The following is a 55507-nucleotide window of genomic DNA, read 5'->3' on the forward strand; positions in this document are numbered from 1 at the left end:
CCATGACGTCTTCCGGGGCGGGGGCCTTGCGGGCCTGCGGAGGCGTGCGGTGGGCGGGGTCGCGGACCTCGCCGACCAGCATCTCCAGGACGTCCTCCATGGCGACCAGGCCCAGCACCCGGCCGCCCGGGCCGGCGACCTGCGCCAGGTGGGTGGCGTCGCGGCGCATGACGGTCAAGGCGTCGTCCAGCGGGAGCGTGGAGGACAGGGTCGTCATCCGGCGCCAGACCCGCTGCGGCACGGCCCGCTCCCGCTCCTCCAGGTCCAGGACGTCCTTGACGTGCAGGTAGCCCATGAAGGCGCCGTTGCCCGAGCGGACGGGGAAACGCGAGTAGCCCGTCCGCACGGTCAGCTGTTCGATCTGCCGCGGTGTGACGTCGGGGCCGACGGTGACGAGCCGGTCCCGGGCGAGGAGTACGTCGGTGACGGGGCGGGTGCCCAGCTCCAGCGCGTCCTCCAGGCGCTCCTGTTCGACCGGCTCCAGGAGCCCGGCCTGCCGGGAGTCCTTGAGGAGCCGGCCGAGCTGGGCGCTGGTGTACACGGCCTCGACCTCGTCCTTGGGCTCGACCTTGAAGAGCCGCAGGACGAAGGCGGCGCAGGCGCCGAGCGCGGTGGTCACCGGCCCGCACAGGCGGGCGAAGGCGACCAGGCCGGGACTGAACCACAGGGCGGTCTTCTCGGGGGCGGCCATGGCCAGGTTCTTGGGGACCATCTCGCCGATGACCAGGTGGAGGAAGACCACCGCGGCGAGCGCGACGGCGTAGCCGAGCGGGTGGACCAGGCCCTGCGGGACGTGGACGGCCTCGAAGAGGGGCTCCAGCAGCCGGGCCACGGTGGGTTCGGCGACGGCGCCGAGCGTCAGCGAGCACAGGGTGATCCCGAACTGCGCGGCGGCCATCATGCGGGGCAGGTTCTCCAGGCCGTGCAGCACCTGGCGCGCCCGCTTGGAGCCGGCTGCGAGGGGTTCGATCTGGCTGCGGCGTACGGAGACCAGGGCGAACTCGGCGCCGACGAAGAAACCGTTGGCCAGGACGAGCAGCAGGGCGAAGAGCAGTTGGAGCGCGTTCACCGGCCGACCGCCTCGAGTTCGGCGGGGGCGGTGAGCGGGGCGGTGCGTACGAGCCGGACCCGTTCGGCCCGGTAGCGGCGCACCTGGCGGACGGACAGCCTCCAGCCGGGGAGTTCGGCACGGTCCCCGGGGGCCGGGATCCGGCCGAGCAGGTCGGCGACGAGCCCGGCGACGGTCTCGTACGGGCCTTCGGGTACCTCCAGGCCTATCCGGCGCAGGGTGTGCACGCGGCAGCTTCCGTCGGCCTCCCAGGACGGGCGGCCGTCCTCCGCGGGAACGGCCGCCAGCTCGGGGCTGTCGTCCTCCGCGAGGTCGTGTTCGTCGCGGACCTCGCCGACGAGTTCCTCCACGATGTCCTCCAGGGTGACGACACCGGCGGTGCCGCCGTACTCGTCCACGACGACGGCCATCGGCTGTTCACTGCGCAGCCGCTCCAGCAGCGGCTGCACCGGCAGCGAGCCGGGCACCAGCAGCGGGGCGACGCAGATGCGGGTCACGGTGGTGCGCGCGCGCTCCGCCTCGGGTACGGCGAGGGCGTCCTTGAGGTGGACGACGCCGGTGACCTCGTCGATGCGCTCGCGGTAGACCGGGAAACGGGACAGGCCGGTGGCCCGGGTCAGGTTGAGCACGTCGGCCGCGGTGGCCGTGTGCATCAGGGCGCTGACCTTCACCCGGGGTGTCATGACGTGCTGGGCGGTGAGCCCGCCCAGGGACAGGGTCCGTACGAACAGGTCGGCGGTGTCCTGCTCCAGGGCGCCGGCCTGCGCCGAATGGCGGACCAGGGAGACCAGTTCGCCGGGGGTGCGGGCGGAGGCCATCTCCTCGGCCGGCTCGACGCCGAGCGCCCGTACGAGACGGTTCGCCACGGCGTTGAGGGCCGCGATGACCGGCCTGAAGGCCCGGGAGAAGGACTGCTGCGGTCCGGCGACGAACCGGGCCACCTGGAGCGGGCGCGAGACCGCCCAGTTCTTCGGGACGAGTTCGCCGACGACCATCTGGACGGCCGAGGCGAGCAGCATGCCGATGACGACGGCGGCGCCGGAGACGGCTCTCGCGGGCAGGCCGGTGGCCGCGAGCGGACCGGACAGCAGGGCCGCGAGGGCCGGTTCGGCGAGCATGCCGACGACCAGGGAGGTGATGGTGATGCCGAGCTGGGTGCCGGAGAGCTGGAAGGACAGCTCGCGCAGGGCGCTGACGACCCTGCGGGCACGGCGGTCGCCGTCGGCCGCGGCGCGTTCGGCCTCGGGCCGTTCCACGGTGACGAGGCCGAACTCGGCCGCCACGAAGAAGCCGTTGGCGAGGATCAGGGCGAATGCCGCCACGAGAAGGAGTAGCGGGGTGGTCATGCCGCCGCCTCCACGGGGAGGGCGGCGCGGGTACTACCGGACGATCCGTCCATTGCTGGAGGGAGTCACTCCTCAGGTCGCAGTTGCCCACGGGCCACGGGGTCCCGGGGCCGGTGGGAGGGCGCACGGCTGCGCCCCGCCACCAGGGTAGTCATTGGGATCGCCGCCGCAATGGGACGCAGCGGGGATGCCCGGGCTCAGTGGCCCTTTGCACCGGTTCCGCGGCTTTCGGCCAGCGCGCGCAGGGTGCGCGCGTCGCCGATGGCCCGGGCCTTGGCGATGCCGGGCTGGATGCCGAGGACGGGCAGGCTGGTGCCGTCGTTCAGGTCGAGGAAGACCCAGGGGTCGCCCGGACGGAGGTTCACCCGCAGGATCTGCGCCCACTCCAGGCGGCGGGTGCGGGTGAGGTTGACGACGGTGACGCCGGCCTCGTCCGCGACCACCTTGGGGCGGCTGAGCAGGACGAGGACGGAGCTGAGCAGGACCGCGGTGAACACGAAGCTGATCCGCTCGCCGGGGTGCAGGTCCAGCAGCAGGGCGATCGCCGTGATGGTGACGAAGATGGCGAGGCCGGCGCCCAGCAGGACGGCCCTCGTGCGGGTCGGCCGGAAGGTGACCGGCAGGGCGGGCGGTTCGGGCTGGGCGGCGGCGTCGGCCATGGTGTGCGCTCGGTTCTGCGAGGTGCCGGCAATGGCGGCGGGGTGTCCGTGACGGGGTGGGGTGTCGGAGACGGGCGGGGTGTCAGAGACGGCAGGCGTGGATCGAGGTGGTGAGGATGGCGCGCGCGCCGAGCTCGTACAGGTCGTCCATGATCCGCTGGGCTTCCTTGGCGGGAACCATGGCGCGCACCGCGACCCAGCCCTCGTTGTGCAGCGGGGAGACGGTCGGCGACTCCAGGCCGGGGGTGAGGGCGACCGCGCGCTCCAGGTGCTCGGCGCGGCAGTCGTAGTCCATCATCACGTAGCTGCGGGCCACCAGGACGCCCTGGAGGCGGCGCAGGAACTGCTGGGCCTGCGGGTCCTGCGGGTCGGTGCCGTTGCCGCGGATGACGACCGCTTCGGAGGTGAGGATCGGCTCGCCGATGACTTCCAGGCCGGCGTTGCGCAGGCTGGTGCCGGTCTCCACGACGTCCGCGATGATCTGGGCGACGCCGAGCTGGATGGCGGTCTCGACCGCGCCGTCGAGGTGGACGACGGAGGCGTCGATGCCCTTCTCGGCGAGGTGCTTGGCGACGATTCCCTCGTACGAGGTCGCGATCGTCATCCCGGTGAAGTCCTCGGGGCCCTTCGCGGTGCCGGGAAGGGTGGCGTAGCGGAAGGTGGACCGGCCGAAGTTCAGCGGCAGGATCTCCTCGGCGCTGGCGCCGGAGTCCAGCAGCAGGTCCCGGCCGGTGATGCCGATGTCGAGCTTGCCGGAGGACACGTAGATCGCGATGTCCTTGGGGCGGAGGTAGAAGAACTCCACCTCGTTCTCGGGGTCGACGACCACGAGCTCCTTGGACTCCTTGCGCATCCGGTAGCCGGCCTCATGGAGCATCGCCGACGCCGGTCCGGAGAGTGAACCCTTGTTGGGGACGGCGATGCGCAGCATGGGGGCTTCCTTGGGTGCGTAGGTGCGAAAGAGTGGTGCGGGCGGGGGGCCCGCGCGAGAGCTCCGGGCTAGAGGTGCGCGTAGACGTCGTCGAGGGAGATCCCGCGCGCCACCATCATCACCTGGACGTGGTAGAGCAGCTGGGAGATCTCCTCGGCGGCGGCTTCCTTGCCCTCGTACTCGGCGGCCATCCAGACCTCGGCGGCCTCCTCGACGACCTTCTTGCCGATGGCATGGACGCCCTTGCCGACGAGCTCGGCGGTGCGGGAGGAGCTGGGGTCGCCGTTGGCGGCCTTGAGCTGGAGCTCGGTGAAGAGCTCTTCGAAGCTCTTGGAGGGTTTGTTCGCCATGATGGTCCTCAGAATAAGGGGTCCCCCGCCGCCACTCAGCGCCAGGGTTCGCTGACGGTCCGCAGGGTCATGGCGGTGGAGACGGCGGCGGTGACCGCTTCGTGCCCCTTGTCCTCGTTCGACCCCTCAAGCCCGGCGCGGTCCAGCGCCTGCTCGTCGTTGTCGCAGGTCAGGACGCCGAAGCCGACGGGGACTCCGGTGTCGATCGACACCTGTACCAGGCCTTGGGTGACGCCCTGGCAGACGTAGTCGAAGTGCGGGGTGCCGCCGCGGATGACCACACCGAGGGCGACGATGGCATCGTAGCCGCGACCGGCCAGTACCTTCGCCACGACCGGCAGCTCGAAGCTGCCGGGGACGCGCAGCAGGGTGGGCTCGTCGATGCCCAGCTCGTGCAGGGCCCGCAGGGCGCCGTCGACCAGCCCGTCCATGACCTTCTCGTGCCACTGGGCCGCGATCACGGCGACCCGCAGGTCGCCGCAGTTCTTCACGCTCAGTTCGGGTGCGCCCTTGCCGCTCACAGCTCTGCTCCTCGTTGGTGGTACGTGGGTGGTCGGGGTGGTGACGGTGTTACTGGTTGCCGCAGGCGGAGGTGGTCACGGGACCCTCCAGCCAGGGCAGGTCGTGGCCCATCCGGTCGCGCTTGGTGCGCAGGTACCGCAGGTTGTGCTCGCCCGCCTCGATCGGCATCGGCTCCCGGCCGGCGACGGCGATGCCGTGGCCGACGAGGGCGTCCGCCTTGTCGGGGTTGTTGGTGAGCAGCCGCACGCTGTGGACGCCGAGGTCGCCGAGGATCTGCGCGCCGGCACCGTAGTCGCGGGCGTCGGCCGGCAGGCCCAGCTCCAGGTTGGCGTCCAGGGTGTCGCGGCCGCGCTCCTGGAGTTCGTACGCGCGCAGCTTGGACAGCAGCCCGATGCCGCGGCCCTCGTGGCCGCGCAGGTACACGACCACGCCGCAGCCCTCGGCCTGGATGCGGGCCATGGAGGCGTGCAGCTGCGGGCCGCAGTCGCAGCGCTGGGACTGGAAGATGTCGCCGGTCAGGCACTCGGAGTGCATGCGGACCAGGATGTCCCTGCCGTCGCCGACCTCGCCGTGGACGAGGGCGACGTGCTCGACCCCGTCGACGGTGGAGCGGTAGCCGTAGGCCGTGAACGTGCCGAAGGCGGTCGGGAGGTTGACCTCGGCCTCGCGGCGCACGGTCGGCTCGGCGGAGCGGCGGTAGGCGATCAGATCCTCTATGGAGATGATCGTCAGTCCGTGCTTGCGGGCGAAGGGGATCAGCTCGGGCAGCCGCAGCATCACGCCGTCCTCGCCGGCGATCTCCACGATGGCGCCGGCCGGGCGCAGGCCCGCGAGTCGAGCGAGGTCGACGGCGGCCTCGGTGTGGCCGTTGCGGACCAGGACGCCGCCGGCCTTGGCGCGCAGCGGGAAGATGTGGCCGGGGCGGACGAAGTCCGAGGGTTCGCAGGTGCCGGCGGCCAGCAGCCGCAGGGTGGTGGCGCGGTCGGCTGCGGAGATGCCGGTGCTGACGCCGTGGGCGGCGCTCGCGTCGACGGAGACGGTGAAGGCGGTCTTCATCGACTCGGTGTTGTGCTGGACCATCTGGGGAAGTTCGAGCCGGTCCAGCTCGGGCCCCTCCATGGGCGCGCAGATCAGGCCGCGGCACTCGCTCATCATGAACGCGATGATCTCGGGGGTGGCCTTCTCGGCGGCGATGACGAGGTCCCCCTCGTTCTCGCGGTCCTCGTCGTCGACGACGACGACCGGGCGGCCCGCCGCGATGTCGCGGACGGCCTGCTCGACGGGGTCGAGGCGGAACGTCTGCGCGGGGAGGCCTTCGGGCATGTCCGGCACGGGCTTGAGGGTGGTCATGCCGTTGCTCCTTCGAGGGCCGGGGCGGTGGTGGTGCGCGAGCGCTGGTACCAGTCGTACGCGCCCCACAGGACGAGCGCGAAGTAGACGACGTAGACGAGGCCGGAGAAGGCCAGGCCGCCCGTGAAGGCGAGCGGGACGCCGACGAGGTCGACGAGGAGCCAGGCGACCCAGAACTCGACCAGGCCGCGGGCCTGGGCGACCATCGCCACGATCGTGCCGACGAAGATGTAGGCGTCGGCCCAGGGGCTCCACGACAGGTTCGGGAACAAGGTGAAGAGGCCGCCCACGGCGAGGGTGCCGAGGGCCGCTCCGGCGAGGAGCAGGCCGCGCTCGCGCCAGGTGGCGGTGCGTACGGCGATGGAGCCGTCCTGGGCCTGCTGCCTGCCGCGCTGCCAGGCGCGCCAGCCCCACACGGCCACGCCGATGACCAGGAGCTGCTTGCCGACACCGCCGGAGAGGTGGGCGGAGGCGTAGGCGGCGATCAGGATGAGGCCGGACAGGAGCTGGGCGGGCCAGGTCCAGATGGAACGGCGCCAGCCGAGCGCGAGAGCGGCCAGGCCCATCAGGTTGCCGATCATGTCGGACCAGATGACCTTCTGGCCGACGATCTCGAAGGCCTCGGTGTTGAGCCAGGTCAGGGCGCTCACTGGGCTTCTCCTTCGGTGCGCAGCGGGTCCACTCCGGCGGCCAGCAGGCGTTCGACGTACTTGGCGAGGACGTCGACCTCCAGGTTGACCGGGTCGCCGGGCTGCTTGAGGCCGAGCGTGGTCAGGGCGAGGGTGGTCGGGATGAGGCTGACCGTGAACCAGTCGGCGGCGGCCTCCACGACGGTGAGGCTGACGCCGTCGACGGTGATGGAGCCCTTCTCCACGACGTAGCGGGACAGGTTCGCCGGCAGGGCGACCTTGACGATCTCCCAGTGCTCGGAGGGGGTGCGCGAGAGGATCTCGCCGGTGCCGTCCACGTGTCCTTGGACCAGGTGGCCGCCGAGGCGTCCGCCGAGCGCCATCGGACGCTCCAGGTTGACCCGCGAGCCCTTGGCCAGGGCGCCGAGGCTGGAGCGGTTCAGCGTCTCCTGCATGACGTCGGCGGTGAACTCGCCGTCCGCGGTCTCCACGACGGTCAGGCAGACGCCGTTGACGGCGATGGAGTCGCCGTGCTTCGCGCCCTCGGTGACGAGGGGGCCGCGCAGGCGGAAGCGCGAGGCTTCGGCGAGCTGCTCGACGGCGGTGACCTCGCCCAGTTCTTCGACGATTCCGGTGAACACTCAGTGCTCCTTGGGGGCGGTGGTGGGGACGGCGGTGGTGGGGACGGCGGTGATGCGCAGGTCGGCGCCGACGCGGACGGCCTCGGTGATGTCGAGGCGCACCGCACGGGCGATCGTGGTGATGCCGGCGTCGGCGAGGGCCGCGGGGCCGGAGCCGAGCAGGGCCGGGGCGAGGTAGCCGACGACGCGGTCGACGGCCCCGGCTTCGAGGAAGGCGCCCGCCAGGGAGGGGCCGCCTTCGAGGAACACGGAGCGCACCCCCCGGGCGTGAAGGGCCGTGAGGAGCCCGAGGACGGGAAGGCGCCCGTCGTGCAGGGGCAGCCGGAGCAGGTCGACGCCGGGTAGGTGCCGGGTGTCGGCGTCCTCGGCGACGACGAGCAGGGTCGGGGCCGCGTCGTCGAGGATGCGGGCTCCGGGCAGGAGGGCGGCGTGCGTGTCGAGGGCGACGCGCAGCGGCTGGGTGGCTCCTTCGACGCCGCGTACGGCGAGGTGCGGGTCGTCGGCGCGCAGGGTTCCGCCGCCGACGAGGACGGCGTCGGCCTCGGCGCGCAGCCGGTGGACGTCGGCGCGGGACTCGGGGGAGGTGATCCAGCGGCTGCTGCCGTCGGCGGCGGCGCTGCGGCCGTCGAGGGTGGCGGCGTACTTCCAGGTGACGTGGGGGCGGCCCAGGCGTACGGAGGTCAGCCAGGCGGTGTTGCCCGCCTCGGCCTCGGCCTCCAGGAAGCCGCCCTCGGTCTCGACCCCGGCCGCGCGCAGGGTGGCTGCGCCTCCGCTGGCCTGCGGGTTCGGGTCGGGGACGGCGTAGACGACGCGGGCGACGCCCGCTTCGAGGAGGGCCTGCGCACAGGGACCGGTGCGTCCGGTGTGGTTGCAGGGCTCCAGGGTGACGTAGGCGGTTCCGCCGCGGGCAGCGGGTCCCGCGGCCCGCAGGGCGTGGACCTCGGCGTGCGGGCCGCCGGCCCGCTGGTGCCAGCCCTCGCCGACGACCGTTCCGGCGGCGTCGGTGATGACGCAGCCGACGACGGGGTTGGGGCTGGTGTGGCCGAGGCCGCGGGCCGCGAGGGCGATCGCACGGCGCATGGCGGCGGCACCCGTCTCGGGTGCGGTCTGCGCGGCGTCTGTCGCCACCGGGTCCTCCTGCCTCATCGGGCACGGACTCCGGGGCCTGTCGGGATACGACAGATGAAGCGGGAAGCACACGCGGGGACGCCGGGGCCGGAAAGCGGGTCCCCTCGGCGGCATCCCGTGGGATGCGCCCGATGGACCGCCGACGGCGGCGTACCGGTGACTGGCCCGCCGCGCACTGCCTCCCATCCGGACTTTAACCGTCGGTCCAGGAATTTCACCTGGTCAACCGGCCGCTGGCTGCGGACGGGTCGCGGACTATAACCGCCGGTTCGGAATTTCACCGACCCCGGAGTGCGCTGCTACTGGTACTAGGGCCAGTGTGCCACGGCCGATCTGCGGCCATGTGGGCGAAGAGCTGTGGCCTGGCTCACAAACCGGCCGTTCTTGAGCGCCTCTATTGCGCCACCGCCGGCGCGGCACGCGCCCGCCAGAACCCCGGAGCCCGCTTTGGTCCAGACCTATTGACGCGGTGGTCTAGTCCTCTTAACGTTCCCTTCATCTTCCCCGGGAGGCGGTCCGTCGGCGTGCGCACGCCACGGGCCAACCAGCGTCACCACTTTGCACGTTGCCCCACGCTGCCCAGGTCGTGTCCCGCCATCCTCCCCTCCCCAGGAGGCACCATGCCGTCCCCCACACGTACGAGAGCGATGCTCCTGGCATCCGGCGCCGCGATCGCCGGACTCCTGGTCGCCGGGCTCTCGACGGGCGTCTCCCAAGCCGCCGACAACCAGGGCTGCCGCCCCGACGGGCTGTACACGACGCCCGGTGTCGACGTCCCGTACTGCTCGGTCTACGACGCCCAGGGCCGCGAGAAGATGGGCGCGGACCACCAGCGGCGCGTCATCGGCTACTTCACCGGCTGGCGCACCGGCAAGGACGGCACCCCCGCCTACCTCGCCACCGACGTCCCGTGGTCCAAGGTCACCCACGTGAACTACGCCTTCGCCCACGTCGGCTCCGACAACAAGATCTCCGTCGGCGCGGACAACGCCGGCAACGCCGCCACCGGGATGACCTGGCCCGGCGTCGCCGGAGCCGAGATGGACCCGGCCCTCCCCTACAAGGGCCACTTCAACCTGCTGAACAAATTCAAGAAGCAGTACCCGAACGTCAAGACGCTGATCTCGGTGGGCGGCTGGGCGGAGACCGGCGGCTACTTCGGCGACGACGGCAACCGGGTCGCCTCCGGCGGCTTCTACTCCATGGCCACCAACGCCGACGGCTCCGTCAACCAGGCCGGCATCGACACCTTCGCCGACTCCTCCGTCGCGTTCATCCGCACGTACGGCTTCAACGGTGTCGACATCGACTACGAGTACCCGACGACGATGAAGGACGCCGGCAACCCGCTGGACTGGCAGCTCTCCAACGCCCGCCGGGCGGGACTCGTCAAGGGCTACGCCGCGCTGATGAAGTCGCTGCGCGAGAGGCTCGACCGCGCGGGCGCCGCCGACGGCAGGCACTACCTGCTCTCGGTCGCCGCCCCCTCCTCCGGCTACCTGCTGCGGGGCATGGAGACCTTCCAGGTGCAGAAGTACCTGGACTACGTCAACATCATGTCCTACGACCTGCACGGCGCCTGGAACGAGTACGTCGGCCCCAACGCCTCGCTCTTCGACGACGGCAAGGACGGCGAACTGGCCGCCGCGGGCGTCTACTCCACCTCCCAGTACGGCGGCATCGGCTACCTGAACGCGGACTGGGCCTACCACTACTTCCGCGGCTCGATGCCCGCCGGCCGCATCAACATGGGCCTGCCGTACTACACCCGCGGCTTCAAGAACGTGCAGGGCGGCACGGACGGCCTGTGGGGCAAGGCCCCGGCCACGAGCTGTCCGGCCGGGGCGGGACTGACCAAGTGCGGCGACGGCGCGGTCGGCATCGACAACCTCTGGCACGACCTGGACACGGCGGGCAAGGAGTCCCCGGCGGGCTCCAACCCGATGTGGCACGCGAAGAACCTGGAGAAGGGCGTAGTGGGCGACTACGTCACCACGTACGGCTTCCCCGCGAACACCACGCTGACCGGCACCTACCTCCGCAAGTACGACTCCACGCTGGTGGCGCCGTGGCTGTGGAACGACCAGAAGAAGGTGTTCCTGTCGACGGAGGACGAACAGTCCGTCGCCGCCAAGGCCGACTACGTGGTCGGCAAGGGCATCGGCGGCACGATGGTCTGGGAACTGGCGGGCGACTACGGCTACAACGCCGCCAAGGGCCAGTACGAGATGGGTGACACGCTCACCACGACGATGTACGAGAAGTTCAAGTCGGCCGCGCCGTACGGGGCGAAGACGGCCGGCGCCGCGCTGCCCGCACAGGCCGTGGACATCAGGACGGAGTTCACCGACTTCAAGCTGGGCGACTCCAACTACCCGATCACCCCCAAGCTCAAGATCACCAACAACACGAAGACCACGCTGCCCGGCGGCACCGAGTTCCAGTTCGACTACGGGACCTCCGCCCCGGCCAACGCCTCGGACCAGTCCGGCTTCGGCACCAAGGTGATCAGCACCGGCCACGGCGGCAACAACATCGGCGGCCTCAAGGGCGACTTCCAGCGGGTCTCGCTGAAACTCCCGGCCTGGCAGACGCTGGCTCCCGGCGCCTCGGTGGACCTGGCGTTCAACTACTACCTGCCGGTGTCCACCCCCTCCAACTGGACGGTGAACATCTCCGGCACCACCTACGCCCTCGCCGGTGACCTGGCGCGCGGCACGACGGTGGTCGAGCCGGGCACCCCCCAGCCCCCGACCACCCCGCCCACGACCCCGCCGACCACCCCGCCGACCACCCCGCCGACCACTCCCCCGGGTGGTACCTGCACCGCTCCGGCGTACGTAGCGGGCACGGTCTACACCAGCGGGAACCTCGTCTCCCACAAGGGCCACACCTGGAAGGCCCAGTGGTGGACGCAGAACGAGGAACCCGGCACCACGGGCGACTGGGGCGTCTGGAAGGACCAGGGCGCCTGCTGACCACCGCAGGTGAGTGACGGTCAGGACCCGGTGGCCCGGCGGCCACCGGGTCCTGCCGCGTACGCTGCTGACGTGAGCACGCCTGCAGCCGCCTCCGCGGCCGACTTCGAAGAACACCGGGGCCGGATGTTCGGCATCGCCTACCGGATGCTGGGCTCGGCGCACGAGGCCGAGGACACCGTCCAGGACGCGTACCTGCGCTGGAGCGCGGCCGACCGGAGCGACGTCGAGCACCCCGGCGCCTGGCTCGCCAAGACCGTGACCCGCCTGTGCCTGAACCGGCTGACCTCGGCCCGGGCCCGGCGCGAGGAGTACGTCGGCCCCTGGCTCCCGGAACCGGTGCTCACCTCGGACGGCACGCTCGGCCCGCTGGACTCGGCCGAGCGCCGGGACAGCGTCTCCATGGCCCTGCTGGTGCTGCTGGAGCAGCTCACGCCGGTGGAGCGGGCGGTGTACGTGCTGCGCGAGGCCTTCGCCTACGGGCACCGGGAGATCGCGGGGCTGCTCGAGATCACCGAGGCCAACTCCCGCCAGCTGTACCGGCGCGCGGCCCAGCGCGTGGAGGCCCCGCGTCCGCGCTTCCGGCCGGACCCGCAGCAGTGGCAGGGCCTGGTGGACACCTTCATGGCGGCGGCGCGCAACGGTGACGTGGCGCGGCTGGAGACCCTGCTGAGCGCCGACGCGCGGTTGGTGTCGGACGGCGGCGGGGTGGTCAGCGCGGCCCGGCGGCCGGTCGTGGGCCGGGACAAGGTGGCCCGCTTCCTGGTCGGCGTCCTGGACAAGTACGCGGCGGACCTGCCGGTCGCCCTCGCGGAGGTCAACGGGATGCCCGCGCTGGTCTTCGGCGAGGTGGCGGTGCTCGTCGTGGAGTTCGGGGACGGCCCGGACGGGCTGGTGACCGGCATGCGGGCGGTCCTGAACCCCGAGAAGCTGGAATTCCTGCGGCGGCAGCTGTCACATCCGGGGAGGCTGTCCGGTCCCGGCTGGTGAAGACACCTTTACCGGGAAGGAAGACACCATCATGAGCACGATCCTGGTCACCGGAGGCACCGGCACCCTCGGGACGCTCGTCGTCACCCGGCTGCGGGACGCGGGCCACGAGGTCCGCGTCCTGAGCCGGCACGCGAAGGAGTACCCCGTCGACCTCCGGGACGGCAGCGGGCTGGACGCGGCGATGGCGGGCGTCGAGGTCGTCGTGCACTGCGCGAGCTCGCCGCGTGGCGGTGACGACGTGGCGGCCGGGCACCTGATCGAGGCGGCCCGGCGGGCGGGGACGGTCACCAACATCGTCTACATCTCGATCGTCGGGGTGGATGTGGTGCCGTACGGCTACTACGTGACGAAGTTCAAGGTGGAACGGATGCTGGAGGAGTCGGGGCTGGGTCTCACGATCCTGCGGACGACCCAGTTCCACGACCTGGTGGCGCAGGTGGTGAACGCGATGGGGAAGCTGCCGGTGGTGCCGGTGCCCAAGGGGGTGCGGATGCAGCCGATCGCGGTCGGGGAGGTAGCGGACCGGCTCGTGGAACTGGCGGTGCCGGAGCCGGCCGGACGGGTGCCGGACATGGGCGGCCCCGAGATCCGGTCGCTGACGGACCTGGCCCGCGCGGGCCTCGCGGCGACGGGTCGCCGGCGCCGCGTGCTCGACGTCCCCCTGGCGGGCAAGGCCTACGCGGCCTTCCGCCGCGGCGGCCACCTGGCCCCGACCCACGCGGTGGGCCGCCAGAGCTTCGAGGAGTACCTGGAAACGGCGCGGGTCTAGCCCCGCCGGTGATCGAGGTGCGGCGGGGGGAGCATGAGGTGCGGGGTGCGGGGTGCGGGGTGCGGGGTGCGGGGTGCGGGGTGCGGGGTGCGGGGTGCGGGGTGCGGGGCACAGCCCGGTGCGGCCGGGGCCGCTCACGACGCGGCGCCGCGCGCCGGATGCCGCCCCCCGGGCCGGGGCCGGGCACCGGGCCCGGTCGTCGCGCCGCACACCACCGGTAGGTTGTCGGCATGACGACCGGGGACAACGACCTCACCCCCACCCGCCTGCGCGGCGCCCGGCTCGCGATCGCCGCCGTCTTCTGCGTCCACGGCGCGGTCACCGGCTCGTTCGCCACCCGCATCCCCTGGATCCAGGAGCACGCCGGACTCAGCGCCGGCACGCTGGGCCTGGCGCTCGCCTTCCCCGCCCTCGGCGCCGCCCTGGCGATGCCGCTGGCCGGCCGGATCAGCCACCGGTTCGGGGCCCGCGGCGCGCTGCGCGGTCTGCTGGCCCTGTGGACCGCGTCCCTGGTCCTGCCGGGTCTCGCCCCCGGCCTGCTCGCCCTCTGCGGCGCCCTGTTCGTCTACGGCGCCACCTCCGGCATGGCCGACGTGGCGATGAACGCGCTCGGCGTGGAGACGGAGGACCGGCTCGGCCGCTCGATCATGTCCTCCCTGCACGGCATGTGGAGCGTGGGGGCCCTGATCGGCTCGGCGGCCGGTACGGTCGCCGCGCACTCGGGTACCGATGCCCGGCTGCACCACCTCCTGGCCGCGCTCGCCCTGACGGCGGCCGGGCTGGTCGCCGTACGGGGGGTCCTGGACCCGCGCGGCGACGCCGAGGCCGAGGCGCCGCCGCACTTCACGCTGCCGCCCAGGTCGGCGCTGCTCATCGGCGCGGTGGGGTTCTGCGCCGTCTTCGCCGAGGGCGCGGGCCTGGACTGGTCCGCCGTCTACCTGCGCGACGTCCTGCACACCGACGCGGGCCTCGCGGCCGCCTGCACCACCGCGTTCGCGCTGACCATGGCCGTCGCACGGCTCGCCGGGGACCGGGTGGTGGACCGCTTCGGCCCGGTGCGCACCGTGCGGGCGGGCGGCGTACTGGCCACCGCGGGCGGCCTGTCGGTGGTCGCCGTCCGGCATCCCGCGGGGGCCCTGGCGGGATTCGCCCTGATCGGGCTCGGTATCGCGGTGGTCGTGCCACTGGCCTTCGCCGCCGCCGCGCGCAGCGGGCCCGCTCCGGCGCAGGCCATCGCCGGGGTGGCGACGATCACGTACACCTCGGGCCTGATCGCGCCGTCGGCGATCGGGGCGGTGGCGGACGCGACCTCGCTGGTGGTGTCGTTCGGGCTGGTCACGCTCCTGGCGTTCGCCCTGGTCGCGGGGGCGGCGGTGCTGCGGCGCGGCCCGGCGGACGAGGGCGGGCGCGGCCCCGCCGATCAGGACGAACCGGCCGCCACCCGGCCGTAGGATGTCCGCTGGCTCGCGCGGGTGGTTGACCGGCTGCAGCCGATATCGGTGACCGGCCGGCGGAACGGAAGTGGTGGACATGGGCTTCGGCGTGGGCTGGACCCTGCACGGGGACGGGCGGACCCCCGCTCCCGGCGCGGTGGTGCGGCCGGACGAGCGGCTGTCGTGGCCGCGTACCGTGGGGCTCGGCGCCCAGCACGTGGTGGCGATGTTCGGCGCGAGCTTCGTCGCACCGGTCCTGATGGGCCTGGACCCCAACCTCGCCATCATGATGTCGGGCGTCGCGACCGTCGTGTTCCTGCTGGCGACGCGCGGCCGGGTGCCGTCGTACCTGGGCTGCTCCCTCTCCTTCGTGGGCGTCGCCGCCGCGATCCGCGCGGGCGGCGGGGACAGCGCCGTCGTCACGGGCGCGGTGTTCGTGGTCGGCGCGGCGCTCTTCCTCGCGGGCCTCGCCGTGCAGCGGTTCGGGGCCCGGGTCATCCACGCGGCGATGCCGCCGGTGGTCACGGGCGCCGTGGTGATGCTGATCGGCTTCAACCTCGCTCCGGTGACCGCGTCGACGTACTGGCCGCAGGACCAGTGGACGGCGTTGCTGGTGATGCTCTTCACCGGACTGGCCGTGGTGTGCCTGCCCGGGTTCTGGTCCCGCATCGCGATCTTCCTCGGTCTGGTCTTCGGGTACGCGATCTCCTGGGTCTTCGACCTCCTCTTCGGCAAGATCCACTCGACGGTGGGCGGCGGACCCGCGGTCGACCACTGGCGGCTCGACCTCTCCGCTGTCTCCAAGGCGGACTGGATCGGGTTGCCTTCCTTCCACGCGCCGGCCTTCGAGTGGTCGGCGATCCTCGTCGCGCTGCCGGTCGTCATCGCGCTGATCGCGGAGAACGCCGGGCACATCAAGGCCGTCGGGGAGATGACCGGCGACCCGCTCGACGACAAGCTCGGCACCGCCATCGCGGCCGACGGCGCGGCCTCCATGCTGTCCACCGCGCTCGGCGGGCCGCCCAACACCACCTACTCCGAGAACATCGGCGTCATGGCGGCCACCCGCGTCTACTCCACGGCCGCGTACTGGGCGGCCGCGGGCTTCGCCCTGCTGTTCGGCCTGTGCCCGAAGTTCGGGGCGGTCGTCGCGGCGATCCCCGGCGGGGTGCTCGGCGGCATCACCGTGATCCTGTACGGGATGATCGGCCTGCTCGGCGCGCAGATCTGGCTGAACGCCGGGGTGGACCTGCGCAACCCGCTGAACCTGGTACCGGCCGCGGCGGGCATCATCATCGGCGTCGGCGGGGTCAAAGTGCACATCACCGGCTCGTTCGAGCTGGGCGGCATCGCCCTGGGCACGATCGTGGTGGTCGGCGGGTACCACGCGCTGCGGTACTTCGCCCCCGCGCACCTCAAGGAGCAGCGGCCGCTGCTCGACGCGGGCACCTCGGCCTACGACGACCAGGATCCCGGGGACACGCGCGGTTGACGGTGTTTCGCCCGAACCGGGGAAGGCTGCGGCCAAGTTCCCCGATCGGGCGGTCCGGGCTGCGACGCTGCCTCCCATGGAAGCGGTGCTCGCGCGGATGCGCGCCCTGGACGAGCGGCTGCCCGCGCGGGACGGTGTCGCGGTCTTCAACCGGGTCTACCTGACGGTGACGGAGGCGCTCCAGCGGCGCGTCCGGGACGGGGACTTCCCTGCGCCGCGCCGGGCCCAGACGCTGACGGTCAGCTTCGCCGAGCGCTATCTGGCGGCGGTCGAAGCGGACCGGGCCCCGGCCTGCTGGCGGCCGCTGCTCCAGTACCGGCGCCACCCCGGTGTGCGCCCGCTCCAGCACGCGCTGGCCGGGATCAACGCGCACATCGGCCACGACCTGGCCCTGGCGGTGGTCTCCACCTGCCGCCGGCTGGACTGCGAACCGGCGGCGCTGGAAGCGGACTTCGACCGGGTCGGGGACGTCCTGGTCTCGCTGGAGGAGCGCATCCGCGAGGACCTGATGCCCGGCCCCGACCTGCTGGAGGTCGCGGACCCGCTGACGCACCTGCTCGGCTCCTGGAGTCTGGAGCGGGCCCGCTCGGGCGCCTGGGCGGCGGCCCGCCTCCTGTGGGCGCTGCGCGGTGCCCCGGAGCTCGCCGAGGAGTTCCGCGAGTCCCTCGACGCGGGCGTCGGCCTGGTCGGCCGGTGCCTGCTGACCCCGACGGTGCCCGGTCTGCGTGCGGCCCGGGTCTTCGCCACCTGAGGGGCCCGGCGGCCCCGGGCATGAGAACGGGCCGCCGCCGCGCCGGGGGAAGCGCGGGGGCGGCCCGTGATCAGGGGCCGAGGGGCCGGACGGGGGGCTAGTCCTCGGGGAGTTCGACCGGGGCGATCTCGTCGTAGACATCGCCCGGGCCGGGGTTGGTGGAGTCGGTGGAGCCGCCCAGGTGGTGCATCACGCCCCAGACCGCGTTGAGGGCCGTCTGGACCGCACCCTCCGCCCAGCCCGCCGTCCAGGAGATGTCGTCGCCCGCGAGGAAGATGCCGCGCTTGTCCTCGGGGAGGCGGTCCTGCATGAAGTGGGTGAACAGGCGGCGCTGGTAGCGGTAGTGGCCCGGCAGGTTCGCCTTGAACGCGCCCATGAAGTAGGGCTCGTTCTCCCAGGACACCGTCACCGGGTTGCCGATGATGTGACGGCGGATGTCGACCTTGGGGTAGATCTCGCCGAGGGACTTGAGCATGACCTCCATCCGCTCGTTCGCGGACAGGGGCAGCCACTTGAGGCTGTCGTCGCACCAGGTGTACGAGAGGCAGATCACGGCCGGCTTGTCCGGGCCGTTGTCCAGGAGGTACGTACCGCGCGTCATCCGGTCCGTGAGCGTCATCGACATGACGTCGCGGCCGGTCTCCTCGTCCTTGTCCAGCCAGAACGGGCGGTCCACCGGCACGAAGAGCTTCGAGCTCTCCATGTAGTGGGTGCGCTCCATCGCCGTCCAGTGGTCGATCGGGAACAGCGTGTCGTCGCACTCGATCTTCGACAGGAGCATCCAGGACTGCGCCGTGAAGATCGCGGCCCGGTACGTACGGATGTCGCCGGAGGCGTCCGTGACCGTGATGCGGTTGCCCGCCGTGCGGTGCAGACGGGTCACGGCCGGGCGCGGGGTGCCGTCGTGCAGGGAGGACAGCGAGGTGCCCTGGGCCCAGTGGACGATCTTCTCGGGCTCGCGCTCCCACAGGCGCAGCGGCAGCTGCTGTGAGCCGCCGACGATGCCGCGGTGGTGGTCGTCCGCCTCGGTGTAGACGACGCGCAGGATCTCCAGGATGGAGTTGGGGAAGTCGGTGTCCCAGCCGCCGGTGCCGAAGCCGACCTGGCCGAAGATCTCGCGCTTGCGGAAGGACTGGAAGGCCTCGGACTTGCAGAGGAAGCCGTAGAAGGTCTCGTCGTCGAGCTTCTCGACCAGCTTGGCCCAGATCTCGCGGATGCGCGGGACGTCCCGCTCGCGCATCGCGGTGTTCATGTCGGAGAAGTCGGCGCCCTCGTCCAGGCAGGCGTTCCAGGCGGCGGACACGTCGCGGTAGATCTGCGGGAGGTCCGCGATGGTCTCGGCGTAGTGCGTCTCGCCCTTGAGGTCGACGACCGTGGAGGGGGTGGACTCGGCGAGCGGGTTCGGGAAGGGCTCCGTCACCAGGCCGACGAGGTCGATGTAGTGCTGCAGGGCGGTGGAGGAGGGCGGGAAGCGCATGGCGCCCATCTCCGCGGTCAGGCCCTCGGTGCCGGCGCCCTCGAAGCCGACGGTACGCAGCCGCCCGCCGATCTGGTCCGCCTCGTAGACGACGGGCTTGAGGCCCATCTTCATCAGCTCGTAGGCGGAGATGATGCCGGAGAGTCCGCCGCCGATGACGGCGACCTCGGTGCCGAACTCGGTGGCCGGTATCTGGCCGAGTCCCGCCGGGTGGGCGAGGAAGTCGTCGTACGCGTACGGGAAGTCCGGACCGAACATGGTGATCGGGGGCTGTCCGTCGCTGTGCGGGACGGCGGGGGGCACCGTGGACGTCATGGGGGTACGGCTCCTTGCGAACGGACTGTGCGGCAGGTGGTGGGGACGGGCGGGGGCGGCCCGGGGAGGTCAGACGAGGGAGGCGTAGAGCCCCGGGCGGCGGTCGCGCAGGTACGGGTTGGTCTCGCGCGAGACCCGCAGCAGCTCGGGGTCGACGTCGCCGAGGACCATCTCCTCGCCGCGCCCGGCCCGGGTGCGGGTGACCCCGTCGGGGCTGGCCAGGCAGCTGAGGCCGACGAACTCGAACTCGCCCTCGGGACCGGTCCGGTTGACGTACGCGACGTACATCTGGTTCTCGAAGGCGCGTACCGGGACCAGCTGTTCGGCGACGAACTGGAACGGGTGCATCTGCGCGGTCGGGACCAGGAGGAGGTCGGTCCCGGCGAGCGCGTGGGCCCGGACGTTCTCGGGGAACTCCACGTCGTAGCAGATCATGATGCCGACGCGGAGGCCGTTCAGGTCCGCCTGGACGACGGGGGCGTCGCCGGGGGTGAAGGCGTCCTGTTCGAAGCAGCCGAAGAGGTGGGTCTTGCGGTAGTTCGCCAGCGCGGTCCCGTCGGGGCCGATGAGCTGCGCGGAGTTGTAGACCGCCTCGTCCGCCCGCTCGGGGTAGCCGTACAGGACGGCGACGCCGTGGCGGCGGGCGATCTCGCCGATGGCGACGGCGGACGGGCCGTCGGCCGGTTCGGCGAGCCCGGGGATGTCCTGGAGGTCCAGCGCGTAGCCGGTCAGGAACATCTCCGAGGTCACGAGGAGCCCGGCCCCGCCCTGTGCGGCGCGCGCCGCGGCCTCGTCGAGCCTCTTGAGGTTCTCGGCGGGGTCGCCGAGGACTCCGGAGCTCTGGAGGAGAGCGGTGCGCAGCGGGGGCATGGGCGTACCTCTGTGACGGGTGGGGAGGTTGTCCTTAGACGGTACGTTCGTCCGTTCGACCGCGACAAGACGTCTCCGTTGCGCTCGGAGCATCGATTCGTTGCGTGTTTCGCAGCCGGTACGGAGATTCGTTGCGCGGGGCGTTCACGGGCCGTGCTCCCCCGCGGCCGGCGGTCCACGTACGAGGGTACGCGGGGGCGGGCAGCGGACGGTGACGAGCCCCTGGCCGGCCGGGCATAAACCGCTCCGCGCGGACGCTGACGACCTCGGCCGTCCCCGACCCGAAGGATCCCGCATCCCATGTCCCCCGATCCGGACACCCTCACCGCCACCGGCACCCACCCCCTCGACAACCCGGTCTGGGCCGCGCTGACCGGCACGCACCGGGACTTCGCCGAGGTGGCCGGCCGAGCGGCGCGTTACCTGCCCGACGCCAACCCCTTCGCCGCCCTCGCCGACCCGGCGGACCCGCGGTCCTGGGCGGACCTCGCGTCGCTGGTCGGACCGGGCCGGGAGGTGTGGCTCACCGGCCTGCCGACGCCGCCCGAGGGGTGGCGGACGCTGCGCTGCATCCCGGGCGTGCAGCTCGACGGGCGCGAGGTGCGGGCCGAGGCCGACCCGGAGGCCGTCCGGCTGGGGCCGGCCGACGTGCCGGAGATGCTGGAGCTGGTGCGCCTCACCGAGCCGGGCCCCTTCGCCGCGCGCACCGTGGAGCTGGGCACGTACCTCGGGATCCGGCGCGGGGGCCGGCTGGTCGCGATGGCCGGAGAGCGGATGCGGCCGCCGGGCTGGTCGGAGATCAGCGCGGTGTGCACCCGTCCCGGCCACCGGGGCGAGGGCCTGGCCGGGCGGCTGGTCCGCGCGGTGGCCGCCGCCGTGCGCGAGCGCGGGGACGTCCCCTTCCTGCACGCGGCCGCCTCGAACACCGGCGCGATCCGGCTGTACCGGTCGATGGGGTTCATCCTGCGCCGCGAGCCGGTGTTCATCGGGCTGCGCACCCCGGGCGCCGGGCCGGACGCGGCCCGGGATGCCGAAAAGAGGCGTTAACACGGGGTTCATTGAGTGCGGCCGGCGCCTCCCGTAGCGTCGGCGGCGGGTTGAGTGATGAACAGGGGGGTGGCGGTGGGCACGCTGCGGGCGGGGCGCCCGCCCCACCCCCCGCCCCTGGCACCCCGGGCGGGCGCGGGCCGGCCCCCGGTGAGCGGAAAGGCGGGGATTCCCGTACGGGAGAAGGGGTTTCAGTGCGCGGGGAAGGGTCACACGCGCTGGTACCGACGACTTCCCACGGAAAGGAACCGCCATGTCCGACGTCTCCCGCCTGCCGGGTTCCGCCCACCACTACTGGCAGTGGCAGGCCCGCGCCGCCTGTCGGGACCTCGGTTCCGGCCGGTTCTTCCACCCCGCCGGTGAGCGGGGCGAGGACCGCGAGGTCCGGGACGAGGCGGCCAAGCGCGTCTGCGCCGGATGCCCTGTGCGCGCGGCCTGCCTGGAGCACGCGCTGACGACCCGCGAGCCGTTCGGCGTGTGGGGCGGCCTCACCGAGGAGGAGCGCCGGGCCCTGCTGGACGACCGCACGCCGGCCCGCGTCAAGCAGTCGGCCTGAGCCCCGGGCCTAGGCCGGGGCGCCGGAGGTGAAGCGGCGCAGCAGCGGGGAGAGGACCAGGACCGACTTGGTGCGCTCCACGAACGGCTCGCCCGCGATGCGCTCCAGGACCCGCTCGAAGTGGCGCATGTCGGAGGCGAAGATCTGGACGAGGGCGTCCGCGTCGCCGGTGACGGTCGACGCGGACACCACCTCGGGGTACCGCTCCAGGCCCCGCCGGATGTCGTCCGGCGAGGTGTTGTGGCGACAGTAGATCTCGATGAAGCCCTCGGTCTCCCAGCCCATGGCGGCCGGGTCCACGCGGACGGTGAAGCCGGTGATGGCCCCTTCCGAGCGCAGCCGGTCCACGCGCCGCTTGACGGCGGGGGCGGAGAGCCCGACCTCGGAGCCGATGTCCGCGTAGGAGCGGCGGGCGTCCTCGGCGAGGGCGTGCACGATGCGTTCGTCGAGATCGTTCAGTCGCACTGCGGGTGGATCACTTCTCTGCTGTGGCCAATCGGGAACGGCGGATGCCGTACAGGAAGTAGACCACGAGGCCGACGGCCATCCAGACACCGAACGCGACCCACGTGGCGCCCGGCAGGCTGTACATCATGTAGGCGCAGGCGAGGAAGCCGAGGATCGGCGTCACCGGGAACAGCGCCACCTTGAAGGTGCGCGGCATGTCGGGCTTGGTGCGGCGCAGGATGACGACGGCGACGTTGACCAGGGCGAAGGCGAAGAGCGTGCCGATGCTGGTGGCGTTCGCCAGCTCGCCGAGCGGGATGAAGGCGGCGAGCGCGCCACAGAACAGCGAGACGATCACCACGTTGGCGCGGGGGGCGCCGGTCTTGGCGTCGACCTTGGCGAAGATCTTCGGGACGAGGCCGTCGCGGGACATCGCGAAGAGGATGCGGGTCTGGCCGTAGAGCACGGCGAAGACGACGGAGGCGATCGCGACGACCGCGCCGGCGGCGAGGACGACGCCCCAGACGCTGGTGCCGGTGACGTTGGTCATGATCTGGGCGAGCGCGGCTTCGGTGCCCGCGAAGTCCTGCCAGGGCATGGCGCCGACGGCGACGAAGGCGACGAGGACGTAGAGGATCGTGACGATGCCCAGCGAGAGCATGATCGCGCGCGGCAGGTCCTTCTTCGGGTTCTTGGCTTCCTCACCGGCGGTGGAGGCGGCGTCGAAGCCGATGTAGGAGAAGAAGAGCGTGGAGGCCGCGGCGCTGATGCCGGTGACCCCGAGCGGGGCCAGCGGGGTGTAGTTGCCGGACTTGATGCCCATGACGCCGATGCCGATGAAGAGCACGAGCGTCACGATCTTCACGCCGACCATGATCGAGTTGATGGTGGCGCTCTCCTTGGCGCCGCGCATCAGGAAGACCATCGCGAGCAGCACCACGACCAGCGCGGGCAGGTTGATCCAGCCGCCCTCGCCCATCGGGGCGGCGAGCTTCTCGGGGAGGGTGACGCCTATGGTCCCGTCGAGCAGCTCGTTGAGGTACTGGCCCCAGCCGACGGCGACCGCCGCGACGGACACCGCGTACTCCAGGACCAGGCACCAGCCGCAGATCCAGGCGACGAACTCGCCCATGGTGGCGTAGGAGTACGAGTACGAGGATCCCGACACCGGGACGGATCCGGCCAGCTCGGCGTAGGACAGGGCCGAGAACAGCGCGGTCAGGCCCGCGATGACGAAGGAGATCGTCACGGCCGGGCCGGCCTTGGGGGCTGCCTCGCCGAGGACGACGAAGATGCCGGTGCCCAGGGTGGCGCCGATGCTGATCATCGTCAGCTGCCACATGGTGAGCGAGCGGCGCAGCGATCCGCCCTCACCCTGGCCGCCCTCGGCGACCAGCTGCTCGACCGGCTTGCGGCGCAGCAAAGGATGGGCAGGCTTGCTGGGCTCGGACGTGAGCGGTGGCGCCTGGCCGGTTTCGAGCACGAAAGGACTCCTTTGACACTGCGGATGGGGACTCTCAGGCGTCGACCGCAGCGGTCCGGAGCAGGAACAGGCGAGCAGGAGCCTGCCTGGGCATGGGGGACCGCCGAGCAGGCGGTCCGCGCCACTCCACGTACAGCGAGTGAGCCTACGAGCTGAGTGATACCGCCCGTAATGCACCATCCTTGCACATTGCCGCACGATCGTTGCGCGGATCTGTCCCAGATGGTCCTTTGTTGCGCGCGGACGATCGATCACTGCGCAGACCGCCTCGGCGCCCCATTTCCACGGGTTCGGCCGCACGACGGTCGAAGCCCTCCGGGCGGGGTACGAATCGAAGCGGTTCCCGCACCCGACGACGGAGGCGATGCGTGAGAGCAGTGAGCGGCGCGGACGACGCGTGGCAGGACCCGGGCCCCTTCCTGCGCGGGGTCGCCTGGCTGGACGAGGGCCGGCCCGTGCGCGCGGACCCGGCGGACACCATGCGGCTGCCCTGGGACACCGGCGAGCGCGCCGCGCTGCCCATCGGGGTCCGGCTGGAGTTCACCCCCGGGCAGGCCCGCGCGGTGGAGATCCGCTACCGGGCCACCGTGCCCGGCCCCACCGACGCACTGCGCGACATCTCACACGTCTTCGCCCTGTGGGACCGGCACGGGGTGGTCCACGAGGTGTGCGCCGAGCCGGCCGCGGAGGCCGTCGTCAGGATCGGCCTGCCCGGCGGCGACGGACCGTTCACCGTCCACCCGCCGGAGGCCCAGTCGCCGCTGATAGTCGGCCTGCGCGGGATCGGCGGCCCCCTGGCCCCCGCCCCGCGGGCCCCGCGCTGGGTGGTGCACGGCGACTCCATCACCGAGGGCTGGTGGTCCACCCGCCCCGCCCACGGCTGGGCGGCCGTCGCCGGCCGGGAACTCGGCTGGGACACCGTCAACCTGGGGTACGCGGGCGCCGCGCGGGGGGAACTGGCCACCGCCGAACAACTCGCGCGGCTCCCCGCCGACGCCCTGACCCTCGCCTTCGGCACCAACTGCTGGTCCCGGGTGCCCTTCTCGGCGCCGATGCTCTACGAGACCACGCGCGCGTTCCTCGACCTCGTGCGGCAGGGCCACCCGCAGACCCCGCTGCTGCTCCTGTCCCCCGTACTGCGCCCCGAGGCGGAGCGCACCCCGAACCGGCTCGGCGCCACCCTGGGCGCCCTGCGCGACGCCATGGAGCGCGCCGTCCGCGACCGGATCAGCGCCGGGGACGGCCGCCTGGCCCTGCTCCCGGGCCGGGACCTGCTCGGACCCGAGCACCTCGCGGACGGGCTGCACCCCAATGACGAGGGGCACCGGACCCTGGGCCTCGCTGTGGCCACGGCCCTGCGGCGGACCGGGTTCGACGCGGGATAGGTGAAAGAGGACACACCGCCCCGGCTGAACAGGGCGCCGCCCCCACGACGTGTCCTGCACACGTAGCCGACGCTCCGGCGACGGACCCGGCGGACACCACACGTGGGAGAGATCACCATGGGTATCAAGCGCGGAACTTCCCTGGCCGCGATCGCGGTCGCCGTCACCCTGACGGCGACCGCGTGCGGCGGCGACGACAAGGCGGCTGGCAGCGCCGCTCCGGCCGCCGCCGCTGCCGAGGCTCCCGCTTCGGACACCTACGGAGCCGGCCCGGCGGCGGCCGGCGCCGCCGGCGCCTCCGGCGCGAAGGGCGCCGGACAGCTGGCGATCTCGGCCGACGCGCAGCTGGGCCCGGTGCTCACCGACAGCGCCGGCTTCACCCTCTACCGCTTCGACAAGGACACCGCCAAGCCGCCCAAGTCGAACTGCGACGGCGACTGCGCCAAGGCGTGGCCGGCGGTCGCGGCCGGCGACGCCACGGCCGCCGCCGGCATGGACGCCGGGTTGCTCGGCGAGGTGGTGCGCACCGACGGGAGCAAGCAGCTGACGGTGGCGGGCTGGCCGGTGTACCGGTTCGCCAAGGACACCAAGGCGGGCGACACCAACGGCCAGGGCGTGGGCGGCACCTGGTTCGCCGCGGCGCCGGACGGCAAGAAGGCCGCGAAGCAGGCCGCCGCGCCCGCCGGCGCCGGCCAGGCGGCCGGCGCGCTGACCGTGGCCAAGGACCCGGCGCTCGGTGAGCACGTCGTCGACGGCAACGGGATGACGGTCTACCGGTTCAAGCCGGACACCGCCTGGCCGATGGTCTCCCAGTGCGAGGGCGACTGCGTGGCCAAGTGGCCGGTGGTGCCGCCGGTGGACAAGGCGAACGCCAAGGGGATCGTCGAGAAGAACTTCCTGGTGCTGGACCGTCCCGACGGCAAGAAGCAGCAGACGGTGAACTGCTGGCCCGTCTACACCTTCACCGGCGACAAGAAGGCCGGCGACACCAACGGCCAGGGCGTGGGCGGCACCTGGTACGCGGTCGCCCCCGACGGCAAGCTCATCACGGCTCAGTAGACCGCGGCGGACCACCTGACCGCGCGGCCCCCGTCCTCCCCTCCCCCCGAGGGCCGGGGCCGCGCACCCGTGTCCGCCCTGGACAGCGGGAGAGCCCTTGAGGTCTGTCCCGTGATCCGCGCCGGGACAGCCCTTAGACTCGGCTCCATGCTGCGCGTACTCGCCGTCGACGACGAGAAGCCCCTGCTCGAGGAACTCCTGTACCTGCTGCGCTCCGACGCGCGGGTGAGCAGCGCCGTGGGTGCCTCGGACGCCACGGAGGCCCTGCGCCGGATCACGCGGGCCCTGGAGAGCGGGCCGGACGGCCCCGGCGGCATCGACGTGGTCTTCCTCGACATCCACATGGCCGGGCTGACCGGACTGGACATCGCCCGGCTGCTGGCCGGGTTCGCCCGTCCGCCGCTGGTCGTGTTCGTCACCGCCCACGAGGGTTTCGCCGTCCAGGCCTTCGACTTGAAGGCGGTGGACTACGTGCTCAAGCCGGTGCGCCCGGAGCGGCTGGCGGAAGCCGTCCGCCGGGCGTGCGCCCAACTGGACAGGCCCGCGGAACCCGCGGCGGACCCGGCCGTACCCGCGCAGCGCACGCCGGTCCCCGAGGTCCCGCCCGCCGACCGGACCACCGAGCAGATCGCCGTCGAACTGGGCGGGGTGACCCGCTTCGTGGCGATCGCCGACATCGCGTACGTCGAGGCCCAGGGCGACTACGCCCGGCTGCACACCGACGACGGCAGCCACCTGGTGCGGATCCCGCTGTCGACGCTGGAGGAACGCTGGGCGGCGCGCGGCTTCGTCCGGATCCACCGGCGGCACCTGGTGGCTCTCGGCCGGATCGACGAGCTGCGGCTCGACGGGGGCACCACCAGCGTCCGCGTGGGGTCGGCGGAGCTCCAGGTCAGCCGCCGCCACTCGCGGGAGCTGCGGGACCTCCTGATGCGGCACGCGACCGGCTGACGCAAGGCCCGGGCGCCGCGCCGCCCGGCCTGCGGTGTACGGCGTCCGGCGACCGTCCGGCGCGCGCCGGACGCCGTTCGTCGCGCCGGGACGGGCGTACGGCGACGCGCCGGGCCCGTCGGCCGCAGCGGTGGACGGCGCCCCCACCGTCCGGGCGGCCCGCGCGTATCGTGGATCTTCCGGTTCGGGAGGAGCCCCGCACATGTCCGACATCCAGGCGCTGCTGGACGCGCTCACCGGACTGCCCCGGATCCGGCCCGCCGGCCCCGTCGAGGCCGAGGCCCTGCTCGCCCGGCTGCGCAGCGTGGCGGCGCACTGGGCCGACGTGCTCTACGAGGTCCAGGACGGCGCCCGGCGGCAGTTGCCGCCGCGTGCGGAGGCGGCGCTGACGCTCGCCTTCCGGCGGGCCGAGGAGTCGTACGTCGAGCTGGAGATCGCCCTGCGGGACTGCGCGGAGCACCGCGACCCGGCCGTCTGAAACAGCCGCCTCACGGGCGCCGTTCGGCCACCTTCGAGCCTGATCGCGTCTGTCGCCCGGCGCGGGGCGCTGCGTACACTCGCCGGACCCCTCTGCCTGCCGAAGGACGCGCCGGTGAACCAGACGTACGCGCTGACCGCGGTCACCGTCGTCGTCCTGGTCACCGTGCTGGTCGGCGCGCTGGGTCTGCGCATATCCCGGACCACCTCGGACTTCTACGTGGCTTCGCGCACCGTCGGCCCCCGCCTCAACGCGGCGGCCATCAGCGGCGAGTACCTCTCCGCCGCCTCCTTCCTCGGGATCGCCGGGCTCGTGCTGCTGAAGGGGCCCGAGATGCTCTGGTACCCGGTGGGGTACACGGCCGGGTACCTGGTGCTGCTGGTGCTGGTGGCGGCCCCGCTGCGGCGCTCGGGCGCGTACACGCTGCCGGACTTCGCCGAGGCCCGGCTGGAGTCCCGGGCCGTGCGGCGGATCGCGGTGCTGTTCGTGGTCGGCGTCGGCTGGCTGTACCTGCTGCCCCAACTGCAAGGGGCCGGGCTGACCTTGAAGGTCCTGACCGGGGCCCCGCACTGGGTGGGGGGCGTCGTCGTCGCGACGGTGGTCACGGCGGCCGTGGGGGCCGGCGGGATGCGCAGCATCACCTTCGTGCAGGCCTTCCAGTACTGGCTCAAGTTCACCGCCCTGCTGGTTCCCGCGTTCTTCCTGATCGGCGCCTGGGCCGGGGACGGGGCGCCGCGTGCCGCGTTCGACGCCCCGGCGGTGTTCCGCGAGCACACCGCCGTCACCGCCGCCCAGGACATGCGCATCATGCTGGGCGCGCCGCTCACGCTGACGGTGACCGGGCAGGTGGACGGCCGTTCGTACGCGGCCGAGCCGCTGACGCTGGCCGCCGGGCAGCACACCGTACGGGCCCACGCGCTGCTCCGGTTCACCCCGGACAGCGTGGTGCCCGACGCCCGGGCGGAGGCGGGGCTGGGCGTGTCGAGCTGGTCGGAGCCGCTGTCCGGCAACCGGCACCGGCTGTACGCCACGTACGGGCTGGTCCTGGCCACGTTCCTCGGCACGATGGGCCTGCCGCACGTCGCGGTGCGGTTCTACACCAGCCCGGACGGGCGGACCGCCCGCCGCACCACGCTGGTGGTGCTCGGCTTGGTCGGGGTGTTCTACCTGCTGCCGCCGGTGTACGGGGCGCTGGGCCGGATCTACGCGCCGGAGCTGGCCCTGACGGGGGACGCCGACGCCGCGGTGCTGGTGCTGCCGGGGCGGATGCTGGGCGGCCTGCTCGGGGAGCTGCTGGGGGCGCTGCTGGCCGGGGGCGCCTTCGCGGCGTTCTTGTCCACGGCGTCGGGGCTGACGATGGCGGTGGCCGGGGTGCTGCACCAGGACGTGCTGCCGGGGCGGCGGGTGCGGACGTTCCGGTTCGCGGTGGTGGTGGCGATGCTGGTGCCGCTGGTGGGGGCGGTGGCTTCGGCGGACGTGCCGGTGGCGGATGCGGTGGGGCTGGCGTTCGCGGTGTCGGCGTCGTCGTTCTGCCCGCTGCTGGTGCTGGGCATCTGGTGGCGCGGGCTGACCCCGCCGGGCGCGGTGGCGGGGCTGGTCACCGGTGGCGGGGCGGCGCTGGGGGCGGTGGTGGCGACCCGGGTCGGGCTCGTGCCGGCGGGCTGGGCGCACACCCTGCTGGCGTGGCCGGCGGTGTGGTCGGTCCCGCTGGGGTTCCTGACGATGGTGGCGGTGTCCTTGGCCACCCGTTCCCGCGTCCCGGCCGGGACGGCGGCGACGCTGGCCCGGCTGCACCTGCCGGAGGACGTCACCGGGGACCGGAGCGGGGGCGCGCGGTGGACGGGGCGGTGACACAGACCCTGGCGGGGGCGGCGCCCGCGGCGGTGGCCCTGCTCGGCGCGGCGGCCCTGCTGGCCCTCGGCTGGGCCGGCGGCAGGTGGCAGGCCCGGCGCGGGGAGCGGGCCGCGGGGCTGCATCTGGGGACCCCCGTCGAGCGGGCCACCTTCCACACCCTGCACACCGCTTCACTGGCCGCTCCCCCGCTGCGGGCGGGGCTGACGGAGGACGCCGCCCGCAAGGCGGCGCGGCGGCTGCGGTCGCTGCTCGGTACCGAGGCGCTGTGCCTCACGGACCGGGAGGCGGTGCTGGCCTGGGACGGGCCGGGCGCAGACCACCACGAGCGGCGGGCGATGGCCCGGGTGGCGAGGATGCTGGAGTCGGGGCGGAGCATGAGCCTGCGTACGGACTGCCAGCGGCCCGACTGCCCCCTCAAGTGGGCGGTGTTCGCCCCGCTGACGGGTGAGGACGGGGTGCTGGGCGCGCTCGTCGCCTACGGTTCGCGGGAATCGGCGGTGCTGGTGCGCGCCGCGACGGAGGTGGCCCGCTGGGTGTCGGTCCAGCTGGAGCTTTCGGAACTGGACCGGTCGCGGACGCGGCTGATGGAGGCGGAGATCAAGGCGCTGCGGGCGCAGATCTCCCCGCACTTCATCTTCAACTCCCTCGCCGCGATCGCCTCGTTCGTGCGCACCGATCCGGAGCGGGCGCGGGACCTGCTGCTGGAGTTCGCCGACTTCACCCGGTACTCGTTCCGGCGGCACGGCGATTTCACCACGCTCGCCGAAGAGTTGCGTTCCATCGAGCAGTACCTGGCCCTCGCCGGAGCACGGTTCGGCGACCGCCTGACGGTGACCTTGCAGGTGGCGCCGGAGGTGCTGCCCGTGGCGCTGCCGTTCCTGTGCCTCCAGCCGCTGGTCGAGAACGCGGTCAAGCACGGGCTGGAGGACTCCACCTCCCGGTGCCGGATCACGATCGCCGCCCGGGACGCCGGTTCGGAGGCGGTGCTGGCCATCGAGGACAACGGCGTCGGGATGGATCCGGCCCTGCTGCGCCGCATCCTGGCCGGCGAGCGGACGGGTTCCTCGTCCGGGGTGGGGCTGCCGAACGTGGACGAGCGGATGCGGCAGGTTTACGGGGACGACTACGGGCTCGTCATCGAGACGGGGGTCGGCGCCGGGATGAAGGTCACGGTCCGGATCCCCAAGTACCGTCCGGGCGTCCACCCTTCGGGCCCCGGACAGCCGCGCCACCGCGGCTGAGCGCGGCGTGCCCGGGCATGCCCGTGGCCCCGCCGCGCGTCCGGGCGGACGGGGGCGGGGCCACGGGGTGGTACGGGTCGGCTCGGGCTGTGGTTGCGGGTCAGCTCCAGCTGGCGTGCAGGGGCTTGCCCTCCGCGTAGCCGGCCGCCGACTGGACGCCGACCACGGCCTTCTCCTCGAACTCCGCGAGGGAGCCCGCGCCCGCGTACGTGCAGGACGACCGCACGCCCGCGATGATCGAGTCGATCAGGTCCTCGACGCCGGGCCGCGCCGGGTCGAGGAACATCCGCGAGGTGGAGATGCCCTCCTCGAACAGGCCCTTGCGCGCCCGGTCGTAGGCGGACTCCTCCGAGGTGCGGTTCTGCACGGCGCGCGCGGACGCCATGCCGAACGACTCCTTGTAGAAGCGACCGTCGGCGGACTGCTGGAGGTCGCCCGGGGACTCGTACGTCCCGGCGAACCAGGAGCCGATCATCACGTTGGACGCACCGGCGGCCAGCGCCATCGCCACGTCGCGCGGGTGGCGGACGCCACCGTCGGCCCAGACGTGCTTGCCGTACTTCTTGGCCTCGGCGGCGCATTCCAGCACCGCCGAGAACTGCGGGCGGCCGACGCCGGTCATCATGCGGGTGGTGCACATGGCGCCGGGGCCGACACCGACCTTGATGATGTCCGCGCCGGCGTCGATCAGGTCCCTGACGCCCTCGGCGGCGACGATGTTGCCGGCCACGATCGGGACCTGCGGGTCCAGCGCGCGCACGGCCTTGATCGCGTTGATCATCGACTCCTGGTGGCCGTGGGCCGTGTCGATGACGAGCGTGTCCACGCCCGCGTCGAGCAGCTGCTTGGCCTTGCCGACGAAGTCGCCGTTGATGCCGACGGCCGCGGCGATGCGCAGCTTGCCGTTGGCGTCGGTCGCCGGGGTGTACAGAGTCGCGCGCAGCGCGCCCTTGCGGGTGAGGAGGCCGACGAGCCTGCCGTCCTCATCGACGGCCGGGGCCAGCTTGCGGTGACCGGCGTCGAGCTTGTTGAAGGCCTCGCGGGGGTCGATGTCGGCATCGATGAGCAGCAGCTCCTTCGACATGACCTCGGAGAGCTGGGTGAAGCGGTCCACGCCGCTCAGGTCGTGCTCGGTGACGACGCCGACGGGCCGGTTGTCGGCGTCGACGACGACTCCGGCGCCGTGGGCCCGCTTGGGCAGCAGGGACAGGGCGTCGGCGACGGTCTGGGTGGGCGCCAGGGTGATGGGGGTGTCCAGCACGAGGTGGCGGGTCTTGACCCAGGAGATGACGTCGGTGACGACCTCGATCGGGATGTCCTGCGGGATGACGACGATGCCGCCGCGGCGGGCGACGGTCTCGGCCATCCGGCGTCCCGCGATGGCGGTCATGTTGGCCACGACGAGCGGAATGGTGGTGCCGGTGCCGTCGGGCGAGGAGAGGTCGACGCCCTGACGGGAACCGACGGCGGACCGGCTCGGCACCATGAATACGTCGTCGTACGTCAGGTCGTACGGCGGCTGCTGGTCATTGAGGAAACGCACGTGCTGAACATCCCAGTCGATCGGAGTTGGCCCTCGACGGGTCAGCCGAGGAAACGCACGTACTTCATTCTCCCATGGCCCGGTGTTTATGCAGCCCGGTCCGATCCTCCAGGACATAAGGGACCGGCTGGTCCCTTCCTCCAGGATCGGCCCGCTCGGCCCGGCGCGACCGGAGCGTCCGGGCGGCGCAGAGTCGAAGGAGTCGAGCGGAAGAGCGGGAAAGGTTCAGCCCCCCGCCGGCGGACCACCTGGGAGGAACCATGCCCGCGAGGAAGCGCGACGAGACGCCCGTAGCCCTGGAGGGCGGCGGCCTGGACATCCGCGTCGAGGAGATCGGCGGCGGTCTGAGCGTGGGCTTCTTCCACCTGCCCGAGGGCACGGACATGGCCCCCGCGCTCACCGGGCTGCCCGGCGACATGTGCCCGTGCCCGCACTGGGGCTAGCTCCTCAAGGGACGGCTGCTGATGCGCTTCGCGGACGGGGAGACGGTCTACGAGGAAGGGCAGGCGTTCTACTGGGGTGCGGGTCACGTCCCGGTGGCGCTCACCGACACGGATTACGTCGACTTCTCCCCCAGTGAAGGGATCAAGCAGGTGATCGACCACGTCAAGGGCCGGTCGGGCTGACCGACCGGCCCGCGCCGGCCCCTCACCCGCGCCCCGCCGGCCCGCCCACCGGGAGCACCCACCGGTGGACCGGGCCGGTCCTGTCGGCGAGCGGGGTCACGCTTGCGCCGTGACGGACCGCGGTGAACTCGGCGGCGATGGCGAGGGCGGTCTCCTCGGGGGTGCCGCCGCCCAGGTCCAGCCCGATGGGTGAACGCAGCCGGGCCAGCGCGGCCTCAGGCAGGCCCTCCTCCCGCAGCCGGGCGGCCCGCTCGGTGTGGGTGCGCCGCGACCCCATGGCCCCCACGTACGCGAGCGGCAGCCGCAGGGCCAGGGACAGCAGCGGTACGTCGAACTTCGCGTCGTGGGTCAGGACGCAGACGGCGGTACGGGCGTCGAGCCGGCCCGCCTCCCATTCGGCGGCGAGGTGGCGGTGCGGCCATTCCACGACGACCTCGTCGGCGCCGGGGAAACGGGCCGGGGTGGCGAAGACGGCCCGGGCATCGCAGACGGTGACCCGGTGCCCCAGGAAGGCCCCGAGCCGCGCCAGGGCGGCGGCGAAGTCGATGGCCCCGTAGACGATCAGCCGGGGCGGCTCTGCGGCCGACTCGACCAGGAGGGTCAGGGGCTGCCCGCACAGCCCACCGGCCGTGCCCAGCTCGACGGTGCCGGTCCGCCCGGCGAGCAGCAGGTCCCGTACCCGTTCGGCGGCGGCCCGGTCCAGGTCGGGGCCGCCGCCGCCCAGGTGGCCCTCGTAGGAGCCGTCGGTCCGGACGGCCAGCGCCCGGCCGAGCTGGCGGGGCGGCCCGGTGACCACCCGGGCGAACGCGGTGCGCCGGCCAGCCTCGGCGTGGTCGAGCACCGCGCGCAGGACGGGGCGCACGGGGTCGTGCCCGCGCACCGGCGTGATCAGGACGTCCAGGACTCCGCCGCAGGTCAGCCCTACGGCGAAGGCGTCGTCGTCGCTGTACCCGAAGCGGTGGACGCCCCCTTCCCCGGTGGCGATCGCCTCCAGGCACAGCTCGTGGGCGGCGGACTCGACGCAGCCCCCGGACAGGGAGCCGAGCGCGGTGCCGTCGGCGGCTACGGCCAGTGAGGCACCGGGGCCGCGCGGCGCGCTCCCGCTGACGGCGACGACGGTGGCGAGCGCGAACTCGCGCTGCTCGGCGCACCAGGTGCGCAGTTCCCCCGCGATGTCGAGCATCAGCGTATGTACTGGCGGCGCGCGGCCTGCCCGGGTATGAGCGGCCTGGGCGGCAGGACGGCGGCCGGGCGGGGCCGGGCCGGGCCCTGGTAGGGAAGGGCCGCGGATTCCGGGATGCGGGTGCCGGCGCTGCCCAGCAGCCGGGCGGCGTGGGCGACGCTGGCGAGGGTGGCGTGGTGGTGCCACCCGCGGAAGGAGCGGCCCTCGAAATCGCGGATCCCGACGGGTTCGCAGGTCTCGGCGAAGTCCAGGGAGACCCGGTCGGTGAGCTTGGCCAGCAGGAAGAGCTGGGCGAGCGGCCGGTCCCCGATGTTGGTGATCCAGAACTCCGACGGCAGCAGTGCGGCCTCCGTCCACGCCCCGACGAGCAGCAGCGGGGTGGGCGGCGCGGGGGCGGGCCGGTCCTCGCCGGGCGTGGCGAGGATGGAGGCCGAGGTCAGCAGGGTCACTGCGCCCTCGGCGCGGCCGTGGCGGGTCCATTCGACGACCCGGCGCTGGGAGCGCAGGGAGTCGATGAGCTCCCTGGCGGGCGCCGTGTGCGGTCCGGGCTTGTGGCGTCCGGACCCGCCGAAGGAGACGGGCAGTGAGCCGTCGACCTTGAAGACGAAGGGGATGTCCTGGAGCGCGAAGGACTCGATGCACTGCGCGAGGTCGCTGTTGGACACCTCCATCACCACCGGGCGCCGCTGGAGCTGCCAGGTGGCGGCCATGCGCTGGACGGCGTGCACGGCGTCCTGTGCGGGGGTGAGCGAGCGCGCCGTGTCGGGGATGCCGGCCCGTCGCCGGCGCAGCAGTTCGCTGGTCCAGGGTCCGGGGAGGGTGAGGGTCCATTCGACCGGGAAGCTGGCCTCGCTGGAGGCCAGCCAGATGCCGCCGGCCTGCTGGCAGTTGGCGGTGCGGCCGAGCTGGGGGACGAACTGCCTGCCCACGCCGACGGAGCGGTCGCCGGCCTTCTCGATGACCATCGGCTGCACCACCCAGGCCAGCGGCCGCTGGGCGGTGCGTTCGATGTGCTGGGCGAGGGAGCGGCGTACGGGCGTCCAGTCCCACGGGGACTTGCTGATGAACTGCTGGAGGCTCTGTTCGACGGAACTGGCCCCGGTCCCGGCGAGGTTGCGGATTGTTTTCTTCCCGTTGGTCCGCACGAGACCGTTGAGATATACGCGGGCCCAGTTTCGCTGGTCCCGCCGGGGTAATGACTCGAAGAACAAAGAGATCAGGACGTCGATCAACTCGGAGATTTCCTGTGCGGAATCCTCCGGCAGGACTACGCGAGCCATCTGGGCCTCCCCCGCGACCAGCTAGATCCAATACCCTACTTGACCGCGGAGAACGGCCGTAGGCCAGGGCGGCTACTTCCTGAGGTCGCCGGCAGTTGCGAGCCGCTCTTCCTCTACCACGAGTGGGATCGGGATCTGGTTCGCCGCATAGTAGAGCGCGATCAGGAAGTGTGCGACCAGAGTGAGCGGTGCGGAGAAAAAGGACAGGAGCACCGTCATGGGGTAGGCCACCGCCCCCAGGCCGAACCGCATTCGGGTCGCCCGGGCGCCTTCTTTGTCCACGCGTTCGTGGAAGAGGTGGCCGACCCGTGTGACGTACCACCAGAAGGCCAGAAAGGCCAAGGCGTACGCCACGGTGATCGAGCTGTAGAGGATCGCGGCCGCGTTGGCCGATCCGCCTTCCTCCATGAGGTGTTCGGCGAGCACGGTGGTGGTGTACGGGATCACCGACACCACCATCAGCACCAGGAGATTCAGGAACAACAGCGGTCGGTCCACCCGCTTGAGGTGACTGAAGATGGTGTGGTGGTTCACCCACATCACGCCGATGATGAGGAAACTCACCACATAGGCGGCGTAATGCGGCCACTGCTCCCACACGCCGTTCCAGAACTCCGATCCCGTCTCTTTCGGAACTTTCAGTTCCAGAACGAGAATGGTGATGACGATGGCGAACACGCCGTCGCTGAATGCCTCGACGCGTCCGGTTTCGCGCTCCATTGACTCCCCTTTGTCACTCGTTCCGCGCATGCGGGGAGAGCGCTGCCCCCGCTCCCCCCGCACACGCTACCCAGTTCTCGGGGTTCAGCTGCCGAACCCGGCGGTCTGGCGCCAGATCCGGCCATCGCGGACCACAAGTGTCCCGAACGCGTGCTCCGGCTGACCGTTCAGGTTCATGATCGCGCGGTAGAAGATCGTGTCCTCGGTCTCGATGTACTCCTGGAGTTCGACCAGCGTGGGCTTGACCGAGAGGTACCCGGTGAACGTCTCACGGACGGCCTCGATGCCCACCGAGGCGCCCTCGAAGCGCAGCAGCACGGCGTCGTCCGTGTAGTTCTTCATGACCGCCTCGATGTCGAGGGCGGCGAGCGCCTCCATCTGGCGGACGAAGACCGGGTGCAGCTTGGAAATGTCGTACGTGGCCATGTTCGACTCCACTCTCTCTGGGCTGGTGATGGCTCAACTGGTGCTGGTGGCGGTGGCGGTCGCCGCCGCAGGTGTGGCGAGCGGCAGCCGGACGACCATCCGGGTCTCCCCCGGCCGGGAGCGGGCCGCGATCGACCCGTGGTGGCGCTGGGTCACGATCCGGTAGCTGAGGTGCAGCCCCAGGCCCGTGCCCTTCCCCACGTCCTTGGTGGTGTAGAAGGGTTCGAAGATCCGCGGCAGGACGTCCTCGGGGATGCCGCGGCCGGTGTCGACGACCTCCACGACCATGCACACGCCCTCCGCGCGGGCACGCACGGTGAGGGTGCCGGCCCCTTCCATGGCCTCGGCCGCGTTGTCGACCAGGTTGGTCCACACCTGGTTCAACTCACCCGGATAGCCCGTCAGTTCGGGGAGGTCTGGTTCGTACTCACGTACCACGGTGATGCCGGAGAGCTTCGACCGGAGCACGACCAGCGTGTTCTCCAGTCCGTCCGTGACCGGGAAGCGCTGTTCGGGGGCCCGGTCGAGATTGGCGTAATCGCGGGTGGCGGCGACGAGCTGGGAGATGCGCGGGCCCGCGGCCCGGAGCTCGGCGGCCAGGGAGCGGATCTCCAGCAGCGCGGCCAGGTGGTCCAGGGCGGCGGGCAGGGCCGGCTCCCCGATCCCCTCCAGCCGCTCCAGCAGCCAGCCCAGCTCCAGGCCGAGGTCCGAGACGCCCGAGCCGAGGAGCCCCGGCCGTTCGGTGCCCGCCTCCTCGGCCCAGTCGGTGATCTCCTCCTCGGCGTCCGCCTGCGCCAGCGGGTCGGAGGTCTGGGGCGGCGGCAGCTTGTCCAGCTCGTCGGTGAGCCGGTCCAGCAGGGAGCGTTCGGCCCCCGAGGCGGCCGCGCCCCAGGCGTGCGCGGTGCGGGTCAGCCGGTCCAGGGCGGGGGCGAGTTCCTGCGCGGCGCGCGCCACCGCGGCCGCCGGGTTGTTCAGCTCGTGCGCGAGGCCCGCCGCGAGCGTGCCGAGGGCCTCCACCGTCGCCCGCTTGCGCGCCTGCACCTCGGAGGACTTGATCCGCCAGGCCAGAACGGGCAGCAGCACGGCCGCCACGCCGTGGCAGCGGGACAGCATCTCGAAGAACACCGGCTTCGGGTAGCCGACGACGGTGGTCGCCGGACCGGACGCGGAGGCGGTGGCCACGTACGAGCCGTCCGTCAGCAGCGGCAGCTCCCCGGTGAAGCGGTGCGCGGCGGAGGGTTTGCCGTCGTGTTCCTCGGCCGCGGCGCTCTCCTCCTCGGTGGAGTGCCGGGTGAGGACCTCCTCCCGGCCGTCGATGACCTTGGTGACGACGAGGCCGCCGGAGAGCAGCACGTGGAAGCAGGTGGCCTCGTCCCCGTCGCGGAAGAGCACCTCGCCGTCGGACAGCACCCGGGGTTCGGTGACCGAGACCAGCCAGTCCAGCTGCTCCTCGGTGAGACCGGCGAAGATCTCCAGCTCGCTCAGGGCAGACCGCAACTCCGGGCCGCTCATGCCGTACTCCCCTCTGCCCGCGTACGGGCGGACAGCCGCAAGGTGACGATCAGGGCCAGCGCGCACACCCCGGCGACGACGGCCATGAAGCCGACCGAGGTGCGGTGCAGGCCGTGGATGTTGGTCAGCATTCCGGCGAGCACCGACGGGACGCTCATGGCGAGGTACGCGAACACGTACACCGCTGCAGTCAGTTCGCCGCGGTGCGCCGGTTCGGCGAGCGCGCTGAGGGCGCGGAACGAGCCGAGGAAGGCGGCGCCCCAGCCGCTGCCCAGCACGGCCGTGGCGATGAGGAAGACGGGAGCCGAGCCGAGCCCCAGCGCCAGCAGCACCAGCGCCAGGCCGGCCAGCAGCCCCAGCAGCCCGATGACCGCCGTGCGCAGCGCCTCGGTGCGGCCGAGCAGCAGCTGCGCGCCGGTCGCGGCGCCCGCGAGCAGGGCGACGGTGGCGCCGCCGACCAGGTAGTTGGTGCTGCGGAGCAGGGACAGGGCCAGGTGCGGGCCGAGCGAGAGGTAGAAGCCGCCGACCGACCAGACGGCGACGATGGTGAGCACCAGGACGGCGAACCGGCCGCCCGTGCCCGGCGGTATCCGGATGCGGCGCGGGACGACCCGGAAGCGGCCGCCCCGCAGCCCCGGTGCGCTCTCGCGCATCCGGACCACCCCGACCAGGGTGAGCGCGAAGGCCCCGACGAGCAGGGCGTAGCTCAGTACGGTCGGTGCGGGACCGTACTGCACGAGGAGCCCGGCGCCCAGGCCGCCGAGCCCGATGCCGACGGTCGGGCCCGCGCTGTTGACCTGGGCCCCGAGTGCCGGTTTGGAGCTCGGGGTCAGCTCCAGCAGGGCCGCGCCCATCGCCCCGGTGGCCAGGCCGACCGCGAGCCCCTGTACGGCGCGGGCGGCGAGGAGCAGCCCGAGCCCCTGGGCTCCGGCGAACAATCCCATGGACACGATCGCGAGGATTAGTGCGGCGCCCAGCACGGGCCGCCGCCCGAGGGTGTCGGACAGCGACCCGAAGAGCAGCAGCCCCGCCAGGACGGTGACGGCGTACAGGGCGAAGACCACCGTGACGGTGCCCGACGACAGCCCCCACTTCTGCTGGTAGAGCACGTAGAGGGCGGAGGGCACGGAGGAGGAGAGCATGAGCAGGACGAGGACCGCGCCCACCACCCAGAAGCCGGAGCCTCTGGGCGCACCGGCCCGCCGGCCGGCCGGGTGCACGATGTCCCCCGTGGTCGTCTTGGTCGGTTCGGCCACTCTTGTCAACTCCCCCGTGGTGGGCGGTGATCAGGCGTGCGCCTGGGCCCTCGCCAGTGCGCGGGCGGTCAGGACCCCCGCGAGGTGGCCGAGGTACTCGGCCGAGGTGCCGCGGCCCGGGACGAACAGCTCCCGGGGCTCGGCGCGGAAGGCCGCGAGCACGCTGTCCGTGGTGTACGGGCCCCCGCCGAGCCGGTCCTCGACCCCGCGCAGGCGCAGGGCGCGGGCGGTGGCTCCGGTGACCGCGATGCGCGGACCGTCCGCGGTGATGCGTACGGCGCTCGCGCACAGCGGGTAGCGGGTGGCCCGGTCGGCGCTCTTCTCGAAGGCGCCCGCCGGTCCCCCGGGCGGCACCAGCAGGGCCGTGATCACGGTGTCCGCCGGTACTGCGGAGGCGGCGAGTTCCTCGGCCGTCACCGTGGAGCGCCCCCGGCTCCCGGCCAGTTCTGCCCGCGCGCCCGCGGCGATGGCCGCGACCGGCAGGTCGGTGGGCCGGCCGGTGGCCGCCAGGTTCCCCCCGGTGGTGCCGAGGTTGCGGACCTGGGGGTCGCCGTTGGCGCGGGCCGCGGCGGCGATCTCCGGCGCCTGCGCCAGCACCAGCGGGTGGGACGCCAGTTCGGCGAGCGTGGTCAGCGCCCCGATCCGCAGCGTCCCGTCCGGGGCGGCTTCGACGCCGCGCAGTTCCTCCAGGTGCCGTACGTCGACCAGCAGGCGGGCCCGGGCGGCGCCGGTGCGCAGGTCGGGCAGCAGGCTCTGGCCGCCGGCCAGGGCCCGGGCGCCGGGGGCGCCGGCGAGGAGGGTGAGCGCCTCTTCCAGGCCGACGGGCCGTACGTAGTCGAACTCGGTGAGGATCACTGGGCTTCCCCTCTCAGGCGGCGCCAGACCTTCTCGGGGGTGAGGGGCATGTCGATGTGCCGGACGCCCAGGTCGGAGAGGGCGTCCACGACGGCGTTGACGACGGCGGCGGCGGGCGGCACCGTGGCGATCTCGCCGGCCCCCTTGGCGCCGAGCGGGTTGTGCGGGCTGGGCGTGGTCGTCTTGTCCAGGGCGAAGAAGGGCGCGTCGGCTGCGCGCGGCAGGGCGTAGTGGCTGAGGTCGGAGCTGATGAGCAGCCCGTCCTCGTCGTACTCGGCGGCCTCCATGAGGGCCTGGCCCAGGCCGTGCACGATGCTGCCCTCGATCTGACCGCGGACGATCTTCGGGTTGCCGATGTTGCCGGCGTCGTCCACGGCGGTGTAGGCCACCACCTCGGTCTCGCCGGTCAGTTCGTCGATCTCGACCACGGCGACGTGCGTCCCGAACGGGTAGTTGAAGTCCGGGGGGTCGAAGTGGGTGGTTTCGTCGAGGGCGGGTTCGATCTCGGGGGGCAGCCCCCAGCCGTACCACATGGCCATCGCCAGCTCGGCGAAGGTCTTCGCGTTCTCCTCGTTGCCCTCTTCGTGGACGCCGCCGCCCGCGTAGACGACCTGGTCCTCGGGGACGCCCAGGAAGACGGCTCCCGCCTTGACCAGCTTGGCCTTGAGCTTGCGGGCGGTGAGGGCGACGGCCGGCGCGGCCATGCTGTAGGAGCGCGAGCCGTAGGTGCCCTGCCCGTACGGGGCCTTTTGCGTGTCCCCCTCCAGGACCTGGACCTGTGCCGGGTCGATGCCGAGCTCGTCGGCGGCGACCTGCGCGAAGACGGTGGCGTGGCTCTGGCCGGTGGAGGCGGAGCCGACGGTCACGGTGACCTCGCCGGTCGGGTGGACGCGGATGTTCGCGCTCTCCCAGGTGCCGCCGAGCATGCCTTCCTTCGACATCCTCGTGGAGGGACCGACCCCGCAGATGGCGACGTAGGAGGCGATGCCGACGCCGAGCCGCTTGCCGCGGGCGCGGGCCTGCGCCTTGCGGGCGGGCATGTCGGCGTAGCCCGACAGCTCGATGGCCCGGTCGAAGTTCAGCTGGTAGTCGCCGGAGTCGTAGGTCCAGCCGAGCCCGTTGTCGTAGGGGAACTTCTCCTTCGGCACCAGGTTCTTGCGCCGCACGGCCGCCGGGTCCATGCCGATCTCGACGGCGTACCGGTCGACGAGGCGTTCCATCAGGAACGCGGCCTCGGCGCGCCCGCTGCCGCGCTGGGCGCCCAGCGAGACGGTGTTGGTGAAGGCGGCGTAGACCTCGCAGAACGCGGCGTCGATGTCGTACATGCCGCTGATGGAGCGGCCCATCAGGGCGGTGGCGACGCCGGGCCCGATGGTGGAGGGGTAGGCGCCCAGGTTGGCGTAGCTGGTGGCGCGCACGGCGGTGATGCGGCCGTCGCGGGTGCCGGCGAGGGTGACGTGCTGGCGGTGGTCGCGGCCCTGGACGGTGGAGTTCATCAGGCCGGTGCGGGTGTCCACCCACTTCACGGGACGGCCGAGCGCCTTGGAGAGCAGCAGGACCAGCGCCATGTCGGGGTAGAGGTAGCCCTTGGTGCCGAAGCTCCCGCCCACGGTCGGCGCGATCACGCGCAGCTTGTTGAAGGGGATGCCGAGGACCAGCGCGGCCAGCAGGAAGCGGTGGTTGTGCGGGCCCTGGGTGGAGGCGTAGAGGGTGTACTCGTCGGTGGCGGCGTTGTAGTCGCCGACCGCCCCGCGCGGTTCGATGGGGCTGTTGATGGTGCGCTGGTTGACGAGGTCGAGTTCGACGGTGACCTCGGCCTCGACGATGGCCGCGTCGGTGCGGTCCTTGTCGCCGCAGGTCCAGTACGCGTTCAGGTTGCCGGGGACGGCCTCGTGCAGCTGGGGCGCGCCCTCGGCGAGGGCCTCGTCGGCGCGGGTGACCACGGGCAGCGGTTCGTACTCGACGGCGATGGCGGCGAGCGCCGCGGCCGCCTGGCGCGGGGTCTCGGCGACCACCACGGCGATCGGGTCGCCGACGTGGCGCACGCGGTCACCGGTCAGGACCGGGCGGGCGCCGGGAAGTCCGTAGGGGTGGGGCGGGAAGTGGCTCTCGACCCCGCCGGGTATCCAGATGCAGGGCAGCGGCATGACGTCGGTGAAGTCGGCCGCGGTGGCCACTTTCAGTACGCCGGGCAGCTCCTGCGCGGCCTTGGTCTCGATGGACACGATCCTCGCGTGGGCCACCGGACTGCCCAGGATGGCCATGTGCGCGGTGCCGGGCAGGTCGATGTCCGCGACGTACGTGGCTTCGCCGCGCAGCAGCTGCGGATCCTCGCGGATGTCCAGCGGCTGGCCCAGCACTCCGTCGCCCTGGAGAGCGCTCTCCCCCGTTGCAGCGGTCACGGCCTCACACCTCCTGTCCGGGCGCGGCGGGGGCCCCGGCCGCGGGTTCCCCCGCACGGGCGGCGGAGCAGGCGCGCTGCACTCCGCGTACGACGCTGTGGTAGCCGGTGCAGCGGCACAGGTTGCCGGTGAGCCACTCGCGGATCTCCGGCTCGGTGGGGGCTTCGCGGCCGGCCGTGTTGTCGACCAGTTCACCGAGGGCCATGACCATGCCGGGGGTGCAGAAGCCGCACTGGGTGCCGTGCTCCTCGCGCAGGGCCTCCTGGAGTCCGGTGAGTTCGCCACCGCGGGTGGTGACGCCCTCGATGGTGGTCACCCGGGAGCCGGCGGCCGATGCGGTGAGGACCAGGCAGCTCTTGACGGACCTGCCGTCGATGCGGACGACGCACGTGCCGCACTGGCCGGTGTCGCATCCGACTTTGGTCCCGGTCAGTCCGAGGCCGTCACGCAGCCGTTCCACGAGCAGTTCGTTCGGCGGGGCCGAGAACTGCTCGGGTCTTCCGTTCACGTTCAGTGAGAGATCCATGCGAGCGCCTGCGCTTCCGTGAGCGGCCGGTTGAAGAGGGGTCCGCCGGGCTGTTGGAGAATTCCTCCGGAGTGCAGCGGGCCGGTGTCGACGGGGGCGAATCCCAGGTCCGAGATGATTCCCGCGACGATTTCCTTCGATTTCCCGTCGTCGCCCGCCGTGAAATGGGCCAGTCGTTCGCCCCCTGCGGTACCGGCAACGGCGAGGGTCTCGAAATGCATGGTGTTCAGGGATTTCACGACCCGGACGCCGGGGTACCACTCGGCGACCAGGTCGCTGGATCCGCGTCCGCCGAGATCGGCGGGGGTCCCGGGGCCCGCGAACGCGTTGGTCGCGTCCACGAGGACCTTGTCCTGCACCACGTGCGGCGGCAGCAGCCCCCGTACCTGGTCGAAGGGCACCATCAGCACCACCAGGTCGGCCCGGCCCGCGGCTTCGGCGGGGTGCGCCGCCGAAGCCGCGGCGCCGAGTTCGGCCACCAGCGGGGCCAGGGCCTGCGGCCCGCGGGCGCCTGCGAGGACGACCTCGTGGCCGGCGGCGACCAGGATCCGTGCGAGGACCGTGCCGATCCGGCCGGTGCCGATGATGCCTGTCCGCATTGACGCTCCTCAGTCCATGCCGATCCAGACCGACTTGGTCTGGGTATAGCTTTCGAGGGATTCGGGCCCGCACTCACGGCCGTAGCCGGAGGCCTTGTAGCCGCCGTAGGGCACGGAGGGGTCGTACTGGTTGTAGCAGTTGACCCAGACGGTGCCCGCCTTGATCTGCGAGGCGACCCGGTGGGCCCGGCGCAGGTCCTTGGTGTGCACGCCGGCCGCCAGTCCGTAGGCGCTGTCGTTGGCGATGCGGATGGCGTCCTCTTCGGTGTCGAAGGGGATGATCGACAGCACCGGGCCGAAGATCTCCTCCTGGGCGATCCGCATGCCGTTGTCGACCCCGGTGAAGACGGTCGGCAGGAAGTACAGGCCCTGGCTGGAGGCACCCTCCGGGGTCCAGCCGGTGCCGCCGGTCCTAAGGACGGCGCCTTCCTTCTCGCCGATCTCGATGTACGAGCTGACCTTCTCGAACTGCCCCCGGTGGGCGAGCGGTCCGAAGAGGGTCGCCGGGTCGCGGGGGTCGCCGGGCCTCAGGGCGGCGGCCCGGCGGACCAGGCGTTCGACGAGTTCGTCGTGGATGGGGCGTTGGAGGAGCAGCCGGGAGCCGGCGGTGCAGATCTCGCCCTTGTTGTAGTAGATGCCGAAGAAGGCGAGTTCCTCGGCGGCGTCCAGGTCGGCGTCGGCGAAGACGATGTTGGCGGACTTGCCGCCGAGTTCCATCGTCACCTTCTTGAGGGTGCCGGCCGACTTGCGGATGATCGACTGGCCCACCGCGGTGGAGCCGGTGAAGGCGATCTTGTCGATGCCGGGGTGGTCGGTGAGGGTCTCGCCCAGTTCCACGCCCGGTCCGGTGATGACGTTCAGCACCCCGTCGGGGATCTCCGCCTCCTGGAAGAGCTCGGCGATCTTGAGGGCGGTGAGCGGGGTGGCCGGGGAGGGCTTGTGGACGACCGTGTTGCCCGCGGCGAGGGCCGGGGCGATCTTGGTCATCGAGAGCAGCAGCGGGAAGTTGAAGGGGGTGATGGCACACACCACCCCCAGCGGTTCGCGCAGGGTGTAGGCGAGCTGCCCGCCGGCCGGCGCCCGCGAGGAGCCGTCGACGCGGGTGACCGCGCCCGCGTAGTAGTGCATGAGCTGGGCGGCCATGGGAGCGTCGACGGTGCTGGAGAAGGCGAACGGTTTGCCCATGTCCACCGTCTCCAGCAGGGCGATCTCCTCCAGGTCCCGCTCGATGAGCTCCCCGACCCGGTTCAGCCGCAGCGCGCGTTCCTGGGCGGACAGTCTGCTCCACGGGCCTTCCTCGTACGCCGCCCGGGCGGCGGCCACGGCCGCGTCCGCGTCGGCGGCCGTCGCCTGGGCCACCGGCACGATCTCCCGCCCGTCCACGGGGCTGACGTCCGGTTCGGTCCGGCCGTCCCGGGATGGGACCCATCTGCCGCCGATGAAGAGTTTCCCGGGGTTGGCGAGGGGCTGGCCGCTCAGCTCACGCTTGGTCATGGCTGCCTTCCGTGTCGGGGTGCGGGGGGCCTGTCAGCCCTTCGCGAGCTGCGCTAAGAAGGTCTCGGCGAGGGCCTTGGAGGAGTAGGGGTTCTGGCCGGTGGTGAGCCTGCGGTCGACGACGACGTGGGAGTCCCAGATCGCCTCGGCCTTCTCGTAGCGGGCGCCGAGCCGGGTGAGTTCGACCTCCAGGATCAGCGGCAGCCGGCCGGCCATGTTGGTGACGAGCTCCTCGCTGTGCGAGAAGGCCGTCATCCGGTAGCCCTCGAACGGCCAGCGGCCCTCGCCGTCGCGGAGCGCGAGGAGCGAGGTGTGGCCGTGGCAGACGGTGGCCAGCGGCTTGTCCTGGGCGATGGCCCACCGCAGGATCTGGGCCAGCTCGTCGGACTTGGGCAGGTCCCCGATGGCGCCGTGGCCGCCGCTGACGTAGATGCCGTCGTAGTCGGCGATGTCCTTCTCACCGAGGGTTTCGAGCGCGATCGGGTGCGCGAGCTGCGGGGTGTCCCCGATGACCCGTACGTATTCGGCCGCGTTGGCGGCGTCCTCGTCGGGGGAGCCCGCCGGGCGGACCCACTGGAGGAACTGCGGGTCGATGCTGGTCTGGTCGACCGTCGGGGCCTGGCCGCCGATCGTCGCCACGTCCACGGTGTGGCCGGCGGCACGGAAGAGGGTGTAGGGCACGACGAATTCCTCGGCCCAGAATCCCGAGGGGTGCTGTTCCCCGTCGAGCAGATGGAGCGTGGCCTTTGCCGTCATGACGACGAGGATCTTCATGACTGATCTCCTTGTTCTGGAATCGCTGCCGATTCAACACGCCCCCTGCGGGGGGCGTAAGGGGGGAGCGTCAGGCGCGCGATACTTCGTCACGTGCGTCCAGCGCCGAGATGATGGTGCGGAATTCACCGACCAGGGGGTGGTCGGGATGGGCTTCTGCGAATATGCGCTCGCCGTACAAGGCGGCCATTTCCGGTACGTACGGAAGGATTCCGGCCAGGGGTGCGCCGTAGACCTCCTCGGCGCGCCGGCGGGCGTCCGCCCGGTCGACGCCCTCGGGGGCCATGCTGAGGACGAGGGCCCGCCGGCAGGCCAGGCGCCCGGCGAGGGAGACCGTCTCCTCGACCCCGGAGAGGTCGACGCGGTCGGCGCGCGCGAGGATCACCACCACGTCGGCGCCGGCCATGGCCGTCACCGACTCGTTGTTGAGCCCGGCGTGCGTGTCGAGCAGCAGCACGTCGAGGGCGTAGTGCTCGGCCAGCCGGTCGAAGCCCTCGGCCAGCAGCCCCACGTCGTAGCCGGTGGACATCAGCTCGCGCAGCGCCGCGGTCCCGGTCCGGGCCGGCACCACGTACAGCCCCGGCACGCCGCTCTGCCGGGCGGCGGCCTCGATCTCGCAGCGGCCGAGGAGGTAGTCGGCCAGGGAGGCGCCGGGCGCGAGCCGGAACAGCAGGTCCAGGCTGGGTGAGTGGATGTCGGTGTCGACCACCCCCACCCGGCGCCCCCCGGCCGCCATCAGCAGCGCGAGGTTCGCCAGGACCGAGGACTTCCCGGTGCCGCCTCGGTGCGAGTGCACCACGATGGTCCGGGTCATCAGGCCGCCGCCCTGAGGTCTGCGTGCGGCCCCCGCGCCGCACGAGGCCGGTGCAGGGCCAGCATGGTGACGTCGTCGTGCTGCTCGGCGCTGCCGGTGTGCTCGCGCACCGCCAGGTCGATCCGGTCGACCACGTCCTTGCCGCTCGCCGGGGGACCGGAGAGCAGTTCCAGCATCCGGTCGTCGCCGAGGAAGGTTCCCTGCGGACAACGGGCCTCGGGTACCCCGTCCGTGAACACGAAGAGGGTGTCGCCCGGGTTCAGCTGGGCGTAGCCGAGGGTGTAGACGCAGTCGGGCAGTACGCCGACGGCCGGTCCGGTGACGTCGAGCGGTACGGGCACGTCACCGGAGCCGGACAGCAGCAGGGGCGGGTTGTGGCCGCCGTTGATGTAGACGAGGCTTCCGGTCTGCGGGTCGAGCACGCCGAAGAACAAGGTGGCGAAGTAGCCCTGCCGCAGGTGGTTGCGGGTGAGGTAGCCGTTGGTGGCGGTGACGGCGTTGAGCAGCGGGGTGGCGCCGACGACGGGCGTACGTCGGCTCCCGCCCGTGCGGCCCGCCGCCATCAGGTGCTGGAGGCCGCTGTTCTCGGCGGTGTGCCGCAGCAGCGAGCGGATGAGGGCCATGAAGAGGGCGGCTCCGACGCCCTTGTCGCAGACGTCGGCGACGACCACCGCCAGCCGCCGGCCCCGGGACATCTCGAAGACGTCGTAGAAGTCCCCGGCGACCTGTCGTGCGGGCCGGAAGCGCACGTCGATCTCCCAGCCCGCCGGGACGGGCAGCGATTCGGGAAGGAAGCCGGCCTGGATCTCCCGGCCGATCTCCAGCTCCTTCTCGTAGCCCATCAGTTCGGCACGGGCGTCCGCCTCGCGCAGGGTGCGGCCGAGCCCGGCCCGCTCGGAGCAGCTGTGCAGCCGGGCGCCGACCAGGGCCGGCAGGAACGGGGGTACGAGGTAGTCGTGGCCGAGCCGCACGTGGTGCTCCAGTGCGGCGAATTCCGTCACGGTCCAGACGACCACGATCGGGGCCCCCGCCCAGCGGCGCAGCCTGCGGACGGCTGAGCGGATGCTCTCGCCGTCGGCCTCGGCCGGGGCGAGCAGCACGTCCGCCACGGGCAGCACTTCCAGTGGGCCGCGCAGCAGTTCCGCGAGGGTGCGGGGGACGAGTTCCGCATCCATCAGCCTGAGTGCGTCCAGCAGTTCGGGCGTGGGAGGCGGGTACTCGTCGAGGATGATCACGGTCGTGGAGGGCATGGGTCCGTCTCCTCAGCCTTCACAGTCAGCGTGCTGGTGTTCCGGCCGTCCATGCGTGCGTAGCTGTATTCGTCCACGCTGGTGAGTGCCAGGTGGATGCCGAGGCCGCCGACCCGCCGCCGGTGCGGGGGTACCCCGAGAGCGGGGGGCAGGCGGCCCTCGACGGGGTCGAAGGGGGGTGCGGTGTCCTCCAGGACGATCCGCACCCCGCCGGGACCGCAGTGGCCGCGGACGGTGATGCGTCCGCCGCCGCCGCGGTACCCGTGCATGACGATGTTCGTGGCCAGCTCGTCCACGGCCAGCCGGATCCGGTACGTCGCCTGCTTGCCCAGGCCCGCCCGGCCGGCCAGCCGCAGGACGAACGCGGCGATCTCGCCCAGCGCCCCGATCTTCGCGGGCACGTCCAGTACGGAGGGTTTGCTCGCCAGTTCGACCATGTCGCCCACGGCCGTCAGTCGTCGGAGAGCTGGATGCTCCGGTCCAGTCCGGCGGTGCGGATGGTCCGGGAGACGGGCTCGATGGCGCCGACCACCTTGATGGTGACGTGGTCGGCCACCTTCTGCTGGGCGAAGACCAGGGAGCGCAGTCCGGCACTGGCCATGTAGCCGACGCCGGCCATCCGGATCTCGACCGTGCTGGTGCCGTGGCCCGCGGCCTTCTCGATGGTCTGGTGGAAGTCCGGCGCCGTCTTGGCGTCCAGCTCGCCCTCCAGTTCGATCACGGTGGTGTCACCCTCGATGCTCAGGGTCACGGAAAGCGGCATGTCAGATCTCCTTCGGTCAGAACGTCCCGGTCGTCTCGGGCTCGTTCGTACGGCCCACGAGGATCACGACGGAGCGGGGGCCGATCAGGTACTTGCCGGCGTTGTCCAGCTCCTGCTCCGCACCGGGGGTGCGGATGTCGTACGGCGCCTCGGCCGAGGTGTCGGCGAACAGGTGCCAGGTCCGCCCGCCCGGCAGGGCGGGCAGCTCCAGGTCGTGCGACTCCCAGTGCGCGTTCATGGCCACGTACACCACGTCGTCGTCCCCGGTGCCGCAGCGGGCCACCGCCAGCAGCCGGCTGTCCTGCGACCAGTCGGGCTGCCAGGCCCGCTCGCCGTGCCAGCTGATGTCGGGCAGCCCCAGGGTGTCCCGCATCCGTCCGGTGGGGTGGGAGGTGGAGCGCAGTTCCCGGTGGTGCTTGCGAAAGGCGATCATCTCCCGGGTGAAGCGCAGGAGTTCGCTGTTCTGGTCGACCTGGTCCCAGTCGAACCAGGACAGTTCGTTGTCCTGGCAGTACGTGTTGTTGTTGCCCTGCTGGGTGCGCGCCACCTCGTCGCCGGACAGCAGCATCGGGATGCCCTGGCTGGTGAAGAGGATGGCCATGGCGTTCTTCATCTGGCGCAGGCGCAGGGCGTTGATCTCCGGGTCGTCGGTGGGTCCTTCGGCCCCGCAGTTCCAGCTGGCGTTGTCGTTGCCGCCGTCGTTGTTGCCCTCGCCGTTGGCCTCGTTGTGCTTGTCGTTGTAGGAGACCAGGTCGGCGAGGGTGAACCCGTCGTGCGCGGTCAGGAAGTTGACCGACGCCGAGGTTCCGCGGGTGGCGTACAGGTCGGGCGAGCCCGCGACCCGTGTGGCGAGTTCCCCGGTGACTCCGGGGTCGCCCTTGAGAAAGCTGCGCACGGTGTCGCGGTACTTGCCGTTCCACTCGGCCCAGCGGCCGTAGGCCGGGAAGTTGCCGACCTCGTACAGGCCGCCGGCGTCCCAGGCCTCGGCGATGAGCTTGGTGTGCCGCAGCACCGGGTCGAAGGCGAGCGACTCCAGCAGCGGCGGGTTGGGCAGCGGGGTTCCGTCGGCGGAGCGGCCGAGGATCGCCGCGAGGTCGAAGCGGAAGCCGTCGACGTGGTAGTCGGCGACCCAGTGGCGCAGGCAGTCGAGTACGAAGTTGCGGACAACGGGGTGGTTGCAGTTGACGGTGTTGCCGGTGCCGCTGAAGTTGAAGTAGTAGCCCTCGGGCGTGAGCATGTAGTACGTGGCGTTGTCGAGCCCCTTGAAGGAGATCGTCGGGCCCTGCTCGTTGCCCTCGGCGGTGTGGTTGAAGACGACGTCGAGGATGACCTCGATGCCGGCCGCGTGCAGGTCCTTGATCAGCGTGCGGAACTCGTCGCCCTGCATCCCGTAGCGTCCGGTGGCCGCGTAGCCCGCCTTGGGCGCGAAGAAGGAGACGGTGTTGTAGCCCCAGTAGTCGTAGAGCTTCTCCCCGGTCTCCGGGTTGCTGCGCGGGTTGTCGCTCTCGTCGAACTCGAACACCGGGAGCAGCTCTATGCAGTTGATCCCGAGTTCCTTGAGGTACGGGATCTTCTCGCGCAGCCCCGCGAAGGTGCCGGGGGCGGTGACCCCCGAGGAGGGGTGCCGGGTGAAGCCGCGCACGTGGGCCTCGTAGACGACGAGGTCTTCGGCGGGGATCCGCAGCGGGGTGTCGTCGCCCCAGTCGAAGTCCTGGAGGCAGACCCGCGAGCGGTACTGGTAGCCGCGGCTGCGGTCCGGCTCCACGCCCCACACGTCGCGGCCGGCGATCAGCCGCGCGTAGGGGTCGGAGAGGACCTGGCGGGCGTCGAAGCGGTGGCCGGTGACGGGGTCGTAGGGCCCGTCGGCCCGGTACCCGTACTCGATGTTCTCGTGGTCGAGGCCGAAGACCGTCATCGCGAAGACGCTGCCGGTGCGGAATTCCTCGGGGAACTGCAGCTCGGCCATCGGTTCGGCCTCGCCGCGCTTGTAGATGACCAGGGTCATGGAGGTGGCCTGGTCGGAGAAGACGGCGAAGCTGACCCCGCCGGGGACCACGTTGGCCCCGAAGGGGAACGGCTTGCCGGCGCGGACGCGGAACCCGCCCACCTCGTGGGTGGGGTAGGCGTCGACGCGCAGTACCTGTTCGGTCGTGGGTTCGCTCATCGCACGGCCCGGGCCTTCGCGTTGGCCGCCTCGGCCTCGCCGGCGGAGAAGAAGTCCAGGAAGCCGGTGGCCGACATGACGAACCGGACTTCCTCGCTCACCCCGTACAGGGTGACGGCGACTCCGGCGTGCTGGGCCTCGCGGTAGACGACGAGCAGGGTGCGCAGCCCGGCGCTGGAGACGTAGGTGACGGCGGTGAGGTCGATGCGCAGCGACCGGCCTTCGCGGACGAGCGGCAGCAGGGCCTGGAGCAGCTGCCCCGAGGTCTCGCTGTTGATCTCGCCGGTGGCGACGAGTACCGTGCCGCCCTTGTTCCGGCGTTCTTTCACGTGAAGAGTCATTGTCTTCTTCCCCTCATGGTGGGGCGCCCCCCGTTGGGCATTACCTGGTGACCGGCCGCAGCCGGACCTTGACCTTGACCCGGCTCTGGACATCGGGCAGCCGGACCGTGAGGCCCTTCGCGTCGAAGTCCGTCCACGGCTTCTCGTCGATCTCCACGGACGCGACCTCGATGGAGCCCGCGGGCAGGAGGTCGGGCGAGACGCGCAGGACGCGGTCGGGCAGGTCGCTGGGGTCGGGCTGGAAGTGGAAGTCCATTTCCCGGCCGTTGATGAGCAGGTTGTTGTAGACGGCGGAGAGGTAGCACAGCTCCGCCGAGTGGTACATGGACATCGAGTGGCTGCCCTTGAGCCGCTCGGTGCCGAGCAGGTACGGCGTACCGCTGGCGAGCACGTTGAAGTAGACGGCTCCCTCGTCGTGGTCGAGGAAGAAGGTGTTGTAGAAGGACTCCGCCTGCCGGGCCTCGCGCAGGAAGTCGTCGCCGCCCACGGTGCCGTCGAGGATGAGGTAGGCGAGGATCGCCTGCTCCTGCTGCCACCACGCCTTGCGGTCGTGCCAGGCGAACCGGTACGTCTCCTCGTCGCCCTGCTTCACCCGTTCGACCACGTCGTACCAGCCGCCGCGCTGTCGGTCGCTGCCGACGGCCGGCATGATCTCGCCGATCTTGCGGGCGAGCTCCTCGTAGGCCGGCTTGGCCTTGAGGGAGTTCATCCGCATCAGGTTCCAGGCGATCTTGAGGTTGTGGCCGACCACGGCGCGGTTCTGCTGCCAGCTGTGCGCCGTGTCGTGCGACCAGTCGCGGTGGAAGCGTTCCTGGACGAAGGGGCTGTTCTTGTAGTCCGGGAACTTGTCCGCGATGGTGTCGAAGGTGTACTCCAGGAAGTCGGCGTACCTCTGGTCGCCGGTCGCCAGGTACAGGTTGATCAGGTAGGCGGGCGCGTGGTCGCCGACCGAGTTCCAGTTCTTGCGCTCCGCGTTCTCGCCCAGCGACTCGTGGTCGGCGCTGAACAGGATGGGGTCGATGTGCGAGTAGTAGCCGCCCAGTTCCTCGTCCTTGAAGAACTTGTCGAAGAGCCGGATGGTGGCGTCCGCGTCGTTCTTGATGCGTACGTCTCCGGTGACGCGGTACGTCTGGATGGGGCCGGCCAGGGCGTAGATCTGCTCGTACATCGGGATCGCGTCGTAGTCGTCGGAGAACTCCGAGGTGAACAGCTTGCGCTCGCTGTCCCCGTCGACGCGGATGCCGTGGTACCAGAAGACCACGTCCTCCTCGCTGTCGACGACCCGCATGTGCTTGCGCAGGTATTCGGTGCCCCGCTCGGCGACCTCCAGGTACTCGTCCTTGCCGGTCAGCAGGTAGGCCGAGGCCATGCCGTAGACCAGGCGGGAGATCGTGTCGGTCTCCTGGACGTGGCTGGCGGTCTTGTCGCCGCCGAGCCGGATCTCGGTGCGGTACTCGGTGAAGTCCACCGGCCCGTCACCGAACTGGGCCCGCTTGTAGAAGTCGGCCAGCGACTCGATCTGCTTGATCCACCAGCTGGGCTCCTCGAACCGGTAGTCCTCGGCGCCGCGGCCCAGGAAGACCAGCCGCTTGGCGTCGAAGTGGCCGCCGGACTCCGGGTAGTGGACTCCGTAGACGAACAGGAGCCGGCCCGGTGAGAGCATCTCGTCGATGTGCCCGGAGGCGTCGATGTACGGCTCGCCGAGGTTGCGGACCAGCTCGGCGCTCGGGTCCCCGGCCAGCGACACGTCGAACTCGCGGCCGTCGGAGGTTGTGAGCCGCAGCATCCGGCCGTGGGAGTCGAAGCGGACGACGTAGCCCGCGATCGTGTCGGAGAAGGAGAAACTCACGGCGTCAGCCATGTTTCACACACCGTCCTTGTCGTGAGAGCTGTCGTCCTCGTATCCCTGGCTGACCTCGACGATCACCCCGTCGGGATCGCGGACCCACACGGTCCGCCACCCGCAGATGAAGTCGTCGAAGTCCAGCGGCCCCAGGGTCACTTCCGCCGCGTCGCCCAACTCCGCCAGGAACGCGTCCACGCTGTCGGTCTGGAAGGCCAGGTGGCGCATCCGGCCCGGCGCCTGCGGCCCGTCTCCCCCGGCCGGCGCCGGCGGCGCCGCCGCGGGGCCGGCCGCGAAGAGCTCCAGGTACGCGTCCCCCTTGCGCAGGAACACGATCTGCGAGTCGCCGAGGTCGACCACCCGGGCCCGGGCGAAGCCGAAGTAGCGGGTGTAGAACTCCTCGGTCGTCTTCTGGTCCGTGCAGTTCAGGCCCACGTGGGACCAGACCATCGCCCCCATCAGCCGGTCCCCCGGCCCCGCCCCGCCGCGATCAGCTCGATGATCCTGCGGGCGAAGAGGTGGTGGTGGGCGCCGGTGCGGCCGGTGACCAGGTCACCGTCGACGACCACGTCCTCGTTGACGTACTCGGCGCCCATGTTGCGGACGTCGCCGATGAGGTTGTTGTGGCAGACGACCTTGCGGCCGCGGATCTTGTCGGGGATCGAGGCGGCCAGCCACATGCCGTGGCAGATGATCCCCTTGAGGACCGTCGGCTCCTCGAAGGCCCGGCGCAGCAGCTCCGTGGCGGGCGCGAGGACGTCCACGTCCTCGGTGTAGCGCAGCCGGTCGGCCACCATGCCCGAGGGCACGATGATCGCCGCGTACCGGCGCAGTTCCTCGTCGCCCAGCCCCTCCAGGGACCTGTCGGCGGTGAACGGCGCCCGGTACTCGTGCCCGGTGAAGGTGATGGAGTCGTTGCCCCACAGCCGGGTCAGGAAGTCGACCTCGGCGCCTTCCTCGGCGAACCGGCGCTGGTAGTAGAAGATCTCGGGCTCGTAGAAGTCGCTCTCGACCAGGACCGCGATCCGGGTCCCGGACAGCGCGCCCTCGCGCAGTACGGCGTCAGGCACGGGAGGTCCCCCTCAGGAAGTCCGCCGCGCGTTCGGCGATCATCGCGATGGCGGTGTGGCAGTTGCCCGACGGGACGGCGGGCATCACGCTGGCGTCGACGACGCGCAGGTTCCGTACGCCGTGCACCCGCAGCTCCGGGTCGACGACGCAGAGGTCGTCCATGCCCATGCGGCAGGAGCCGGCCTGGTGGTGGTAGCTCTCCGACTTCTGCTTCACGAAGGTCCGCAGGTCGTCGTCGCTCACGTGGCCCGGTCCGGGCTGGAGCTCCTGCTTGTACCAGGGCGAGAACGCGGAGGTCGCGAAGAGCTCCCGGGCGAGTTTGACGCCCTGCACCATGCGCTCCAGGTCCCACCGGTCGCCCAGGTAGTTCGGGTTGATCAGCGGGTGGGCCAGCGGGTCGGCGCTCGCGAGCCTGATCCAGCCGCGCGAGACGGGCCGCACGACTCCGGGCAGGATGCTCACCGTGTCGGGGTGGTCCTGGCCGACGATCACGTCGAACGGCACGTGTACGAAGGCGATCTGCAGGTCCGGCGCGGGAAGACCGGGACGGGAGGACAGGAACAGAGCGCTCTCCGAGAGGTTCTGCGCCGGTGGCGGCAGTTCCTGGGTGACCTCGGCCATCAGCCCGGTCAGCACGTGGTTGTGGAAGTTCTCGCCGACGCCGGGCAGCGCCGCGGTGACCGCGATGCCGTGTTCGCGCAGCTGCTCGGGGTGCCCGATGCCGGAGAGCAGCAGCAGCTTCGGGGACTCGATGGCCCCGGCGGCCACGATCACCTCGCGCCGGGCCCGTACGGTGTGCGGTCCGGGTTCGGCCGGGGAGCCGTGTCCGTCGCCGACCACGCGCCCCGGGAACGGGGCGGGCGGGGCGAGCCGGACGTACTCGACTCCCGTGCAGGTGTCCCCGTCGAAGAGCAGCCGGGTGCTCTGCGCGCTGGTGCGCAGGGTCAGGTTGGCCCGCTCCAGCGCCGGCTCCAGGTAGGCGGCGAGGGCGCCCTGGCGGCGGCCGTCGGCGACGTCGATGTGGTGCCAGCCGGTGCCGAAGAGGCCGCGCCGGGGCCCGTCGGTGTTGAAGTCGGGGATCTCCTGGTGGCCGAGCTCGACCGCCGCGTCGATGAAGGCGCGGGAGACCGGGTTGGGGCCGTGGAGCCCGGCGTTGGTGATGCGCTGCGGGCCGCGGGTGCCGGTGGTGGGCGCCGTGGCGTCCTCCTGGCCCTCCAGGAGGGCGAAGTAGGGCAGTACGTCCTCGTAGGACCAGCCCGCGGCGCCCTGGTAGGCCCAGTCGTCGAAGTCCGAGGCGTGGCCCCGGATGTGCATCATGATGTAGAGGTTGCTGCTGCCGCCGGGGGCCTTGCCACGTGGTTCGTAGGTACGGCGGCCGTCGAGCCCGGGCTGCGGGACGCTGGTGTAGCCCCAGTCGACGGGGCCGCCCAGCAGCTTGTACCAGGAGGACGGGTCGTCCACCTCGGGCGGGATGCGGTCGCCGCCGGCCTCCAGGACGAGGACGGAGACGTCCGGGTCCTCGGAGAGCCGGTTCGCCAGGACGCTGCCGGCGGTACCCGATCCCACGATGATGTAGTCGTACTCATCTCTCGCCATCACGCCCGCCCCTCAGCCCTGGCCGAGCACCTGGAAGGGAACGGTGTCGTGGTAGTTCGCCATGTAGGCGATCTTTCCGTCCACGATCCGGAAGTAGTTCATGACCTCGGCCTCGATGGTCTCGCCGGAGGCGCTGACGGCGGAGAGGTGGGAGACGGCCGCGGCCTGCTCACCGTCGACGAGGAAGTGCACGGGCTCGTTCCGGAAGACCCGGTACATCGTCCCCATGCCCTTCATCATCGAGCGCAGGACCTCCAGGCCCTCG

Annotated in this window: 54 protein-coding genes and 1 riboswitch (2 of these 55 only partly in view); of the genes, 16 read left to right on the top strand and 38 right to left on the bottom strand. The window is 71.9% G+C overall.

Annotated features, from left to right (window positions below; all coding sequences use genetic code 11):
* From ACIA6C_RS30580 to ribD, 10 genes are all read right to left on the bottom strand, one after another.
* On the bottom strand, positions 1-1069 hold the 5' portion of the coding sequence (locus tag ACIA6C_RS30580) for a hemolysin family protein (RefSeq protein WP_399280765.1). Its footprint begins 8 nt before the window's first position; the window shows 1069 of its 1077 coding nt (coding positions 1-1069); the start codon lies at positions 1067-1069; its stop codon lies beyond the left edge, outside the window.
* A complete protein-coding gene (locus ACIA6C_RS30585) occupies positions 1066-2415 on the bottom strand; it encodes a hemolysin family protein (protein ID WP_399280767.1) in 1350 nt (449 codons plus the stop codon). The genes ACIA6C_RS30580 and ACIA6C_RS30585 overlap by 4 nt, the downstream gene beginning before the upstream one ends.
* Positions 2416-2612: 197 nt before the next feature.
* Positions 2613-3074: a PH domain-containing protein gene (locus ACIA6C_RS30590; RefSeq protein WP_361139841.1), complete on the bottom strand. Its 462-nt coding sequence runs from the start codon at positions 3072-3074 to the stop codon at positions 2613-2615.
* 82 nt (positions 3075-3156) lie between these two features.
* Positions 3157-4005, bottom strand: coding sequence for an ATP phosphoribosyltransferase (hisG, locus tag ACIA6C_RS30595; protein ID WP_361139838.1), 849 nt, complete (start codon positions 4003-4005; stop codon positions 3157-3159).
* A gap of 68 nt (positions 4006-4073) precedes the next feature.
* Entirely contained in the window at positions 4074-4355 is a 282-nt protein-coding gene (locus ACIA6C_RS30600) for a phosphoribosyl-ATP diphosphatase (RefSeq protein ID WP_190187088.1), read from the bottom strand.
* Positions 4356-4390: 35 nt separating this feature from the next.
* Complete coding sequence (gene ribH, locus ACIA6C_RS30605; RefSeq protein ID WP_007262951.1) at positions 4391-4876, bottom strand: 6,7-dimethyl-8-ribityllumazine synthase; 486 nt, start codon at positions 4874-4876, stop codon at positions 4391-4393.
* A 49-nt stretch (positions 4877-4925) separates the two neighbouring features.
* A complete protein-coding gene (locus tag ACIA6C_RS30610; RefSeq protein WP_399280770.1) occupies positions 4926-6227 on the bottom strand; it encodes a bifunctional 3,4-dihydroxy-2-butanone-4-phosphate synthase/GTP cyclohydrolase II in 1302 nt (433 codons plus the stop codon).
* Complete coding sequence (locus ACIA6C_RS30615; RefSeq protein ID WP_366080783.1) at positions 6224-6877, bottom strand: nicotinamide mononucleotide transporter family protein; 654 nt, start codon at positions 6875-6877, stop codon at positions 6224-6226. The genes ACIA6C_RS30610 and ACIA6C_RS30615 overlap by 4 nt, the downstream gene beginning before the upstream one ends.
* On the bottom strand, positions 6874-7497 hold the full coding sequence (locus ACIA6C_RS30620; protein ID WP_361139829.1) for a riboflavin synthase: 624 nt from the start codon (positions 7495-7497) through the stop codon (positions 6874-6876). The genes ACIA6C_RS30615 and ACIA6C_RS30620 overlap by 4 nt, the downstream gene beginning before the upstream one ends.
* Entirely contained in the window at positions 7498-8577 is a 1080-nt protein-coding gene (gene ribD, locus ACIA6C_RS30625) for a bifunctional diaminohydroxyphosphoribosylaminopyrimidine deaminase/5-amino-6-(5-phosphoribosylamino)uracil reductase RibD (protein WP_399280861.1), read from the bottom strand.
* A gap of 216 nt (positions 8578-8793) precedes the next feature.
* Positions 8794-8924: riboswitch (FMN riboswitch) on the bottom strand.
* Positions 8925-9245: 321 nt separating this feature from the next.
* On the opposite strand from ribD, the gene ACIA6C_RS30630 reads away from it, so the two are divergent.
* From ACIA6C_RS30630 to ACIA6C_RS30655, 6 genes are all read left to right on the top strand, one after another.
* Positions 9246-11603, top strand: coding sequence for a chitinase C-terminal domain-containing protein (locus ACIA6C_RS30630; RefSeq protein ID WP_399280773.1), 2358 nt, complete (start codon positions 9246-9248; stop codon positions 11601-11603).
* Positions 11604-11675: 72 nt separating this feature from the next.
* Entirely contained in the window at positions 11676-12593 is a 918-nt protein-coding gene (locus ACIA6C_RS30635) for an RNA polymerase sigma-70 factor (protein ID WP_399280775.1), read from the top strand.
* A gap of 31 nt (positions 12594-12624) precedes the next feature.
* The gene (locus ACIA6C_RS30640; protein ID WP_399280777.1) at positions 12625-13365 is read left to right on the top strand and encodes an SDR family oxidoreductase; all 741 of its coding nucleotides are present in this window, start codon (positions 12625-12627) and stop codon (positions 13363-13365) included.
* A 230-nt stretch (positions 13366-13595) separates the two neighbouring features.
* Positions 13596-14816: an MFS transporter gene (locus tag ACIA6C_RS30645; protein WP_399280779.1), complete on the top strand. Its 1221-nt coding sequence runs from the start codon at positions 13596-13598 to the stop codon at positions 14814-14816.
* A 79-nt stretch (positions 14817-14895) separates the two neighbouring features.
* Positions 14896-16290: a uracil-xanthine permease family protein gene (locus ACIA6C_RS30650; RefSeq protein WP_399280781.1), complete on the top strand. Its 1395-nt coding sequence runs from the start codon at positions 14896-14898 to the stop codon at positions 16288-16290.
* Between the two features lie 76 nt (positions 16291-16366).
* The gene (locus tag ACIA6C_RS30655) at positions 16367-17041 is read left to right on the top strand and encodes a DUF5995 family protein (RefSeq protein WP_399280783.1); all 675 of its coding nucleotides are present in this window, start codon (positions 16367-16369) and stop codon (positions 17039-17041) included.
* Between the two features lie 97 nt (positions 17042-17138).
* On the opposite strand, the gene ACIA6C_RS30660 is transcribed toward ACIA6C_RS30655, so the two are convergent.
* On the bottom strand, positions 17139-18833 hold the full coding sequence (locus ACIA6C_RS30660) for an NAD(P)/FAD-dependent oxidoreductase (protein WP_361139812.1): 1695 nt from the start codon (positions 18831-18833) through the stop codon (positions 17139-17141).
* Between the two features lie 69 nt (positions 18834-18902).
* On the bottom strand, positions 18903-19703 hold the full coding sequence (locus ACIA6C_RS30665; RefSeq protein WP_361139809.1) for a carbon-nitrogen hydrolase family protein: 801 nt from the start codon (positions 19701-19703) through the stop codon (positions 18903-18905).
* Between the two features lie 300 nt (positions 19704-20003).
* Between ACIA6C_RS30665 and ACIA6C_RS30670 the strand changes: the two genes are divergently transcribed.
* Together ACIA6C_RS30670 and ACIA6C_RS30675 are read left to right on the top strand one after the other, a co-directional pair.
* Positions 20004-20750: a GNAT family N-acetyltransferase gene (locus ACIA6C_RS30670; RefSeq protein WP_399280785.1), complete on the top strand. Its 747-nt coding sequence runs from the start codon at positions 20004-20006 to the stop codon at positions 20748-20750.
* Between the two features lie 253 nt (positions 20751-21003).
* Complete coding sequence (locus tag ACIA6C_RS30675; protein WP_366080775.1) at positions 21004-21306, top strand: WhiB family transcriptional regulator; 303 nt, start codon at positions 21004-21006, stop codon at positions 21304-21306.
* 9 nt (positions 21307-21315) lie between these two features.
* Here ACIA6C_RS30675 and ACIA6C_RS30680 read toward each other — a convergent pair whose 3' ends face one another.
* Together ACIA6C_RS30680 and ACIA6C_RS30685 are read right to left on the bottom strand one after the other, a co-directional pair.
* A complete protein-coding gene (locus ACIA6C_RS30680) occupies positions 21316-21771 on the bottom strand; it encodes an Lrp/AsnC family transcriptional regulator (protein WP_190187101.1) in 456 nt (151 codons plus the stop codon).
* 10 nt (positions 21772-21781) lie between these two features.
* Positions 21782-23236 carry an amino acid transporter gene (locus tag ACIA6C_RS30685; protein ID WP_399280788.1) on the bottom strand — a complete coding sequence of 485 codons (1455 nt, stop codon included), beginning with the start codon at positions 23234-23236 and terminating at the stop codon, positions 21782-21784.
* 368 nt (positions 23237-23604) lie between these two features.
* Between ACIA6C_RS30685 and ACIA6C_RS30690 the strand changes: the two genes are divergently transcribed.
* The 6 genes from ACIA6C_RS30690 (at position 23605) to ACIA6C_RS30715 (ending at position 30204) form a co-directional block, all read left to right on the top strand.
* Entirely contained in the window at positions 23605-24621 is a 1017-nt protein-coding gene (locus tag ACIA6C_RS30690) for a GDSL-type esterase/lipase family protein (protein WP_399280790.1), read from the top strand.
* A 117-nt stretch (positions 24622-24738) separates the two neighbouring features.
* Positions 24739-25680: an SCO0930 family lipoprotein gene (locus ACIA6C_RS30695; RefSeq protein WP_399280792.1), complete on the top strand. Its 942-nt coding sequence runs from the start codon at positions 24739-24741 to the stop codon at positions 25678-25680.
* Positions 25681-25827: 147 nt separating this feature from the next.
* A complete protein-coding gene (locus ACIA6C_RS30700) occupies positions 25828-26631 on the top strand; it encodes a LytR/AlgR family response regulator transcription factor (RefSeq protein WP_399280794.1) in 804 nt (267 codons plus the stop codon).
* A gap of 202 nt (positions 26632-26833) precedes the next feature.
* A complete protein-coding gene (locus ACIA6C_RS30705) occupies positions 26834-27109 on the top strand; it encodes a hypothetical protein (RefSeq protein ID WP_399280796.1) in 276 nt (91 codons plus the stop codon).
* Between the two features lie 114 nt (positions 27110-27223).
* Positions 27224-28960, top strand: coding sequence for a cation acetate symporter (locus tag ACIA6C_RS30710; protein ID WP_399280798.1), 1737 nt, complete (start codon positions 27224-27226; stop codon positions 28958-28960).
* Complete coding sequence (locus ACIA6C_RS30715) at positions 28957-30204, top strand: histidine kinase (protein ID WP_399280800.1); 1248 nt, start codon at positions 28957-28959, stop codon at positions 30202-30204. Before ACIA6C_RS30710 ends, ACIA6C_RS30715 begins: the two co-directional genes overlap by 4 nt.
* A gap of 100 nt (positions 30205-30304) precedes the next feature.
* Here ACIA6C_RS30715 and ACIA6C_RS30720 read toward each other — a convergent pair whose 3' ends face one another.
* Positions 30305-31747, bottom strand: coding sequence for a GuaB1 family IMP dehydrogenase-related protein (locus ACIA6C_RS30720; protein ID WP_399280802.1), 1443 nt, complete (start codon positions 31745-31747; stop codon positions 30305-30307).
* Between the two features lie 260 nt (positions 31748-32007).
* Here ACIA6C_RS30720 and ACIA6C_RS30725 point away from each other — a divergent pair, with 260 nt between their 5' ends.
* Positions 32008-32190: a hypothetical protein gene (locus tag ACIA6C_RS30725; RefSeq protein ID WP_399280804.1), complete on the top strand. Its 183-nt coding sequence runs from the start codon at positions 32008-32010 to the stop codon at positions 32188-32190.
* Between the two features lie 21 nt (positions 32191-32211).
* The gene (locus tag ACIA6C_RS30730; RefSeq protein ID WP_399280806.1) at positions 32212-32373 is read left to right on the top strand and encodes a hypothetical protein; all 162 of its coding nucleotides are present in this window, start codon (positions 32212-32214) and stop codon (positions 32371-32373) included.
* 22 nt (positions 32374-32395) lie between these two features.
* Here ACIA6C_RS30730 and ACIA6C_RS30735 read toward each other — a convergent pair whose 3' ends face one another.
* The 23 genes from ACIA6C_RS30735 to ACIA6C_RS30845 form a co-directional block, all read right to left on the bottom strand.
* A complete protein-coding gene (locus tag ACIA6C_RS30735) occupies positions 32396-33556 on the bottom strand; it encodes an XdhC family protein (protein ID WP_399280808.1) in 1161 nt (386 codons plus the stop codon).
* Positions 33556-34836, bottom strand: coding sequence for a transposase (locus ACIA6C_RS30740; RefSeq protein WP_361139969.1), 1281 nt, complete (start codon positions 34834-34836; stop codon positions 33556-33558). The genes ACIA6C_RS30735 and ACIA6C_RS30740 overlap by 1 nt, the downstream gene beginning before the upstream one ends.
* Before the next feature lie 72 nt (positions 34837-34908).
* On the bottom strand, positions 34909-35556 hold the full coding sequence (locus tag ACIA6C_RS30745; RefSeq protein ID WP_361139971.1) for a TMEM175 family protein: 648 nt from the start codon (positions 35554-35556) through the stop codon (positions 34909-34911).
* Positions 35557-35640: 84 nt separating this feature from the next.
* Positions 35641-35982, bottom strand: a complete 342-nt coding sequence (locus ACIA6C_RS30750; RefSeq protein WP_329193563.1) for a nuclear transport factor 2 family protein — start codon at positions 35980-35982, stop codon at positions 35641-35643.
* Positions 35983-36015: 33 nt separating this feature from the next.
* Positions 36016-37494 carry an ATP-binding protein gene (locus ACIA6C_RS30755; protein ID WP_399280811.1) on the bottom strand — a complete coding sequence of 493 codons (1479 nt, stop codon included), beginning with the start codon at positions 37492-37494 and terminating at the stop codon, positions 36016-36018.
* The gene (locus ACIA6C_RS30760) at positions 37491-38750 is read right to left on the bottom strand and encodes an MFS transporter (RefSeq protein ID WP_399280813.1); all 1260 of its coding nucleotides are present in this window, start codon (positions 38748-38750) and stop codon (positions 37491-37493) included. The genes ACIA6C_RS30755 and ACIA6C_RS30760 overlap by 4 nt, the downstream gene beginning before the upstream one ends.
* Before the next feature lie 30 nt (positions 38751-38780).
* Complete coding sequence (locus ACIA6C_RS30765; RefSeq protein ID WP_399280815.1) at positions 38781-39605, bottom strand: FAD binding domain-containing protein; 825 nt, start codon at positions 39603-39605, stop codon at positions 38781-38783.
* A complete protein-coding gene (locus ACIA6C_RS30770) occupies positions 39602-42007 on the bottom strand; it encodes a xanthine dehydrogenase family protein molybdopterin-binding subunit (protein ID WP_399280817.1) in 2406 nt (801 codons plus the stop codon). The genes ACIA6C_RS30765 and ACIA6C_RS30770 overlap by 4 nt, the downstream gene beginning before the upstream one ends.
* Positions 42008-42011: 4 nt before the next feature.
* A complete protein-coding gene (locus tag ACIA6C_RS30775) occupies positions 42012-42533 on the bottom strand; it encodes a (2Fe-2S)-binding protein (RefSeq protein WP_399280819.1) in 522 nt (173 codons plus the stop codon).
* A complete protein-coding gene (locus ACIA6C_RS30780) occupies positions 42518-43132 on the bottom strand; it encodes an NADPH-dependent F420 reductase (RefSeq protein ID WP_399280821.1) in 615 nt (204 codons plus the stop codon). The genes ACIA6C_RS30775 and ACIA6C_RS30780 overlap by 16 nt, the downstream gene beginning before the upstream one ends.
* Before the next feature lie 9 nt (positions 43133-43141).
* Entirely contained in the window at positions 43142-44626 is a 1485-nt protein-coding gene (locus tag ACIA6C_RS30785; RefSeq protein ID WP_366082059.1) for an aldehyde dehydrogenase family protein, read from the bottom strand.
* 33 nt (positions 44627-44659) lie between these two features.
* Complete coding sequence (locus ACIA6C_RS30790; protein ID WP_399280823.1) at positions 44660-45400, bottom strand: type 1 glutamine amidotransferase domain-containing protein; 741 nt, start codon at positions 45398-45400, stop codon at positions 44660-44662.
* 70 nt (positions 45401-45470) lie between these two features.
* On the bottom strand, positions 45471-46214 hold the full coding sequence (locus ACIA6C_RS30795) for a MinD/ParA family protein (protein WP_361139996.1): 744 nt from the start codon (positions 46212-46214) through the stop codon (positions 45471-45473).
* Positions 46214-47464: a PP2C family protein-serine/threonine phosphatase gene (locus ACIA6C_RS30800; RefSeq protein WP_361139999.1), complete on the bottom strand. Its 1251-nt coding sequence runs from the start codon at positions 47462-47464 to the stop codon at positions 46214-46216. The genes ACIA6C_RS30795 and ACIA6C_RS30800 overlap by 1 nt, the downstream gene beginning before the upstream one ends.
* A complete protein-coding gene (locus ACIA6C_RS30805) occupies positions 47446-47901 on the bottom strand; it encodes an ATP-binding protein (RefSeq protein ID WP_361140050.1) in 456 nt (151 codons plus the stop codon). Before ACIA6C_RS30805 ends, ACIA6C_RS30800 begins: the two co-directional genes overlap by 19 nt.
* A gap of 14 nt (positions 47902-47915) precedes the next feature.
* Positions 47916-48227, bottom strand: a complete 312-nt coding sequence (locus tag ACIA6C_RS30810) for an STAS domain-containing protein (protein WP_190187123.1) — start codon at positions 48225-48227, stop codon at positions 47916-47918.
* 16 nt (positions 48228-48243) lie between these two features.
* On the bottom strand, positions 48244-50391 hold the full coding sequence (gene glgX / locus ACIA6C_RS30815) for a glycogen debranching protein GlgX (RefSeq protein ID WP_399280826.1): 2148 nt from the start codon (positions 50389-50391) through the stop codon (positions 48244-48246).
* A complete protein-coding gene (locus tag ACIA6C_RS30820) occupies positions 50388-50732 on the bottom strand; it encodes an STAS domain-containing protein (protein ID WP_361140005.1) in 345 nt (114 codons plus the stop codon). Before ACIA6C_RS30820 ends, glgX begins: the two co-directional genes overlap by 4 nt.
* Positions 50733-50772: 40 nt before the next feature.
* Positions 50773-52593 (bottom strand): AGE family epimerase/isomerase, encoded by a 1821-nt coding sequence (locus ACIA6C_RS30825; RefSeq protein WP_399280829.1) that lies wholly within the window; start codon positions 52591-52593, stop codon positions 50773-50775.
* A 3-nt stretch (positions 52594-52596) separates the two neighbouring features.
* Positions 52597-53034: a VOC family protein gene (locus ACIA6C_RS30830; RefSeq protein WP_361140011.1), complete on the bottom strand. Its 438-nt coding sequence runs from the start codon at positions 53032-53034 to the stop codon at positions 52597-52599.
* Positions 53034-53645, bottom strand: coding sequence for a DJ-1/PfpI family protein (locus ACIA6C_RS30835; protein WP_399280831.1), 612 nt, complete (start codon positions 53643-53645; stop codon positions 53034-53036). The genes ACIA6C_RS30830 and ACIA6C_RS30835 overlap by 1 nt, the downstream gene beginning before the upstream one ends.
* Positions 53638-55242, bottom strand: coding sequence for a GMC family oxidoreductase (locus tag ACIA6C_RS30840; protein ID WP_399280833.1), 1605 nt, complete (start codon positions 55240-55242; stop codon positions 53638-53640). The genes ACIA6C_RS30835 and ACIA6C_RS30840 overlap by 8 nt, the downstream gene beginning before the upstream one ends.
* 12 nt (positions 55243-55254) lie before the next feature.
* A protein-coding gene (locus ACIA6C_RS30845; protein WP_361140020.1) for a nuclear transport factor 2 family protein crosses the window boundary here: on the bottom strand, positions 55255-55507 show its 3' portion. 128 nt of this gene lie beyond the right edge of the window; 253 of the gene's 381 nt are visible here — the last part of the coding sequence; the start codon falls outside the window, past its right edge; the stop codon is at positions 55255-55257.

This window comes from Streptomyces sp. NPDC051578 (assembly GCF_044454045.1).
Taxonomy (GTDB): Bacteria; Actinomycetota; Actinomycetes; order Streptomycetales; family Streptomycetaceae; genus Streptomyces.

What these genes read in the sequence shown, in the direction of transcription:
- ACIA6C_RS30585 (WP_399280767.1), bottom strand. Translation starts at nt 2,415, where the DNA reads ATGACCACCCCGCTACTCCTTCTCGTGGCGGCATTCGCCCTGATCCTC.
- ACIA6C_RS30590 (WP_361139841.1), bottom strand. Translation starts at nt 3,074, where the DNA reads ATGGCCGACGCCGCCGCCCAGCCCGAACCGCCCGCCCTGCCGGTCACC.
- hisG (WP_361139838.1), bottom strand. Translation starts at nt 4,005, where the DNA reads ATGCTGCGCATCGCCGTCCCCAACAAGGGTTCACTCTCCGGACCGGCG.
- ACIA6C_RS30600 (WP_190187088.1), bottom strand. Translation starts at nt 4,355, where the DNA reads ATGGCGAACAAACCCTCCAAGAGCTTCGAAGAGCTCTTCACCGAGCTC.
- ACIA6C_RS30610 (WP_399280770.1), bottom strand. Translation starts at nt 6,227, where the DNA reads ATGACCACCCTCAAGCCCGTGCCGGACATGCCCGAAGGCCTCCCCGCG.
- ribD (WP_399280861.1), bottom strand. Translation starts at nt 8,577, where the DNA reads ATGCGCCGTGCGATCGCCCTCGCGGCCCGCGGCCTCGGCCACACCAGC.
- ACIA6C_RS30630 (WP_399280773.1), top strand. Translation starts at nt 9,246, where the DNA reads ATGCCGTCCCCCACACGTACGAGAGCGATGCTCCTGGCATCCGGCGCC.
- ACIA6C_RS30640 (WP_399280777.1), top strand. Translation starts at nt 12,625, where the DNA reads ATGAGCACGATCCTGGTCACCGGAGGCACCGGCACCCTCGGGACGCTC.
- ACIA6C_RS30645 (WP_399280779.1), top strand. Translation starts at nt 13,596, where the DNA reads ATGACGACCGGGGACAACGACCTCACCCCCACCCGCCTGCGCGGCGCC.
- ACIA6C_RS30650 (WP_399280781.1), top strand. Translation starts at nt 14,896, where the DNA reads ATGGGCTTCGGCGTGGGCTGGACCCTGCACGGGGACGGGCGGACCCCC.
- ACIA6C_RS30655 (WP_399280783.1), top strand. Translation starts at nt 16,367, where the DNA reads ATGGAAGCGGTGCTCGCGCGGATGCGCGCCCTGGACGAGCGGCTGCCC.
- ACIA6C_RS30660 (WP_361139812.1), bottom strand. Translation starts at nt 18,833, where the DNA reads ATGACGTCCACGGTGCCCCCCGCCGTCCCGCACAGCGACGGACAGCCC.
- ACIA6C_RS30665 (WP_361139809.1), bottom strand. Translation starts at nt 19,703, where the DNA reads ATGCCCCCGCTGCGCACCGCTCTCCTCCAGAGCTCCGGAGTCCTCGGC.
- ACIA6C_RS30670 (WP_399280785.1), top strand. Translation starts at nt 20,004, where the DNA reads ATGTCCCCCGATCCGGACACCCTCACCGCCACCGGCACCCACCCCCTC.
- ACIA6C_RS30675 (WP_366080775.1), top strand. Translation starts at nt 21,004, where the DNA reads ATGTCCGACGTCTCCCGCCTGCCGGGTTCCGCCCACCACTACTGGCAG.
- ACIA6C_RS30695 (WP_399280792.1), top strand. Translation starts at nt 24,739, where the DNA reads ATGGGTATCAAGCGCGGAACTTCCCTGGCCGCGATCGCGGTCGCCGTC.
- ACIA6C_RS30700 (WP_399280794.1), top strand. Translation starts at nt 25,828, where the DNA reads ATGCTGCGCGTACTCGCCGTCGACGACGAGAAGCCCCTGCTCGAGGAA.
- ACIA6C_RS30705 (WP_399280796.1), top strand. Translation starts at nt 26,834, where the DNA reads ATGTCCGACATCCAGGCGCTGCTGGACGCGCTCACCGGACTGCCCCGG.
- ACIA6C_RS30725 (WP_399280804.1), top strand. Translation starts at nt 32,008, where the DNA reads ATGCCCGCGAGGAAGCGCGACGAGACGCCCGTAGCCCTGGAGGGCGGC.
- ACIA6C_RS30730 (WP_399280806.1), top strand. Translation starts at nt 32,212, where the DNA reads ATGCGCTTCGCGGACGGGGAGACGGTCTACGAGGAAGGGCAGGCGTTC.
- ACIA6C_RS30735 (WP_399280808.1), bottom strand. Translation starts at nt 33,556, where the DNA reads ATGCTCGACATCGCGGGGGAACTGCGCACCTGGTGCGCCGAGCAGCGC.
- ACIA6C_RS30740 (WP_361139969.1), bottom strand. Translation starts at nt 34,836, where the DNA reads ATGGCTCGCGTAGTCCTGCCGGAGGATTCCGCACAGGAAATCTCCGAG.
- ACIA6C_RS30745 (WP_361139971.1), bottom strand. Translation starts at nt 35,556, where the DNA reads ATGGAGCGCGAAACCGGACGCGTCGAGGCATTCAGCGACGGCGTGTTC.
- ACIA6C_RS30750 (WP_329193563.1), bottom strand. Translation starts at nt 35,982, where the DNA reads ATGGCCACGTACGACATTTCCAAGCTGCACCCGGTCTTCGTCCGCCAG.
- ACIA6C_RS30755 (WP_399280811.1), bottom strand. Translation starts at nt 37,494, where the DNA reads ATGAGCGGCCCGGAGTTGCGGTCTGCCCTGAGCGAGCTGGAGATCTTC.
- ACIA6C_RS30775 (WP_399280819.1), bottom strand. Translation starts at nt 42,533, where the DNA reads ATGGATCTCTCACTGAACGTGAACGGAAGACCCGAGCAGTTCTCGGCC.
- ACIA6C_RS30780 (WP_399280821.1), bottom strand. Translation starts at nt 43,132, where the DNA reads ATGCGGACAGGCATCATCGGCACCGGCCGGATCGGCACGGTCCTCGCA.
- ACIA6C_RS30785 (WP_366082059.1), bottom strand. Translation starts at nt 44,626, where the DNA reads ATGACCAAGCGTGAGCTGAGCGGCCAGCCCCTCGCCAACCCCGGGAAA.
- ACIA6C_RS30790 (WP_399280823.1), bottom strand. Translation starts at nt 45,400, where the DNA reads ATGAAGATCCTCGTCGTCATGACGGCAAAGGCCACGCTCCATCTGCTC.
- ACIA6C_RS30795 (WP_361139996.1), bottom strand. Translation starts at nt 46,214, where the DNA reads ATGACCCGGACCATCGTGGTGCACTCGCACCGAGGCGGCACCGGGAAG.
- ACIA6C_RS30800 (WP_361139999.1), bottom strand. Translation starts at nt 47,464, where the DNA reads ATGCCCTCCACGACCGTGATCATCCTCGACGAGTACCCGCCTCCCACG.
- ACIA6C_RS30805 (WP_361140050.1), bottom strand. Translation starts at nt 47,901, where the DNA reads ATGGTCGAACTGGCGAGCAAACCCTCCGTACTGGACGTGCCCGCGAAG.
- ACIA6C_RS30810 (WP_190187123.1), bottom strand. Translation starts at nt 48,227, where the DNA reads ATGCCGCTTTCCGTGACCCTGAGCATCGAGGGTGACACCACCGTGATC.
- glgX (WP_399280826.1), bottom strand. Translation starts at nt 50,391, where the DNA reads ATGAGCGAACCCACGACCGAACAGGTACTGCGCGTCGACGCCTACCCC.
- ACIA6C_RS30820 (WP_361140005.1), bottom strand. Translation starts at nt 50,732, where the DNA reads ATGACTCTTCACGTGAAAGAACGCCGGAACAAGGGCGGCACGGTACTC.
- ACIA6C_RS30825 (WP_399280829.1), bottom strand. Translation starts at nt 52,593, where the DNA reads ATGGCTGACGCCGTGAGTTTCTCCTTCTCCGACACGATCGCGGGCTAC.
- ACIA6C_RS30830 (WP_361140011.1), bottom strand. Translation starts at nt 53,034, where the DNA reads ATGGGGGCGATGGTCTGGTCCCACGTGGGCCTGAACTGCACGGACCAG.
- ACIA6C_RS30840 (WP_399280833.1), bottom strand. Translation starts at nt 55,242, where the DNA reads ATGGCGAGAGATGAGTACGACTACATCATCGTGGGATCGGGTACCGCC.